We start from the raw sequence: 56,423 nt of genomic DNA on the forward strand, positions 1-56,423 counted from the left end.
TGGTGAACTGGCCGGGCGACAACGGCGTTCTTGCGCCGGGGGAGATCGCCACAGCGACCGCAACCTATGCGATCACCCAAGCTGATGTGGATGCCGGCTCAGTAGATAACACTGCTGTCGCCAACGGCACCTCGCCGACCGATGCTGCGGTGCCGAGCAACACGGCTCTCGAGTCGACGCCGACGGATGCTGCTGCCCCCGACATCCTCGTCACCAAGAGCGGTGCCCTCGCTCCCGGTGCGACCGGCTTCGAGGGTGACCTCGTGGAGTACGAGTTCTCGCTGACAAACAGCGGAAACCAGACCCTCACGGCGGTCTCGCTGGCGGACCCGCTGCCTAACATTTCGGCTCTGGACTACTCGTGGCCGACCGCGACGGCGGGAACACTCGCGCCGGGCGCTGTCGTCACCGCGACGGCAACGTACGAGCTGACTCAGGCTGATATTGACTCGGGCTCCGTGGCGAACGTGGTGACCGGTAGCGCGACACCGCCGTCTGGCGTCGCCTTCACCGAGGATGCGCCGGCCGCAGTAGCGATCGCGGCCAATGGCGAGCTTGACGCTAAGAAGTGGGGTGAATTGCGTGCTGGTGGAATCGGACAGGTCGGCGACTGGGTTGACTACCGTCTCGAAGCGATAAACATCGGCAACGTAACGCTCCACGATGGCGAACTGCGCGACCCTCTTCCGGGTCTTAGCGTTCCGACCATTACGTGGCCGAACCCGGCTCAGCCCGGTGTTATCTTGCCCGGTGAAAGCGTGATCGGTGAGGCTTCAGTTCAGCTCACGCAGGCTGACATCGACCGTGGTTACATCTCCAACATCGCGGATGTGGGAGCTACTGACCCGAACGACATCGATGTTCCGGCAACCACCAACGAGGTCATCATCACTACGGTTCAGCCGCAGCCGAGTATGACGGTTGTCAAGTCGGGCGAGATTGCTGTGACGGGCGAGAACGGCGTCGGCGACACCGTTGACTTCGAGTTCGAAGTTCGCAACACCGGTAATGTCACGATCGGTTCGATCGTGGTCACTGATCCGCTTCCCGGAATGACCACGCCCACCGTGCAGTGGCCGACCGCGGTAGAAACTCTTGCCCCGAACGCGACGGTGACCGCAACGGCCAGCTACGACATCCGTCAGTCGGATGTTGACCGCGGCTACGTCGAAAACACGGCGAGTGCTACGGCCGTTCCGGTGCGCGGCGACCCCATCGCTGCGGTATCGAACACGACCCAGGTGCCTACCGTGGCTCCGAGCGTGGTGGTTTCGGTGACCAACGTTGGTGCTTTAACCGATCCAGGCCCGGCTGAGGCTGGCGACACTGTCACGTGGAACTACAGCTTCACGAGCACGAGCAACGTGACGCTCTCGGGCGTTGAGCTGAGCGACTTTATTGGCTCGCTGCCCGCCGGCGATTACACTTGGCCCGGCGTCGTGGGCGTTCTCGCTCCCGGCGACACGGTCACGGCAGTTCGCGTGCAAACGCTGACTCAGGCCGATATCGACTCGGGTGCTGTGTCGAGCGTTGTCACCGGTGAGGGAACTCCTCCGGTGGGCGCTGCGGCAAGCGCCACTGCTCCGGCGACCGTCACTCTCGCGGCTGATGGCCTGCTGCAGGTGACGAAGTCGAGCGAGCTGGCTGTTGCGGGCGAGAATGGTCCTGGCGACACGATCGATTACACGATTGTGGTTAGCAACATCGGAAACGTCACGCTGCGCACGGTGACCATCACCGACAGCATCGACAACGTTTCGATCAACTCGATCGTCTGGCCCGCCAACAGCGGCGTGCTGGCTCCGGGTGAGTCGGCGACGGCGAGCGCCACGTACGTTCTCGAACAGGATGACGTTGACCGTGGCTACGTCGACAACACGGCATCCGTCCGTGGCGTCACGCCGGGCGGCGACCCTGTCACGGCGACCTCGAACGTTGACCGGGAACTGACTGCAGTTTCTGACCCCAGCATCACAGCCGAGAAGTCGGGCGTAATGACCTCGGGTTCGGGTGAAGTCGGTTCTGAAATCACGTACAGCTTCATCGTGAAGAACACCGGAAACGTGACCCTGCGCCTCGTAGGAGTTCTCGACCCACTGATCGATGTTGTTCCCTCCGACCTCACCTTCCCGTCGGCCACCGGTATTCTCGGCCCGAACGAGCAGGCTGTTGGCTCCGTCGTGTACACCGTCACGCAGGCAGATGTCGACAGCGGCACCGTAGAGAACACGGCGACCGCGATCGGCACCGCGCCTGATGGCAGCGAAGTTCAGGGCGTCTCGAACACGGTATTCAACCCGACCGAGGATGCTGAACCTTCCATCGTCACTTCCCACACCGCTGCTCTCGCTGCGGGAGCAACGGGTGTGCTCGGCGACGGCATGGACTACACATTCACCATCACGAATGACGGAAACGTCACGCTCGATGGCGTGACGCTCTCGAACACGATCCCGGGCCTCACCGGCTTCGTCTACACCTGGCCAGACCCGGCCGCTCCTGGCGTTCTCGCACCGGGCGAAAGTGTCACCGTCACGGCGACCCGTCTTGTTGATCAGGCGGATGTCGACGCTGGTGAAGTACGCAACGTCGCGACCGGCGAGGGCAACTCTCCTGCCGCAACCGCCGTTGATGCTGATTCTGCGGTGACTATCGTTCCGCTCATCGAGGCGCTGTCGAGCGTTGACATTGCCAAGGCTGGCGAACCGCGCGACACGGTGAACCCCGTCGTCGTTGGTTCGTGGATCGACTACACCTTCACCGTCGAGAACACGGGCGAAACCACACTGAGTGGTGTCACTGTTGCTGACCCGAAGGTCGGAACGACTGCGGTTGTGTACGGTGCTTGGCCCGCAGCAGACGGCGTATTGGCTCCGGGGGAGTCGGTTACGGCAACCGCGAGCTACCAGGTCACGCAGGCTGAGTTCGATGCCGGTTCGGCATCCAACACCGCCAACGTGACATCGACGAACCCGGCGGGCGACACCGTGATCGACACCTCCAACACTGTGGTGGTGCCGACCGCTGCTGGCGACCCCGACATCCAAATCACGAAGACTCAGGTGCTCGCCGCTGGCGCGACCGGCAACGCGGGAGACGTCGTGGAGTACAGCTTCGAGGTCACCAACACCGGTGATGTCACGCTGAACGGTGTCACGATCGCCGACGACCAGATCGATCTCAGCACGCTGACGATCACCTGGCCGGGTACTCCGGGCGTTCTCGCTCCGGGCCAGTCGGCCACGGCAACCGCAACGTACGTGCTCACTCAGGATGACGTGGACGCAGGCTCGATCAGCTCCGACGCCTCCACGGCGGGAACGCCGGTAGTGGGCGCAGTGGTGACGGATACGGCCACCGGCTCAACGCCGATTGTCGAAGACCCGTCGATGACCATCACGAAGACAAGCTCGTTCGCGACCTTCGCTCAACAGGGTGCAACCGTGAACTACGTCATCGAGGTCATCAACACGGGTAACGTCACGCTCACCGCAGTGGTGATCAGTGATCCCAAGCCGGGCGTCTCCGCGCTCACCTACAACTGGCCGGGTACTCCGGGCGAGTTGGCTCCGGGGGAGTCGGTTACTGCAACGGCAACCTATGTGATCACTCAGGATGACGTGGATGTCGAACAGACCACGAACGTGGCCACGGTCGACGCGAACGCGCCCTCGGGTGCCATCGCGCTGGAAGAAGCAACCGACGTTCTCGCGATCCCGAACGTGCCGAACATCGCACTGACGATTTCGGGTGTGCTCGGTGCGGGCCAGCAGGGCTACCCCGGCGATGTTGTGACGTTCACCTACGTGGCGACGAACACGGGAACGCTGCCGCTGACGAATGTCACGATCGCCGACCCGCGGTCGGGACTGTCAGCCATGCGCTATGGCACCTGGCCGGGAGCGATTGGTTCGCTCGCACCGGGCGAATCGATCACCGCAACGGCAACCTACGTCATCCGTGAAAGCGATGCCGGAACGACGCTGTACGAAACGGCAACGGTCACGAGCACCGAGATCAACTCGGGAGACCCCGTGGTCGCAACCGCACAGACAAGTTTGCAGCTACCTACCAAGGCACTCTCTTACACTGGGTCAGACCCCCGAGGAACCCTCGCAACCGGGTTGGGCACACTGCTCGCCGGCCTCGCTCTGATCCTGCTCGCCCGCAGAAGACAACGACAGGAAAATTCATGAAACTCCGCACACGACTGACCGCTACCGCTGTTCCTTTTGCGATTCTCGCGCTCACGCTGGCGGGATGCACCAACGGCACTGAGGAACAGCCTGACGCCACCGAAAGCTCGGCAGCGGCAGAGCAGACCCCCGGGGTAACTGACATCACGGATGCTCCTGGCACCGGCGAGAACCTTGAAGGTGCTCTTGCTGATTCCACCGTTGAACAGTGCGAGCGCGATGGCGACGACTGGGTCGTGAACGGGTCCGTGACGAACTCCACCGATGCCAGCGCCACGTACCGCATCTACGTCTCACTGCTCAACGGAGCCAACGACACCCGCGCTCTCACCCAGGTGGATGTCGAGGCAACCGAGCCCGGCGCGACCACCGACTGGGAGACTGTCATTCCTGTCGCCGAAGACGAGCTCACCTGCGTGCTGCGCGTCGAGCGCTACGAAGGCTAGTCGCGAACGGTCGCCCCGCACAGGGATGCCGTCACGAGGCGGTACTCAGGCTAGGCCGCTGACGACTATCGTGGAATGGTGACTGAACCGAACCCCAGCGTCGAGCTGTCGACCAACGGCGTGGGGCCCTGGCAGGGCGAATGGCCCACTGACGCCCACTACGATCCTGCGCTGCTCGAACGCGGGGATAGCCGCAACGTCATTGACCGGTATCGCTACTGGAACATGGAAGCGATCATTGCCGATCTCGACGTGACGCGTCATCCATTCCACGTTGCCATCGAGAACTGGCAGCACGACATGAACATCGGTTCCATCGTGCGCAGTGCCAACGCGTTCGGTGCCGACACTGTGCACATCATTGGGCGGCGGCGCTGGAACAAACGCGGCGCCATGGTCACTGACCGCTACCAGCACGTGCTGCATCATCCGGATGTCGCGGCCTTCGTCGAGTGGACTGAAGCCAACGACCTGCCGATCATCGCGATCGACAACGTGCCCGGCAGCGTCATCATCGAAACTTTTGACATCCCCAAGCGCTGCGTGCTGCTGTTCGGCCAAGAGGGCCCCGGGCTCTCTCCCGAAGCAATCGACGCTGCCACGGATGTCGTGGAGATCAGCCAGTTCGGTTCAACCCGATCCATCAATGCGTCAGCCGCGGCTGCCGTAGCGATGCATAACTGGATTACCCAGCACGTCAGCTTCACGAAGTAGGGAACTATGACACAGCCCGCGAAAGTCACCATTATTGGCGCCGGAATCGTAGGGCTGTCAACGGCCTGGTTCTTGCAGGAGCGTGGCGTGGAGGTCACCGTTCTCGACCGCACGGGCGTTGCCGCTGGTGCTTCGCTCGGTAACGCCGGCTGGGTTGCTCCCGCACTGACACTTCCGCTGCCGGAGCCCTCGATCTTCAAGGTCGGCATCAAAGCGGTTATCGACCCCACCTCGCCCGTGTACGTTCCGGTCGCCGCCAACTCGACGCTGCTGCGCTTCCTCGCTGGCTTTGCGCGTCACTCGACGCCCAAGATGTGGCGCCGCAACATGGTCACGTTCGCCGAGATCAACAAGTGGAGCCTCGAATCCTTCGACCGGATGGAAGACGGCGGAGTCTCTGCAGCCCTCAAGCACGCCGACCCCTTCCTTGCTGCTTTTACTAATGAATCCGACCGTCGGGTCATCACCCACGAATTCGATGAGGTTGCGGCCGGTGGCGGCAACGTGAGCTTTGAGAAGATCACCGGCGACGAGCTGCGCGAGTTCGAGCCGAGCGTCTCCAAGCTCGTGACTCATGGACTGCGCGTGGATGGCCAGCGCTTCATCAACCCTCCCTCGTTCATGGAGGTGCTCGCGGCATCAGTGCGCGCTCGCGGAGCCACGATCGTGGAAGGCGCGAAAGCGACCGGCATCCGCGACCTCGGTGCTGCCGGTGTCGCCGTTGATGTCGAAGGTCAGAACGCGGTGCTCAGCAACGAAGTCGTTATCGCTACCGGAACGTGGCTTGGCGACCTCGCCCGCCAATTCGGCGTGCGCCAAGTCGTGCAGTCGGGCCGCGGCTACAGCTTCAGCGTGAAGCCGCCCGTGATCCCCACGCACCCGATCTACCTGCCCGCCCAACGCGTTGCCTGCACACCCCTCGGGGATCGGCTGCGCGTGGGAGGCATGATGGAGTTCCGGTCAGTCGATGCGCCGGCCGATTCTCGCCGCATCCAAACCATCGTCAACGCGGCCAGCCCGATGTTCGACGGCGTCGACTGGGATGCCCGCGAAGAAGAGTGGGTCGGCTCGCGCCCTTGCACTCCCGACGGCCTACCGCTCGTCGGCGGCACGCGCTCGCCGCGCGTTCACGTCGCTGGCGGTCACGGCATGTGGGGCGTCACCCTCGGTCCCTTGACGGGGCGGATTCTCGCCGAGTCCATCACCGGTGGCGACAAGCACCCGCTGCTCACCGCCTTCGACCCGCTGCGCTAAGACATTTCGACGATGGATGAAGGAGGGGAGGCGCTCCGTGAGGGAGTTCGTGCCACCCCCAGTTCGCGCCTGAAACGCTGACGCATTATTGTTTTTCCGGCGCGCGGGATAGCGTCGCAGTGCGACCATAAATCGGAAGAGTGGTTGCTCGCAGTCTCTGGGGGGAGATTATGTCTGTGCTGCCCGGGAGCAAATCCCGAAAGACTTCAACGATCATCCGACTGGCGCTGGCCAGCGTGGCTCTGGTCGGTATTGGTGCTGCCGCCACGAGCGCCGCGTGGACTGCCCAGACGACCCTTTCTGCCAGCGCGAAAGCGGCATCCATCGAGCTCTACGGAGCCCTGGCGGTCAACGGCACCTGCCCGACCGCTCAAGGATCGCCCTACGTCGAAGCAGACACCAGCGCGGGTGCCGTTGCCATCACTCTCGCTTCGGGAGAGTTTTCTGCCCTCGTGCCTAATCAACAGCGCACAGTCGCTATCTGTGTGCGCAACGGTGGGGACCTGCCTCTCAACGTGTCGCTGAACCCCCTTGCCGTCAGCAGCAACAGCATCTTCGGTGGGTCTGCGCCGGCCACGATCGAGGTTCGCACGAGCGCCGCCGCATTCACCTCGACAGTTCTCGCTGCTAACGCGACCCTTCCGCTGAACGTTGTCGTCACGACGCCGACGAGCTGGCCCACTTCATATCAGGGCCTCTCCTCCGGCGCGGTCGAGCTTGTCTTCAGCGGCTCTACGGACGTGCCCTAGTGCGCGCGATGAAGGTAATCCGGGCTGTCGGTGATGCGCTGCTGTGGGTCATGGCCGTCATTGGCGCGCTCACCGGAGTGCTCTGGATTGCTCACGCGTTCGGCCTGATTCAGCCGCTCGTGGTGGTGTCGGAGTCGATGCAGCCGGCGATTCGAACCGGTGACCTGCTCGTCGCGTTCCCCGTTCCCGTCGAAGATCTTGCCGTGGGAGATATCGCTAGCCTGCCTTCCACGATCACTGGCAATCTCATCACGCACCGCATTATTGATGTCGCGACCGATGCTGACGCTGTGTACTTCGAAATGCAGGGTGACGACAATGATGCTCCGGATGCTGAAACCTACGAGTATGCGCTCGGTGACACTGCGCTGCATCCAGTGCTCACTATTCCCCGAGCAGGCTCCGTGCTGACTGCGCTTGGCTCGCCGATGATCGGCATCCCGCTCTTCGTCGCGATCGTTGCGTCGATTCTCTTGACGGTGCTCCCGTCGAACCCTCGCAAGCTCGACGAGAGCAGCGAAGCTGACGAGCAGTTGGCGCTCTCCGGCGCTGCCGCTGTGACGGAGGAATGAACAGGCTGATGAAACGCATTCTTGCGACAATCGTTGCGCTAGCAGCGACCGTGGCACTCTTTGCTGGCGCGACCACTGCCACGCCGAACACGACGGTGGCGGCCTGGACTGACCCCGCTGTGTTCGTCGCTGAAGCGTCGACCGGCACATGGGGCAGCTCCACCCCCACCCCGAGCTCTATCGTGATCGTTGCGGGAAACACCTCAACCTCGCTCGACTCGACCGCCTGGGATATCCCAGCCTCCGCGACAAGTTCCAGCTTCTGCGTCGACGTGACCGTGCGAGGAACGGATGCCACTCCGCGCGCGTGGGAACTGCATGCCGACATGACCTTGCCGCCGTTCAACGGCCGCACGGGATCCGGCGGAATCTACTCGCGGGGTTCGACGCAGGCGTCATTCTCGACCAGCTCTGCTAGTCCAACCACTCTTGTGATTACGGGTGCCGGCTCAGGCGGTTCGAACTGGAATGAGTCCTATAACAACCGACTCCTCACCGATACTCAGCAGCTGATCATCACGATCTGTGTGAGCAGTGTGCCCATTGCTGCTCCGGGTGCCAGCAGCTACTACTCGGTGACGCAGGCGCACGCTACCTGGACAGACACGCAGGCCTGTGTCGCCGTCACCGCTACGGGCAAGGTGACCGACCTGCAAGCCAACCCCTTCTACTTTGGGTGGGAGGCAACAGTGAACCTCGCCGCAGCGAAGAACCGCATCCTGAGTGCAGGCAAGACGGTGAACTACGTGGGTTGGTCGCCGTCACCCTCTTCTGGTTATCAATACACGACGGTGCCGACGACCTACTACCCACCCGCGGATTCCTACGCGATCACTTCCGGCCGCGCCACCGCCATCAAAGGCACCCAGTCGAGCACTATTACGGCGTGTGTATACGGCTACTAGTTGGTGCGCTGCGGAGACCTAGTCGCATTCGATTTCGGGCTCGGGCTCGGGCTTGGGTTGAGGCGAAGGTGCGGGCTGCGGCTCGGGTGCAGGGCGTGAGGGCTGTGAAGCCTCGCGCACGCGATCAACGAGTTCACGCCACGGGCCAACGAGCTGCTGCTCGGGGATGACCGCTTCGTGCGGTTCACAGTGAATTTCGTAGATGTAGCGGTCGGGCATCGTGTTTTCGACCGGATGCTCGTGCCACGGCAATTCTGCAATCAGCACGTACCACCGCTCGGGGTCGGGCTGCTCATCGACGACGACATCCCATTCGATGCGGCGACCGAGAAGCCCACCGCTGCGCCACACCTGTACCTTCACACGTGCATGCTATCCCGTCGCCGTGCGGGCGAACAGGGTGCAGGTGAACAGGGTGCAGGCGAACAGGGTGCAGGCGAACAGGGTACGACGAACAAGGTGCGAATCAACGCAGCGTCTGCGAGCGAGGTTCTAGGTCACGGCGTCACGCTTCGGCGGGAATCACTCCGACTAAGGCCCAGCCGGCTTCGACCGCGCGCTGTTCGTCCGAGCCGTCACCGAAGCGCGTGGCGGCAGCGGCGATGGTGGCGGCAGCGAATTCGGAGAACTCGCTGCGGGGTGTGAGCGAACCGTTGGTGAGGGTGTCGTACCAAATCTGCCCGGCGCGCTCCCACGCGAAGCCGCCAAGAGTGTCGGCGGTGCTCCAGAAGGCGCGGTTGGGGATTCCCGAGTTGAGGTGCACACCGCCGTTGTCGTCTCGCGTGACGATGAAGTCATCCCAATGGGCGGGTTGAGGGTCTTTGCCGAGCACATCGTCGTCGTAGGCGGTGCCGGGCGCTTTGAGAGACCGCAGAGCATTGCCCTCGACCTCATCGGTGAAGATGCCTTCGCCGACTAACCACGATGCTTCGGCCGAGGTCTGGCGCCAGGCGTGCTGCTCGACGAGTGCCCCAAACACGTCGGAGACGTGCTCGTTGAGGGCGCCGCTCTGGCCGCGGTAAACAAGGCCCGCGGTGAATTCGGTGACTCCGTGCGCAAGCTCGTGGCCGATGACGCTGAGGGAGCGAGTGAAGCCAGTGAAAATTTCACCGTCACCATCGCCGAAGACCATGCGGCTGCCATCCCAAAAGGCATTGTCGTAGAGCGAGCCGAAGTGCACGGTCGCTTCGAGCGGCGACGAACGATCGTCGATCGAGTCACGCTCAAACACTTCCCAGAACAACGCGAACGTGTAGCCGAGGCCGTCATAGGCCTCCGTCACCGAAGCGTCGTCTGTCTCGGGCTCTCCTTCTGAGCGCACGAGGATGCCGGGCAGAGTCTCCCCGGTCTGGGCATCCGAAATGGCGCGGCTCACAATGCCGCGCTCCGCTGGCTCGTCTGGGCGAAGTGACCGCGGCGGAAGTGTGTGTTCGTGGCGCCCATGATCGAGGTGGTCATGCCCGATGTCGATGAGGGATCGCTGCGCGGCATGGGCTGCTCGCTCAAAGCGGGGGTCGTCGAGCGTCGCGATTCGCGACAACAAAAACGGGGGAACGATCGCGCACAGGGCGCGGGGCGATTCGGCGGGGGAAACGTGTTGCAGTGGCATCCGGAACATGATTCATGCTGACACGAACCACTGACGCTGGCGACGATGGCTCACGATTCTCACGGAGTCCCCAGCAACGCCGCCACGCAAGAAATCGCTACGACAAGCAAAAGACTGCTCTCGGGTAGACTGAGGTGTAATCCCCCCACTTCTTCGAAGGGATCCACCATGCCAGCAATCGTCATTATCGGCGCCCAATGGGGCGACGAGGGCAAGGGTAAAGCAACCGACCTCCTCGGTAGCCGCATCGACTATGTCGTCAAATTCAACGGCGGCAACAACGCCGGACACACGGTCGTTATCGGCGACGAAAAGTACGCGCTCCACCTTCTGCCATCTGGCATCCTCACCGAAGGTGTCACCCCGATCATCTCCAACGGTGTCGTCATCGACCCCGAGGTGCTTTTCGAGGAGCTCGACGCTCTCATCGCCCGCGGAGTCGACGTCTCCAAGCTGCTGGTGAGTGCCAACGCGCACATCATCACTAACTACCACCGCACCCTCGACAAGGTGACGGAACGCTTCCTCGGCAAGCGCCAAATCGGCACGACCGGCCGCGGAATTGGTCCGGCGTATGCCGACAAGATCAACCGCGTCGGCATCCGAGTTCAAGACCTTTTTGACGAGAACATTCTTCGCCAAAAGGTTGAGGGCGCTCTCGACCAGAAGAACCACCTGCTCGTGAAGGTCTACAACCGTCGCGCGATCGAGGTTGAAGAGATCGTCACCGAGCTGCTCAGCTATGCCGACCGTCTGCGCCCCATGGTCGCCGACACCGGTCTGCTGCTGAACAAGGCACTCGACGATGGCGAGATTGTGCTCTTCGAGGGCGGCCAGGCCACGATGCTGGATGTTGACCACGGCACGTACCCGTTCGTCACGTCCTCCAACTCCACCTCGGGTGGCGCGGCTACCGGTTCGGGTGTTGCCCCCAACCGCCTCGAGCGCATCATCGGAATCGTCAAGGCCTACACAACTCGCGTTGGTGCCGGCCCGTTCCCGACCGAACTGCACGACGAGTCGGGCGAGTTCTTGCGCGCCAACGGTTTCGAGTTCGGAACCACCACCGGGCGCCCGCGTCGCTGTGGTTGGTACGACGCCCCCATCGCCCGCTACACAGCGCGCGTCAACGGCGTCACCGACTTCGTGCTCACCAAGCTCGACGTGCTCACCGGCCTCAAGACGATCCCCGTCTGTGTCGCGTATGACGTTGACGGTGTGCGCTTCGACGAGATGCCTGTCTCGCAGTCCGACTTCCACCACTCGGTGCCGATCTACGAAGAGTTCCCCGGCTGGGACGAAGACATCACCGGCGCGCGCACCTTCGAAGACCTGCCCAAGAACGCGCAAGACTACGTGCTCGCCATTGAAGCAATGAGCGGCGCCCGCATGTCAGCCATCGGCGTTGGCCCCGGCCGCGACGAAATCATCGTTCGTCACGACCTCGTCGACTAAGCACTTCTGCAGTTAGCTCGCAGCCAAGCGGCACGCACCGGAGAGATCCGGGGCGTGCCGCTTCTGCGTGGGCGGGCGGAGCGTATGACGTGCCGATGGGGAGCCAATCGGGGATTGCTGGACTGAACGGCCGTAATCGGTGGGTGAAGGTCCGAAATCCGCGGGTGCGATGTCTTTGCAAGGTGGGAAGATTTCTGAGTGACCGTAACGCGCCCGCAGCCCCGCATCCTTCAGGGAACCTTCGTCTCCGTTGAACCCCTGACCGAAGCGCACCTCGCTGACCTCTGGCATGCACTCGGTGTGCCCGCGGTCTTTGCCGGTGGCTACGGTGGCGGCCCTGCCGGGCTGCCCGCCGACGAAGCATCCTTCATCGAATGGATGCGCGCTGGCTACCTCGGTTACGCCGACCGGCTGCCGTTCGCCATCCGCCTGAGCTCTGGCCCCGACGCCGGGCGTCTTGTCGGCGTGAGCACCCTCGGTGACCTCGACGATAAGAATTCCAACGCTCACCTTGGCTGGACCGCCTACGCGCCGAGCGTGTGGGGCACTGCGGTGAACCCCGAAACGAAACTCCTGCTGCTCGGCTTCGCCTTCGACAGCGGCTACAACCGCGTGCGACTCCAAGCGGACTCAATCAACGAGCGATCCCGCGCCGCCATCCTCAAGCTCGGTGCCACCTTCGAGGGCATCCAGCGTCAACACCTGCTGCGGGCCGATGGCTCGTGGCGCGACACTGCCGTGTACTCCGTAATCGACACCGACTGGCCTCGCGTGAAGGCCGGGCTACTCGCGCGCCTCGAGCAGGAGCCGCGCGCGTGAGCGCCCCCGTTGCTTCCGCTGGCCGGGTCGAAAAGCATGACACGGCATCCCCGCTCGGAACCTGGTTGCGGTTCGCCGCAGCCGGACTGGTCTGGGGCTCCAGCTTTCTCTTCATGAAAGTGGCGCTGGATGGCGTGAGCTTTGGCCAGGTCGCCTGGAGCCGCGCGGTACTCGGCGCTCTCGCGCTCGTCGTCGTGTTTGCGGTCAGCCGCCGTAAGCTGCCGCGCAAGCTCATCGTCTGGGCGCACTTCACAGTGCTTGCATTCCTCTTCGCCGTGTTCCCGTACCTGCTCTTCGCGTGGGCTGAGCAGTATGTGAGCTCGGGGTTGGCCAGCATCTACAACGCGACAACGCCCATCATGACAGCGATCTTTGCGACCCTCGTGTTCCGGGTAGAGAAGCTCACGCGCTCGCAGATTGCGGGCGTGACTCTCGGCATCTTTGGGGTGCTCGCGATCATCGCGCCCTGGCAGGCCGGTGACATCAGCGGCAGCCTGCTGGGCCAGCTCGCGTGCCTCGGCGCAGCACTCTGCTACGGCGCCGCCATGAGCTACCAGCGCAAGTTCGTGGCGCCGTACAAGGTGCCCGGCGTCACCTCCGCGACCATGAATATCGGCATTGCCGCCGTCATCTACCTTCTGCTGACTCCGCTCGTCGCGACCGGCCCGGTGAACCTCACCCTCCCCGTGGTGGCCAGCCTCCTCGCGCTCGGGGTGCTCGGCACCGGCATGGCCTACGTCTGGAACTACCGGGTGCTCGCCGAATGGGGACCGACCCGCACCTCGACCGTCACCTACATCACGCCCGTGATCGGCGTCATCCTCGGCTTCGTCATCCTCAAAGAAACGATGTCGTGGCATGAGCCCGTCGGTGCCGTGATCGTGCTGGTTGGAGTGCTGTTGGCGCAGGGGCGGATCGCGCTGCCCGGGGCACGAGCTCGCGCGGTATAGAGCGCGGGGAAGGCGGGCGGCCGCGCATAAAGCTTTCCTATGAATCCGGTAGGCAAGGGCTGTTTCAGCGCGGTCTGGCAGTGGGGGTCTGGGAAACTTGAGCCGTGTCTTCCCCCTATCTCGTGCGCCGTATCGGCGTCGGTGCAGCAGCCCTCGGCGTTGTAGCGGCCATTACCGCGTTCGTCATCATGGCCTCCCCGGTAGCCGAAACAGCTTCGTCGGCCGCTGAGGATGTCGCTGCCGCCGTCGCAGAAACCCCCGAGGTTCACGCGGTCAGTGCCACTACCGGCACTCTCGTTGGTGGGGAATCGATCACCATCACGGGGGCAGCCCTCGACGATGTCACCGACGTTACCTTTGGCGGAGTCTCCGCCACCGACGTCGTCATTTCGGACAGCGGAACTCTCACCGCGACAGTGCCCTCGGCTGTCGACTTTCAGCCCACGACAGTCGCCATCGAAGTAGTAGCGGATACCGTGCCGGTTGCCGCTGCAGCCGCCCTCGACTACACCTACGAAGCATCCACCCCGGTCGACAACCAGATGCAGTACTTGATGGAGCACTGGGAAGACTACAACGTCGACGAATACGGCGACCTCAACTCGGTCGGTGGTGACTGCGCCAACTTCGCGAGCCAATCCTTGCTGATGCGCGGGTGGACCATGACCGCCGACTGGTTCAACTACGACGCCGCTGCCGACTGGAGCGGAGCCTGGGGTTATGTGCCCACCATGGAGAACTGGTTGATCTCCAACCCCGAGCTCGGGGCAACCCAGTTGAGCTTCGACGAGCGCGACCAAGTGAAGGTCGGAGATCTCGTTGTCTTCGACTGGAACGACAACGACTTCCTCGACCACATTCAGGTCGTCTCCTCAGTGGAGACCGTCGACGGCGAAATCGTCATCAAGATGGTCGGCCATAACCTCGACACCAACTACCGCGACCTCGATGAAACCATCACCGTCGATCACCCCGGCGCTATCGGACACTTCTGGAGCATCCCGTAACGAGCGGTGGTTTAGCGTTCCTGCTCGCTACCCGTTCAGGGCAGCGTCGACGATCGCTTTGGCTTCGGCCTGCACGAGCCGCAAGTGCTCGGCGCCCTTGAACGATTCGCCGTAGATCTTGTAGACGTCTTCGGTGCCGCTCGGGCGGGCGGCGAACCACGCAAACTCCGTGGTCACCTTCACGCCGCCAATCGCGGCGCCATTACCCGGAGCCTCCGAGAGCTTCGCCGTGATCGGGTCACCCGCGAGTTCGGTGGCCGTGATTGCAGCCCCACTCAACTTGCCCAGCTTGGCCTTCTGCTCTTTGGTAGCCACGGCATCCACACGTTCGTAGGCCGGGTCGCCAAATTCTTCGACCAGCTCGGCGTACAGAACGGATGGCGTCTTGCCGGTGACTGCCAGAATCTCGGCGGCCAACAGGGCGAGCAAGATCCCGTCTTTGTCGGTCGTCCAGACGGAGCCGTCTTTGCGCAGGAAGCTCGCGCCAGCGCTCTCCTCGCCACCGAACGCGACCGAGCCATCAACGAGTCCGGGAACAAACCACTTGAAGCCGACCGGCACCTCGATGAGGTCGCGGCCCATGGCGGCCGCAACCCGGTCGATCATGGAACTCGAGACGAGGGTCTTGCCGACTGCGGCATCCGGGTTCCAGCCCTCGCGGTGCGTGTAGAGATACTGAATCGCCACTGCCAAGTAGTGGTTGGGGTTCATGAGGCCGCCGTCGGGCGTCACGATGCCGTGGCGGTCGGCATCGGCGTCGTTGCCGGTGAGGATGTCGAACTCGTCACGGCGGGCGACGACCGAGGCCATGGCCGACTTCGATGACGGATCCATGCGAATCTTGCCGTCCCAGTCGAGCGTCATGAAGGCCCACGTGGGGTCGACGTCGGGATTCACGACCGTGAGGTTGAGGTCGTACTTTTCCGCGATGAGCTTCCAATAGTTGACGCTCGCACCACCCAGCGGATCAGCACCGATGCGGATGCCGGCCGTGCGGATCGCGTCGATGTCGATGATGTTCTCGAGGTCGTCAACGTAGCGCCCGCGGAAGTCGTAGCTGCCCGCCGTCGTGTTCTCAGCCCCGGCGTCGCCGACGTGCTTTACGGCCGTGTTGCCGTCGGCGATGATCGCATTCGCGCGGTCAGCAATCCAGCCGGTCGCATCGCTGTCGGCGGGGCCACCGTGCGGCGGGTTGTACTTGAAGCCGCCATCGCGGGGCGGGTTGTGGCTCGGGGTGATGATGATGCCGTCGGCCTCATCGCCGTTGTCGGCAGCGTTGTACGCAATGATTGCGTGGCTCAGCGCGGGCGTCGGGACGAAGTCATCGAACTCGTCTTTTAGCGCGAGTACGCCGTTGGCGGCAAGCACATCGAGCGCAGTGGTCTCGGCGGGCTGCGAGAGTGCGTGGGTGTCCCGCCCAATAAACAGCGGGCCCGTGATGCCCTGGCTGGCACGATATTCCACGATCGCCTGCGTGATGGCGGCGATGTGCACTTCGTTGAACGCGGTGTCGAGCGCGGAGCCACGATGGCCGCTCGTGCCGAATACGACGCGCTGCTCGGCGATCGAGACATCCGGAACCAGCGCGTAATACGCCGCCACCAACTCGGTCACATCAATGAGGTCGGATGCCTGGGCTGTCGTGCCTGCGCGATCGTTCATGCGATCTAGTCTCGCACCCCCGAGCGGGGGTCGGCGCGTCATCTGGCAAACACGCAGCATCCGTACGCTCTAAAGTCGTTGTATGGCAGCAGCAGATCAGGCCCACAACGACAACGTCGACCCCGAAGTGCGTGAGCAACTTTTGGGCGCTCGCCGCAGCATTGACAACATTGATGCGGCCCTCATCCATTTGCTGGCCGAGCGCTTCAAATATACGCAGCAGGTTGGTCGTCTCAAGGCCACCAAGGGCCTGCCCGCGTCTGACCCGAACCGCGAGCGCGACCAGATCGCACGCCTCAAGTCGCTCGCCGAAGAGTCACACCTCGACCCGGCGTTCGCCGAGAAGTGGTTCAACTTCGTCGTCGCCGAGGTCATTCACCACCACGAGCAGCTCGCATCGGGCAGCGAGCCCGACTCGAGCAAGTAGAGCGCCTGAGGCGGCGACCCTAGCTATTCGCTCAGGTTGTCGCTCAGCACATCAAGCACGAGCGCTCGCGTCTGATCGGCCGTCTCGCCCAGCTCTGAGGCGACAAGCCCGACGAGCGACTCCAGCAGAATCGTGTGCGACACCCGTGAGGTGTGCTCCAACTCATGACGGAACGAGCCCGTTGCCGGCGCAATCACGATCGCGTTGTCGGCGAGTTCCACGAGCGGCGACTGCGCAAACGACGTCACTGCAATCAGGTGTGCTCCCGAGGCGCGAACGGCGCGAGCGGAACGCAGCGTTGCCTCATTGGCGCCACTACCGCTGATAACCACACAGGCATCCTCGGTGGCAAGGCCGCGGGCAGCGATCTGCTGGCCAATGGCATCCGCCACATACTCCGACGGCCGACCGACCGCAGTCAGCCGCATGGCCAAGTCGCTGGCCTGGGCAGACGAGAGTCCATTGGCGATCACGAGCAGGCGTCGAGCGGTGGCGATGCGGGTGATCGCCGCATCGAGGCCGTCACTATCCAACGCGGCCGTGATGTGCGGCAGGGCGGCGGCGAGAGCATCCACTTCGGCTCGGATGCGGCCAAGCGCACCTTTCTCGTAGGTGACATCGCGGGCCTCGGTTTGGGCGAGCTCGCGCGTGAGGGCAACCCGCAACTGCGGGTACCCGCGGTAGCCGAGACGTTGGCAGGCACGGATCACGGTGGACCGAGCAACGCCGGCCCGGTCGGCGATCTCTTGAGCCGTGTTTTCGACCGCGGCTGCCGGATCATCGAGCAACAGTTGAATGAACTTGTCTTCACTCGGAACGAGCGCGTTACGCACCGTCGCGATGCGCGCGGTGGGCGATGCGTCAGAGTTTCCTGTCCAATTCATGCCAGGCGTGCTCCTTCGGTGATGCGGCGGCGGATGCGACCCGAAATGGCGTCGATGGTCATCGTGACGACCACGACAACAATCAACAGCATCCCGACAGTCGACCATTCTCGGTACTGAGTGTAGGAGGTAAGCATGTCACCGATGCCGCCGACACCAATCAAACCGAGCACGGCTGACGAGCGAACATTGATCTCGAAGCGGTAGAGCCAGAACGACATGAACTCGGGGCTGGCCGATGGCCACACTCCCCAGCGCACCACCTGTGCCCACGAACCACCCGCAGCGCGAGTTGATTCGATCGGGCCGCGGGGCACTCCTTCGATGGATTCGTAGCCCCACTTGCCGAGGGTGCCAATGCCATTGATGCCGAGGGCGATTGCCCCGGTGAGGGGAGTGAGCCCCGTGACCGAGAGGATCACAATCGCGATGATGATCTCGGGCACCGCACGAATGAGGGAGAACCCGATGCGCAGCACGGCGCGCACGGGCGCTGGCCCGAAGTCGCGGGCGGCCACAAAGCTCAGTGGGGTGGCGAGCAGGATGCCGATGACCGTACCGACCCAGGCCATCGCGACCGAACGCCACGTTTGAAAGAGCGCCTCGGGCAGCTTCGTCCAGTCGGGGCTGGCGAACATTAGCCACGTGTAGCGCGCGATCTCGGCAGGCAGGTCGAGCAGGCGATCCCATTGGATTTCGACCGACCAGAAGGCGGCAACCACAATTGCGGTCGTCACTAGCCAGAGTGCGTTGCGCAGGGTGCGGCGGGGCCGCGGGGGAGCAGCGAGGGTCATACGAGCCTCTTTCGAATCGATGACGACACCACGTCGATGACGACGACCACCACCAGGATTTCCAGAATGATGAGCGACAGTTGGTCGTAGCGGTAGAAGGTGCGCACGGCGTCAATCAGCAGGCCAAGACCGCCGGCGCCCACAAGGCCGAGAACCGTGGATGCTCGCACATTGAGTTCGAGCACATACAGGCTCTGATTGGCGAAGGCCGGCCACACATCGGGCAAGGCTGCGGCCCGGTTCACTTGCGCTCCCGTGCCTCCGGCGGCGCGCGCGGCTTCGAGCGGGCCAGCATCGTTGCTTTCGATTGCTTCAGACACCAGCTTGACGATGATGCCCACGTTGAAGAGCACGAGCGCGATGATGCCGGGCAGGGCGCCGACGCCGACCATCGCGACAAGAATTGCGGCATACAACAGTTCGGGCACAGCACGGATGACGTTCAAAATTGTGCGCACAATCCCGCGCAACACCGGGTGCGGGTTCGTGAGCCGCGCCGCCCACAGGCTCAGCGGGAGCGAGATCAAGGCGCCCACGGCGGTCGCGATCACCGCCATCTGCAGGGTTTCGAGCAGCGGCGCGAGCGTGCGTGGAAAGAACGACCAGTCAGGAACGAGCAACTGCGCGATCTTGCCTGCACCGTTCTGCCAATTGCGAGCAATCGCATCAAAGGAGAAGGCGACTCCCCACTGTGGACTGAAGGTGATAATCGTGATCACGAGCACGACAGCCACGGCAACCCAGGGCTTCCAGCGGCCCCGCGGGCGCGGCGGCACGGCCAACGCGGAAGACGTTGAGCCTGCGGCGGGAACGGATGCCGGGGCGGGACCGGGCGTCGGCGTTGCGGTCGTCATTCGCCCAGCACATCCTCCGGCGCGATGCTGCGCCCGTAGATGGCCTCAAAGTCGGCGTCGGTGGCGCTCGCCGCTGGGCCGTCGTAGACAACCTCGCCAGCACGGAGGCCGATCATCCGCGTCGTATAGGTGCGCGCGAGATCCATGAGGTGCACGTTCGTGATGACGGTGATGCCGAGGGTGCGGTTGATGCGCCGCAGGTCGTTCATCACAGCGTGGGCCGTTGGCGGGTCAAGGCTCGCGACAGGTTCATCGGCCAACATGAGGTGCGGTTGCTGGGTGAGGGCGCGCGCAATGGCAACCCGCTGCTGCTGACCGCCCGAGAGGCTGGATGCCCGATCCCAACACTTGCCCAGAATGCCGACGCTCTCGAGCGCTTCGAACGCGAGCTGCTTGTCGGAGGCGTGATGCAAGCCGAGCAGAGTGCGCCAGGTCGGAGTGTGAGCGAGCCGCCCGACAAGAACATTGTCGAGAACACTCGCGCGGCCGGCCAAATTGAAGCTCTGGAAGATCATGCCGATTCCGCCGCGCAGGGCGCGCAAGTCGCGACCACGAGTCGTCGCGAGGTCACGGTCGCCGACAGTGAGGTTGCCAGATGTGACAGGAACCAACCCGTTGATAGTGCGGATCAGGCTCGACTTGCCGGAACCCGACAGGCCAACGACAGAGACCATTTCGCCGGCGGCAATATCGAGGGAGACATTCTTGAGCGCGGTCACACCGTTGCCGTAGCGCACGGTGAGATCGCGCATGCTGATTGCCCACGACGCAGCGGCCGGAGTGGTGGCTCCGGCCGCTGCGCTGGGTGCGGGAATGCTCAATTACTGAAGACCAAGCTTCTCGGCGGCACGAGCCACAACATCGAGCGAGGCCGGGTCAGCCGGAGCAAGCTTGGTGATCGAGTAGATCGACTGCAGAACTTCGGAACCTTCTTCGGTGTTTGAGTAGTCCGCAAGCGCATCGGTGATCTTCTGCTGAAGCTCAGGGGAGAGGCTGCTCGTGAGAGCGACACCATCGTTGGGGATTTCTTCGCTCAGTGCGAAGACAACGACCTCTTGGCCGACATCCGGAACATCACTCGTGACGATGTCGCGGGCATCCCAGAAGCTGAAGCCCACTTCGGCGTCACCGTTGTAGACGGCGAGAACGCTCGCGTCGTTGGCGGTTACCGGCACCTGCTCGATGTCGGTGTCGGTGTTGATGCCGGCCTCTTGCAGAGCAAGAATGGGGTAGATGTAGCCAGCGGGCGAGCCGGGGCCGAGAAGCGCAACGGTTGTTCCCTTGTCGATCTTGGAGATGCTGTCGAGACCGGCAGGGCCCACGAGAGCGTCGGCGCCGTTGCAGAACAACTTGCCATCGCGCTCAACGGGCTCGTCGTCGCAGTACTTGTCTGGATTGTTCGTCATGAACTGAGCCGGGTAGCTGATGTTGCCGTTACGTTCGGTCTGCAGCACAACGCTCGCGCCGTACATGTCGTTCGCCTGCCAGAGCTGCAGCGACGGCAAGAAACCGATCTGCGCCTGATCGGCACCCATCGCTTCGACGGCGGCTTGGTAGTCCTTCGAGACAACACCGGTGACCTCCATGCCGAGGGCTTCGGTCAAGTAGTCGGTGAGGGGCTCGGCGGTGGTGACGAGTTCGCCCTGGTCTTGCGAGGGAACGAGAGCGAGCACGAGCGACGTCGGGTCGTTGGCTTCAGTGCCTTCGGCACTGTCGGCACTCGTGCTGCACGCGGACAGTGTGAGAGCAGTTGCGGTGAGAGCAACGCCGGCAACCAGTGCGCGAGATTTTTTGCTGAGGGTAATCACGGGTGTTTCCTTTCGAAGAGCTAGCTGAGAACTGCGGGTGGTGTGGTGGTGGTGGGTGGTGCGGCCTGCGGTTCACGGTGGGTTCCGTGAATCCAGGAGTTGAGGGCCTCGTACAGTTCGCCGAGGGTCGCAGCCGTGAAGTCGGCGTGCGGGTGAGGGGTGTCAGAGAGGAAGGCGGTGGTGGCTCCGCGGCGGTGGGCGGGCTCAAGGTCGTTGGCCCAGATGTCGCCGATGCTGAGAAGCGGGCCGGCGGGCATCCATTCGTCGAGAACTGCGTCGAGACCGGCGGGCTTTCCCACGTTCGTGTAGATGTGGTCGAAGTAGTCGGCGAGGCCGAGCGCGTCGAGCGTCTCAGCGATGCGGATGTCGGGGGCGTTCGTGGCGAGCACGATGGTGGCGTGCTCGCGAGCGGTGCGGAGAAACTCAGCGAGACCGGCGGGCGCGGTGACGGGCGCGGCGTCGGTGGCGAGCAGTTCGCGGCTCGCGAGGTAGGCCGCGTTGTGGGCGTCGGGGGCGACGGGCAGCGACTCTGAGGCGAGGCGAACGAGTTCGTAACCGTCGGATGCTTCGGCGAGCGGATGCCCGGGCTCGCGCAGAAGCGCGGTGCTGACGTCGCTGAGAAATTCCTCCGCCGCAGCGGGAGTGAGGCTCGAGGCGACGGCACGGGCGTACGCCATGATCGGGCCATCGCCGAGGGCGACGGTGCCATCGAAGTCGAAAACGATGGTGTGTGTGCGGGGGTGAGTGGCTGCGGTGGACATTGCGTCCAAGATATAAGACGCTCAGTGACGATTGGGCCATTTCAGGTGAACGGGAGGTAAATCATTCCCGGGACACGCCCCCGCGAGCCTACGATCAAGGAGTGGACGAACAGCATTTCACCCTCGCCGAACTCGATGCGAGCGCTCGCCGCATCGCCGCCGTGACCGGTGAGCGGGCGGTATCTCGAGCGCGCATTCACACGATCATTACCGGGGAACTACCGTGGCTTGCTGACCAGATCGGGGCCGACCGTGCCGAGGGGCGATTCGCCGAATGGGCGCTGTCGACGGCGATCGACGAAAACACCGGCGAGGCCGTCGTCTCCCGCGAACTGTTCGAGGTGCTGCACGACCTCGCCGGGCTTGAGGCACAGTGGCCGATCGGCAACGCCGGCCTGCTGCACTGCTACGGCTACCTGCTTTCGACGGCATCCACCCCGTATGGACTCAAGCGCGACCGCTGGGTCACGAGCGAGTTGGCCACCGCGTTCGGTCTCGCCCCCGACGCATTCACTCCGTGGACGGGCAGCGAATCGTTGCTGAGCCGGGTCGCGCACGTGATTGTTCCCACGCTCACTAACCCGCCCGCCGACGCGCTTGCCGTGCATACCGCGATCACCGAACCGGATGCCGCAGGCGTCTCCCACGCGACGCGAACGGTGGTCGTGCAGCGGCACGGTGTCGCAGCTCTGGCCTATGGATTCGTGGTGCAGCACGCGGGGGTTCGCGTGCTTCGGCCTGTGACGGTGTTCCCGGTTTCGGCGTCCTCCGACTGGCTCGCGGAGCTCGCCGCCGACGTCTCGCGGTTGCGCTTCAACGCTGTGGGGGCGGGCTAGCGCGCGGCAAGCAGCAGACAGTGAGCAGTGAGCAGTGAGCAGTGAGCAGCCAGCAGCAGGCTAGACCGCGCGGATGCCGTGCTGATCGAGCACGTCGAGGAACGTGGTCGGTTCTGGCCGCACCCGGTGGTTGTCGGTGTGTTCAGCCCACAGCACTGTTCCGGTGGCGTCGGTGATGATGACGGTCGGTACGACGGTGTCGCCATTGGCCGGGGCTCCTGCGCTGAACATGACGGGTGTTCCGCCGGACTGCACGATGTCGAGCACGGCGGCGGCCGAGGCATCCGCATCGATGTAATAGGTGACCGGGATGTCGAAGCGTTCGGAAAGCTCGACGGTGTCTTCGGGCTTTTGAGGGCTGATGATCGCGACAGCGACTCCGCGGCGGTCGAGCTCGCGGTACTGGTCGGCGATCTGGGCGACCTGGGCCATGCAGAATGGGCACCAGTTGCCGCGAATGAACATGATCACGTGTGGTTGTTGGGTGAGCACGCTGCTGTCGACGACAGTGCCATCCACGGTGGTGAGCGGGAACGACGGCAGCGGTTGCCCGACCGTGACGGGGCCTGCGGAGGTGTGCTGCACCGAGTACCAGTAGTTGTAGCCGAGAATCACGGCAAGCCCGAGAACGGCCACGAGTACGGCGAGCGGCCCGGCGAGGATGGCGGCAAAGATCGCCACGCCGGAGACAGCAAGCTGAACCCACGGATGCCGGCGCTGCACCACGACGACGCGCGTCATCAACAGTGCCAAATAGAGCGCGTACGCAACCCACGGCAGGGCGGCGGCGAGCCACCACGGTTGTGCCTCCGTGATGGCGCGCAGGATGACGAGCGTGATCACCACGAGGGCGAGCGCGGCGGTGACTTCTCCGTAAACCCTCTTGATGGTCTGCACGTTACGCGCCGAAGGCCTCCGCGAGCGTTCCGCGGTGTGCCGTGAGCAGTTCTTCGAGGGTCAGGGTGAACTGGTCCTGAATTTCGAGGGCGGGGGAGGCGGCATCCGTGACTCCGATGCGCACGGCAGGGTAGCCGCGGCCTTCGCAGAGTCCGCGGAATTTCACGTCGTCTTCGCGCGGGATCGAGACAACCATGCGGCCGGTTGATTCGCTGAAGAGGGCGGTGGCGGCATCGATGTCGTCACGCTCGAGCAGTTCGCCCAACCAGACGCGAGCGCCAACGCCGAAGCGCATGACGGATTCGGCGAGAGTTTGAGCGAGTCCGCCGTCGGCGAGGTCGTGGGCGCTGGCGATGATGTTTTGCTCGTTGCCGGCCTTGATGAGATCGGCGAGGCGACGCTCGGCAGCGAGGTCAACCTTCGGCGGCAGACCACCGAGGTGATCGTGGATGGTGCCGGCCCAGGCCGAACCGTCAAGCTCAAGCGCGGTGGTGCCGAGCAGGTAGATGTTGTTGCCTTCGTCTTGCCAGCCGCTCGGGATGCGCTCAGCAACGTCACGGATCAGGCCGAGCACTGCGACCACGGGGGTCGGATGGATGGGCACATCGCCGGTCTGGTTGTAGAACGAAACGTTTCCGCCGGTGACAGGAATTTCCATCTCGAGGCAACCGTCGGCGAGACCTTCAACGGCGCGGCTGAACTGCCACATCACTTCGGGGTTCTCGGGGCTACCAAAGTTGAGGCAGTCACTGACGGCGACAGGGTTGGCGCCGGTGGCGGCAACGTTGCGGAAGGCTTCAGCGAGAGCGATCTGGGCTCCGGCGTAGGGGTCGAGCTGGCAGAAGCGGCCATTGGCGTCGGTCGCGACAGAGAAGCCGAGGCCGCTCTCTTCGTCGATGCGCACCATGCCGGCGTCATCCGGGAAGCTCAAGGCGGTGTTGCCGAGCACGTAGCGGTCGTACTGGTCGGTGATCCAGCTCTTGTCGGCCAGGTTGGGGCTCGCGAGCAGCTGCAGCATTTGGTCGCGCAGCTCGATGCCGTCCTTGGGGCGGGCGAGGCCGGAGGCGCTGTCGGCCTGAAGCTTGTCGATCCACTTCGGGTAGGTGACGGGGCGGTCGTAGACGGGGCCATCGATGGCGACGGTACGGGGCTCGACGTTCACGATTTCTTCGTCGTGCCAGTTGATGATGAGGCGACCGGTGTCGGTGACTTCACCGAGCACGCTGGTTTCGACATCCCACTTCTCAACAACCTTGAGGAAGCCTTCGAGCTTCTCAGGCTTCACGATGGCCATCATGCGTTCTTGGCTCTCGGACATCAGAATTTCTTCTGCCGTGAGGGTGGGGTCGCGCAGCAGAACCTTTTCGAGTTCGATGAACATGCCACCGTCACCGTTCGAGGCGAGCTCGCTTGTTGCGCAGCTGATGCCAGCGGCGCCGAGGTCTTGGATACCCTCAACGAGGTCACCCTGGAAGAGTTCGAGGCAGCACTCGATGAGTACCTTTTCGGCGAAGGGGTCGCCGACCTGAACGGCGGGGCGCTTGGTCGGGCCGCCTTCTGAGAAGGAATCCGAAGCGAGGATGGATGCTCCGCCGATGCCATCGCCACCGGTGCGGGCACCAAACAGCACAACCTTGTTGCCCACGCCGCGAGCGTTAGCGAGGTGCAGGTCTTCGTGGCGCAGCACTCCAACGGCGAGTGCGTTGACGAGCGGGTTGGCCTGGTAGACGGAGTCGAAGTAAGTTTCGCCGCCGATGTTGGGCAAGCCGAGGCAGTTGCCGTAGAAGCTGATGCCCGAAACGACACCCTTGGCGACGCGAGCGGTGTCTGGATTGTCGATGGCGCCGAAGCGGAGCGCATCCATGACGGCAACGGGACGGGCACCCATGGAGATGATGTCGCGCACGATTCCGCCAACACCTGTTGCTGCACCCTGGAAGGGTTCGATGTAGCTGGGGTGGTTGTGGCTTTCGATCTTGAAGGTCACAGCCCAACCTTCGCCGACGTCGATGACGCCAGCGTTTTCGCCCATGCCGACCATGAGGTTCTTGGTCATGTTCTCGCTGACCTTCTTGCCAAACTGGCGAAGGTAGTTCTTCGAGGACTTGTAGGAGCAGTGCTCGCTCCACATCACGGAGTACATGGCAAGCTCACCGCTGGTGGGGCGGCGGCCCAGAATTTCGCGAATCTTCGCGTACTCGTCTGATTTGAGGCCGAGGGCGCCGTAGGGCTGCTCTTTCTCGGGCGTAGCCATCGCGTTCGATACCGTGTCGGCAACATGCTGGCGGGAATTGGTTGAGACGTCAGTCACGAGGGGCTTCTCCCAGAAGATTATGGATGCCGGGGTGCTCACGCCGGCTGGTTCCAGTCTACCTAGGTGCGCGAAGGTGTCGCGCTTGCTCGACTGGGTCAGGAGATGGGGGTTGCGGTGCCTGTTACGGTGACGCCACCGGTGGGCGGCACGTCGACCATGAGCAGGCTGGGGCGGCCAACATGGCGCCCTTGGTGCACCCCGAACCGGGCGGGAGGCTCGATCGCCCCCAACGCTCGAAGGTATGCGCCGAGCGACGCGGCCGCTGACCCCGTGGCGGGGTCTTCGGTGATGTCGCCCACCGGGAAAAGGTTGCGCGCTTCCACCCGCAGGGTTGACGACTCATCGGAGTGCTGGCGGCAAACCACGGTGACCGTTCCCGCCCATCCGCGCTCGTCCATCAGAGCACGGATGCTGGCCGGGTCGAAGCTAAAGGCATCAAAGACTTCTTGGGAGCGGATCGTGACAATGGGATGCCAGTTGCCGGCAAAGGCCTCCCCCAGAGGCCAGTGGTCATCGAGGTCGGAACGCTGGAGTCCCAAGAGCGAGAGCAGAGTGTCGGCAACCACGGGGTCGAGTTCACGAACGTGAGGTTCAACGCTCGTGAACGAGGCTGTCACCGAAGCGCTAGCCGCGCCTCCTGCTGGAGTGATGGCCGCATCCGAATCCGCATCCGATCGCGCTGTGTGAACGATGACGAGCCCAACCGGAGTCTCGAATGTGAAGGAACCGGTTCCCCGGCGCTCTGCCAGAGCAACAGCTGTCGCAACGGTCGCGTGGCCGCAAAATGGCACCTCGGCCACGGGAGAGAAGTAGCGCACTCGAACGGTTCTGTCGGTGTCGCTGCCGGGCTCGATGAGGAACGCTGTCTCGGCGTACCCGACATCCGCAGCGATTCGCTGCATCGCAGCGTCGCTGAGAGCGGAGGCATCGAGGACGACGCCGGCAGGGTTTCCCCCTCCGGGCTCAGAGGCGAAGGCCGCCAGACGAAGCACGTTTGTCGCTGGGGCCGAGTCATAATCATGGTCTGATGGTTGCCGTGGTGACACGAAACCACCCTGCCACAGTTGGGGCGGAGTTGGGATGAACTCGGGCACGAGTTCGTGGGGAAGGAGACCACCTCACCGCCGCCTGCTTCGGCGATCCCAGCGTCGCCGTCGAAGGCGAGCGAGGGATGAGCGTTGCTCTCTGAGGTGCCCCTTAGTCGTGAGAAAAGTGTCGGGGGTGGCGAGTAGCCTGAGCGCATGCTCACAACGCCATCAGAATGAAGCCCGCAACGACGCTCAGAAGGCCAATTCCGGTGAGTATCGAGCCGATGACGATGGCGGCGTTCGTGCGGCGGGGCCGTGCGAGACTCCACCGAGAGGGATGGCACTGGTCGTAGTGGAGCGTGACTGGGGCGCCGACATCCATGTTCGGAACCTCGGATGGCTCGTGAAGGACGGAGTACTGCCTGCCATCACCATCGGACCAGCGAAAGCCCTGAAAGCCTCCGGCTTCGAATACTTCGGCAGTGGTCGCGATCCACTTGCATGCCCGCAGAGCGAGAATCCAGCCGAAAAGGAGTAGCGGGATGCCGGGAACGAGGCCGACCCAGGACATCGTTTCGAGCACCGCTCCTAGAGCGCCCTCAGGTCCGGTCATCCTGCAATATTATCTGCCGCACAGCTCGGGGATCGCGGGCTGCAAAGAGGGGATTTCTCCGGCCTGTTCCCGCCGAACCTGCGCTCACTTCACTACCTGTGAGCGCTGATTAGGGCAGGGGTTTGAGCATCGCGAAGTTCGTCAGCTCAACGCCGCGCTTCACTGGATGCTGTTCAGCAGTGACGACGAATCCGAAACGTTCGAAGAACGGTCTGGCGGTGATGCTCACGTCGGCGGTCAGCACGCGTGCTCCCGAATCGGAAGCCACGGCTTCCGCGTGAGCGAGGAGCCGCCGCGCAACCCCACGTCGCAGAAATCGCGGCGCGACAAACATCATGTCGATGTACCCGGTGGCGCTCACATCGGAGAACCCTGCGACCTCTTCATCGATGGTCGCGACAAAACTGTTTCGCGCCGCCATCGCGCGGCCCCAAGAGTGCAGGTCCCGCGCATCGATATCCGCCCAGGCTTCCGTCTGCTCGACGGTGTAGTCAGCGGATGCCGTTTGGGTCACCGCGGCGATGAAGACGGCCAGCGTGCTGGCGGCATCCAGCTCGGTATAGGGGCGCACCTCAATCGAAGCGTGCTCACGATTCGCGGATGCAGTCACGCGACTAGCATCTCACTCGGGCTCGTGTGCGTCGGTGCCCCCTTCGGCCACACCCGACCCCAGTGGATCATTCCCCACGGCGGCATGATCACGCTCGACGCGACAACCCAGTCGGTCGCGGCCGACTACAGCTGACCGCCTCGTCCTAATGCGGTTCAGCACATGCGAGTATGAGTTACGTGACGGTTGTGGAGGTGGATGGCGTTATCGCCGCAGTGTCGGAGAAGCTGGGTCGCGCGATCACGCTCGTTCGACCGCTGGCTGGCGGCCAGCACGCGACGACGCTTGTGGTCGCGGACTCGACCGCCGAGTATGTCGTCAGAGTGTTCCCGACACTGGACGATGCGGTCGTGCACGAGCCACCAATCCTCGACCGAGTCGCTGCTCTGGGGGAGCGTGTGCCGCGGCTCGTCGCTACCGGTCAGTTCGGCGAATCCCCGTTCATCGTCACGTCGGTGGTCCCCGGCGGCCCGCCCTCACCCGACGTGCCACTGCGCAGGGTCGCAGAGCAGATGGCGGCGGTATTGGCCCAGATCCACGAACTCGACAGTGTCGGCCTCCGAACCCTGTCGTGGGAAACCCCGAAGGGTGTCAGCGCGATAGAGACTCGTGGGCGCGGGGCGTGGCAGCAACTTGATCGGGCTGACCGCGTTCTCACTCACTACGATTTTTGGTGCGGAAATGCCCTGTGGGAGGGTGACGTGCTCACCGGTGTCGTCGATTGGTCGGGCGCTCGCAGCGCTCCACGCGGCTTGGATGTGTCATGGTGCCGCCTCGACCTCGTGCTCCTCGGATCCATCGATGCGGCAGATCATTTTCTCGCGGAATACGAGCGCGAATCGGGGCACTCCCTTCCCGACATCCAGGCATGGGATCTGGTGGCTGCCGCCCGGTCGGCCTCGCGCGTTGAAACCTGGGCCCCCAACTATCTCGGTGTCGGATACAGCGACCTCACTGAGAGCGCCCTCCGCGCGCGGATGGATGATTGGACTGCACGCCTCTGCGTCAGCTGATGCCAGTTAGTCGATCCCTTAGCGCCGCGGTTCGCTGATCTCATCCCCAGCGATCAGGCGGCTGAGATTCCATTCCAGGCCGTCGAGGAGACCGGGCGAAATGCCGGCGGGTGGCCGAGTGCTGTTGAGCGCTGAGCTGAATGCCGCGAAGGTCTCTGTGACCGTTTTTTCGATTGATCTCGGCGTCATGACTCCCCAACCTGTGGCTTCATTGATGAGCCGTTCGGCACTGATGCGGCGGTGGTCGAATTGCCCATCGATCGCTAAGGCCATGGTCCAGTCGATACGGCCTGCCTGGTAGAGGTTGGGCACCGCGTCGTAGAGCTGGGTGAGGGTATCTTCGCCGGGGAGGTGAAGGATTCCGGTGTTCTTTGCGTGGCCATCGTTGTCGCCAACGAGCACCCGGTAAGTGAGCTGGCGCAACCACTCCGAGAGCGGGTTTTCTCCATTTAAGCTAGCCGCAGCTTCAGCGATCCTCGCTGCGCTGGGGCGTTGCGGGTTCGCGGGCCAGTTCTTGTCTTGAAACTTTGAGCTCGCGTTTATCCAGTCGAGGCCGAGGGCCTGCGCGCAGTCTTCTTGGTGAACGAGCCTGACAGTTTCGCCGTGGACGGCGCGGTCAAAGCGTTCGATCGCCAGATAGGAGGTGCGGCCGACGGTGTGGAGTTCGCTTTCGAAATGGGAGAGCCCCATGGCGCGGGTGAGCTGGTGGCTGAAGTATTCGTCCGCGATCAGATGAGGGCGCGATGACACTTGGGGCTTGATGATGTGGGTGGAGTGGGCACTGCCGTGCGGCTGCCGCCAGCCGGCTCCGAAGTTCGCCAACAGAAGTTTGGGCTGAAAGCCCGGGATCATCGAGCGGCTGTCATCTCGCTGCCCAAGGTCGTGATCCTCAACTGCCCTCTTCAGCATCCGGTTCAGTTCAGCGTCGCTCAGCGGTTCATAGGATGCCGAGCTCGCGGGATTGTCTCCGACCGGGAGAAAGGTCAGGGCGCCGGCGAGCGATCCACCGAATTCGCGAAGGATGCCGAAAAGATCGTTCGGTTGTATCCCGCGCTCCGAAGCCATCGCTTCGCGCTGGTTGCCCTCGGGCCCGTAACCTCCAAGGAACCGTGACACCAGGTTCACGTCGGTTCGAGCGCCGGGGACGGTGGTGAAGCTTTCGGTTAAGCGCACTGCACCGGGCTGATAGTCCGCAGCCCATGTGAGTCGGACTTGCTCGGCAGAACCCCGTGCGGCCCGAGTTAGCGTTCCGATGCGCTGTTCATGAAGAAATACTGCGAGTTCACTCGCCATCGCGTGCTCCGGCCTCGCTCTGGGCCTCGTCGGCTTCGGAGCTCTGACGCGTCAGTTCGTACGTGACGGTGACGCGGATGCCGAGCTTATTGAGGGTGCGGAACAGCCTCGACGCGAAGAGGTTCGGTTTGCCGGATTCGATTTCGCGCAGGTAGTTGCGCGAGAATCCCAGCGTTTCTGCGACGTCCTCTTGGCGGATGCCCTGTGCTTGCCGTGCAACCTTCACGACGGCGCCGAGGTCCTTGAAGTTGGTGATCCCAATGGTGGGCATCGGATGCTCCTTCCCTTTGTCCCTGCCAGACCCGAAACTACGATGCACGGATAACAGTGCATTGTGCGATGCACGTTTATCCTAGCATTATCAGATGCATCAATAAACGTGCATTGCGTGTGCTCTACCCTTCGCGGCGGGTTGACCCGCGGCTACGATGCGACGCTGATAACCAGTACATCGGATGCGGTAGACAAAACGAGAATGTAACCTCGCGTGTACGTACCCAAGGTGGTACATTCAACGTATGGACACGATGCTGCAGGCAATCTCAGACGAAAGCCGACGCACTCTACTCGCCCGACTTCGATTGGGTCCGACGAATGTCACCGAACTCGCAGCGCTTCTTCCGATCGCGCGCCCCGGTGTTTCTCGCCATCTCAGGGTCTTGCGTGAAGTTGGGTTAGTGGATGTTCACAGCGAGGCGCAGCATCGCATCTACTCGCTGCGCCCCGAGCCGCTCCAAGAGCTTGACGAGTGGCTGGAGGAATATCGCGCGCTGTGGGAACACCGCCTCGACGCGCTCCACACTGAGGTCGCACGCGGCAAAAAAGCGAAGTCGCACGCGGTAAACGAGAGAAAAGGGAATAGCGATGCCTGAAGGATCCGGAGTTACCAAAATTCTGGGCAGTGTGCGGGAGGAGAACGGCGCAGGCGTCGTTCTCGTTGAGGACGTCTATGCGACGAACATCGACGACCTGTGGTCCGCGATTACGGTGCCGAGCCGACTCGCGCGTTGGATCGTGACCGTGGATGGCGATCTCACCATTGGTGGAGAGTTCAGCGCCACGTTTACCAGTGGCTGGGAAGGATCCGGCCGCGTTGACATTTGCGAGTCACCCAGACACTTGCGAATAACGACCTGGTCGGATGACGACGCACCCGGCGTGATTGACGTCACGTTGGTTGAGGAACCGGCCGGCACGAGGCTAATCGTCGAGGAGTCTGGCCTGCCGCTCGATGTTTATCATCACCACGGTGCAGGCTGGCAAATCCACATCGAGGATCTCGCCGCCTATCTTGAAGGTCGCGAAACATTGGACTGGGGCGCTCGCGCGACAGAGCTCTCCACTGTCTATCGGGAAATGGCGGCTGGCCTTCACTAACCAAAAACCATCGACCAGGTCTCCTGCCGAGAGCGCCCGTGGCAGACTGTGCGGCATGAATCTAGACGATGAGCTTGACCGGATCTTCGCCGCCAGGGACCGGGAAAACATGCAGCCAACAATAGATTCGCTGCTTCCCCTCTACGCTTCGCATTCCCAGAACGCTCGAGTGCTCTATGAGCTGGGAGGGGCGTATGACACGGCTGACCAGGAAGAAACAGCCCGGGGTTTTTACGAGCGCGCTCTCGCCGCCGGGCTGGAGGGCGATCTGCTCCGCCGTTGCTACGTTCAGTACGGCTCAACGCTCAGAAACTTAGGCGAATACGACAAATCTCGGGAGGTGTTTGCGACAGCACGCAGCGCATTCCCGGAGTCCCCTGCGCTGGGTGCTTTTGAGGCGATTACGTTGCACGCCGCCGGGCGGCATGATGCGGCCGTCGCAGCGCTCCTCGATCTAGTGGTAGAGTTCGTTCCTTCTCCCGACATAGATAGGTACAGGGCGGCGATCAGCGGGAATGCGGCGTACATCCGTTCCTTGGAAAAGAAGCGGCCGGAGCTTTCGGCTTAGCCGCCCCACTCGATCTCCCTGCGGGCGTATCCCAGTGGCCCACAGTGTTCGGCAACTTCTGAGCGCAGAATCGAATTGAGCGCGAGGTCGATACCGTCGTGGTCGAACTCTCCGTCACACAGATAAGCCCGGGCCGATTTCTTCGCACGGAGAACGATCTCTGCGTACTGTTCGCTAAAAGTAGATTCCATAGAGTGCTCCGATCGAAATGGCATCCGCGACCAAACGAATTGCAATTAGCGCTAGAACTTAACCGCTTATTGGGCTGCACACGCATTTCATGACAACAGCGGCGCCAACCCCTGCGCGGCTTCCCTGAGGGAGTCGACGATCTTGGCAGGGTTCTCGACCCGCACTCCGGGCATCGAGACGGCGAGGCCAGCCACGAGCACATCGTGATCGTCGCGGATGGCTACGGCGATGCATCCGTGCCCTGGTTGCAGTTCCCCGTTTTGCATCGCGTAGCCGCTGCGGGTGACGTGTTCAGTAATGGCGTGGATGCTTGACGCGGGGCGCACGACAGCCCACGAGGGGTGGCCGTCGTGGCCGAGTTCGGTGAGCAAGAGGCGGCCCATTGCTGAGCAGTCGAGCTCTCTGCTGATGCGTTCGGGGTGGCTGAGTGGAAAGTCTGGATCGATGTCGCTGAGCACAATGTGCGTGGCGTCGTAGCGCACAAGATGAACACCGGCACGGATGCTGCCGCGAAGCTCGGTGATGATCTCGCGGGCGGCGCGCGGGGGAGCTGCGGGCTTCACTGCGCGGCCAAACTGTTCCAGTTTGCTGCCGAGCGCGAAGCCACGGAGGTCGGGGGTGCGCACCAAGTATTCGTCTTGCACGAGAAGGTTGAGCAGGCGGTAGGTGGTGGCGCGGGGCAGATCGAGGGCTTCGGAGATTTCGCGAGCGCTGACTCCAGCGCCGTGTCGGGCTACCGCCTCAAGAACCCCCAGCGCGCTGTGCACCGCAGCGGGCTGGCGTGCGCGCAGACCATCGACGGCTCCACGCTTGCGCGTCGCCTCGGGCACTGCGGGCGGGGTCGATTCAGTCACTCGCCTGCTTCGCCTGTGTGGTGCCGCCGAGTACATCGATCACGGTGGGTTCGTCGTAGTTGCCGATCGTGAGGGCGAGGCGTGGATTCTTGCGAACTCTCAGCAGCAGAACGGCAGTGCCCAGGCTCATGACTGCCACATAGAGTGCGACGGCGAGTGCACGTTCTCCGGCTACTTCAACGGCGAGGTAGGTGACGAAAGCGATGGTCAGCGAGAGGCCGGCAACTAGTGCGGTGAGCAGCGGTCGGATGCTGAGCTCGCCGATGCGGTTCAAGAACGCGGGGGCGGCGAAACACACCATGATGTAGGCCGTAATGTAGCCCGCCGCAGCGACGACCAGCAGCAGTTGCATGGTGTTCCAGATGCCAGCACCAGCGAGCACGAACGCCAGCGGCACGACGGTCACGGCGAGCAACGAAACTCCGATTGCAAAGAGCGGTGTGTGGAGTTTCGGATGAGTGGAGCCGAGCCGGCGCGGCAAAATTCCGTCGCGGCTCAACGAGAAGAGCACTCGAGCGAGCGCGGTGGTTGACGCGATAGTGCAGGCGAGAAACGATGCCGCGATTCCGATATCGAGAACAAGGGCAAAGGAGCCAAGCCCGAATCCTTCTGCTAATTCGTTGACCGGCGACGTACTCTGGCTGAAGTCGGCTCCGAGCACCTCGAAGCCCATCACTTGAGCGGTCGCGGCGAGTACGTAAAAGAGGAGAGAGCCCAGCACGGTCCAGACCAGCGCGCGCGGGATGTTTCTAAACGGGCGTCGCACCTCGACGCCCAGAGCGGCTGAACTTTCGAAACCAACATAGGCGGTGAGCGCTAACACCGCGCCGACTGCGATTCCAGAAAATGACCCAGTCGAACCTGCGAAGGACTGACGAGTGACCGCTGACCAGTCCGTGTGAGGCCCAATCTGAATCAAGAGCGCAACGATAAGGATGAGCAGCACCGCGACCGAGAGCGTCTCCACCATGAGCGTCACTCTCGAGGAGAGCCGGATGCCGCGGGCGAGAACCAGCAGCACAATGCTGGCCAGCGCCACCATGATCCCGCCCGTCGCGAGTGGTGAGCCGATGAGGTCCGGAATGACTCTCGCGAGAACGATCGACACGTAGTAGGTGCCTCCGGCCAGAGCGAACATTGCGATGAAGCTGTAGCCAATGAGCATGCCAACACTTGTTGCCAGAGTCGCGGTTGTGCCCGCGCGGTCAGTGCCGAAGCCTTTGGCCACAAAGGTGTAGAGCGATCCAGTGGCGGCCATGCGGCGCGTGAATTGGTTGACGGTGAAGGCGATAAGGAGAGCGAGAAGACCGGCGGTAGCGATCGAGAAGACGGTGGCTGATCCCGCGATGCTCGCGACCAGCAGCGGCATAGTGGTGGCGGCTGCCGCCGGGGCAATGGCCGATACCGATTGAGCAAGCACCTCGACGAAACCGATGCTGCGGCGATCGAGGCCGTGAAGCGGTGACTCGCGGCTAAAGCCATGAACCGGGTGGCGCTGCGCGATCGCGCGTTCAAGTGCTGACATCGCGTGCTCCTAGAGTGCCGAGATTCGACGACTCTAGCGGTGGTCGATTACAGCGGCGAGACCGAAATGTTTCCGGCAGGTAAGCCCAAATGAGACAGCACCAGAAACTCGTCTCATTCAGGCGACGGATGTTTTTACCGCGCGGTGACAGCGGCGCAATCCGGCCTCGGCAGAGTGTCCTTACGACCATTCCCCTCTCCCGTTTGATTGGACGACAGCAATGACCGCCACTGGAACACCTCCAACAGCTACAGACACCTTGGCTAAGCCAAAACTCTCCGGAAAGCTCGGCGTCGCCGCGATTGTCTTCATGGTTGTTGCCGCTGCATCACCGCTCACTGTGGTCGGAGGGGCGGTGCCGCTGGGCATCCTCATCGGCAACGGTGTCGGCTTTCCGAGCATGTATGTCATCTCTGGCGTCGTATTGCTGCTCTTCGCTGTCGGCCTCTCTGCCATGGCCCGTCACGTTCCGAAGCCGGGGGCATTCTTCACGTATGTCGGCTACGGCCTTGGCCGCCCGGCTGGGCTGGCGAGTGCGTGGCTTGCGATGCTCACGTACACCGCCATTCAGGTGTCGGTGCACGGCTATGTCGGTTACATCCTCAGCGTGACGGCGATGTCATTGGGCGGCCCGGAGATTCCGTGGTGGGTTTTCTCGCTCCTCGTCGTTGCCGTTGTCGGTGTGCTCGGCTATCGCCACATCGATCTCTCGTCCAAGGTGCTTGCGGTCTTCCTCGTTTCTGAGGTCGGCATCGTCATCGCGCTCGTGATTGCGGTCGTCGCTTCGGGCGGTGCGGAGGGGCTCACTCTCGAGCCCTTCTACCCGACCAACATCGTCAGCGGTTCGCCGGGCGTCGGCCTCATGTTCGCCATTGCCGCCTTCATCGGCTTCGAAGCGACCGCGGTGTTCCGTGACGAAGCAAAAGACCCTGACCGCACCATCCCCATCGCCACGTACAGTGCCGTCATCGGCGTTGGTGTGTTTTACACGGTCGCCAGCTGGGCGATCGTGATGGCGTGGGGCCCAGAAAATGTGGTGGATGTCGCGGCCCAAGATCCTGGCGCCATGATTCTGGTCACCGTGGCGCAGTACCTCGGTGTCGCGGGCGAGATCATCGTCAACATCCTGCTGATCACGGCAATGTTCGCGTGTGTGCTCTCGTTCCATAACGTCATCACGCGTTACCAGCACTCGATGTCGAACACGGGTGTGCTTCCGGAACGTCTCGCCTCAGTGCACTCCAAGCACCTGTCGCCGCACCTCTCTTCTCTCGTGCAGACCGTAACAGCAGGCACCCTGATCACTCTTTTTGCGGTGCTTGGGCTCGACCCCGTGGTCCAGGTATTCACGTGGTTCGCTGGTGTCGCAACGCTAGCCATCGCGATTCTGATGGCTCTCACGAGTGTCGCGGTCATTGTGTACTTCGCCAGCACGAAGAGCGACACACGAGTGTGGAACACCAAGCTGGCACCGGTGCTGGGCCTGGTAGGTCTCATCGCCAGCGCCGCGATCATCATCGCGTACTTCCCGGTCATGGTCGGAGACGTCAATGCCGAGGGAGCCCCCGTCTTCGGCGTAATGAGTGTGCTGCTCCTGTTGCTGATCGTGATCGCTCCCGCTGTCGGTCTGGTTCAGGCAGTCATCCTCAAGCGCACCAAGCCCGCAACCTACGAATCGATTATCGACTCAATCGACGCCTGATCCGTTCGGGCTGGAGCGCCGCACTGGACAACCCTGTGCACCGGCCCGGCGCTCCAGCCCGGCACGCACACATCATCCCCATCCCCCGCAAGTGAAGGAAATCGAATGACGATCACGAACGACAAATCAGTCTTAGCCCACCACAATTCGACTGCGCCGCAGCATCCGCTCAGCAGCCTGAGCGCCGACGAGATCACCGCGATTCGCGACATCGCCTCGACGGTGGATTTCTTCACCACGACCACTCGTTTCGTTTATGTCGGCCTCGAGGAGCCCGCCAAGAACGAAGTGAAAGCGTGGGAGGCAGAGGGCGGGGACATGCCCGACCGCCAAGCACGCGTCATGCTGCTTGATCTCGCAACCGGCCACTCCAGCGACAACATCATCTCGTTGGGGCTCGGAGCCGTCATCTCAACGTCGGTGCTCGACGGATCAGCGGGACAATTGCCTATCCTCGACACAGAATTCGAGCTCGTCGGCGAGATCGTCGCCCAAGACGAAGGCTGGATCGCGGCTCTTGCGAAGCGCGGCGTCACCGTAAACGACGTCGAAGTTGTGCCGCTCTCCTCCGGCTACTACGACTTTCCCGAAGAGGAGGGTCGCCGCATTCTGCGTATCTTCGCGTTCCGCTCTGACTACGTGGGCGACCACGTGTGGGCGCACCCGATTGACGGTCTCGCCGCCTACGTCGACATTGCCGCGATGAAAGTGACGCGCATTGTCGACAACGAGGTTTATCCGATCCCCGCCGAGGGCGGCAACTACGACGACCCGGCAGTGCAGGGACCACCGCTCGATGCGCTCAAGCCGATTGTCATCACTCAGCCGGAAGGCCCCAGCTATCTCGTCGACGGTGAACAGGTCGAGTGGGGCAACTGGAAATTCCAGATCGGGTTCGACATGCGCGAGGGTCTCATCATGCGCAACCTCAGCTTTGCCGACCAGGGTGTCGACCGCCCAATCATGTATCGCGGGTCGATTAGCGAAATGGTGGTTCCCTACGCCGACCCGCAGCCCAACCGTTTCTGGCAGAACTACTTCGACACCGGCGAGTACCTGTTCGGTCGTTACACGAACTCGCTCGCCCTCGGCTGCGACTGTGTTGGCGAGATCAAGTACTTTGACGCGGTCTTCGCCGACGAGCTGGGTTCCCCCAAGGTCGTACAGAACGGCATCTGCATGCACGAGGAAGACTTCGGCACACTGTGGAAGCACACCGATCTCTTCACTGGCGCCTCGGAAGTTCGGCGCTCTCGTCGACTCGTCATCTCCTTCTTCACCACAGTCGGAAACTACGACTACGGCTTCTACTGGTACCTGTACCTCGACGGCACCATCGAATGTGAGTCGAAGCTCACGGGCATCCTCTTCACGTCGGCGTATCCCGGACTGCAAGCGGATGGCTCGGACTACCCCTACGCCTCGGAAGTTGCCCCTGGCCTCGGTGGCCCCAATCACCAGCACCTCTTTTCGGCACGACTCGACATGACCGTCGACGGTGTAGCCAACAGTGTGGATGAGATTGACGCCGTGCGCGTGCTGATGGGGCCGGGCAATGAATACGGCAACGCCTTCACGAAGCAGGTCACGCGCATCCGCTCGGAAGGCGAGTCAGGCCGAGTTGCTAACGGTGCGGCATCCCGTGTGTGGCAGATCTCAAGCGCAGACAAGACCAACCGCACTGGACGCCCCACGTCGTACGTTCTCTACCCCCAGGAGAGCCCGACCTTGATGGCAGACGAGTCGTCATCGATTGCGAAGCGAGCTCTATTCACGACCAAGCATCTCTACGTGACGAAGTACGACCCAAGCGAACGGTATGCGGCCGGCGACTTCGTGCACCAGAACCCGGGTGGCGACGGCATTGCCAAATACATTGCGGATGACGCCTCGGTTGAAGCCGAAGATGTTGTCGTGTGGCACACCTTCGGTCTCACCCACTTCCCCCGCATGGAAGACTGGCCCGTCATGCCCATGGACTACGCCAAGTTCACCCTCAAGCCCAACGGCTTCTTCGGCATGAACCCGGCACTCAACATCCCCGCCCCGGCCCAAGAAAACGGTGACCACTGCGCCCACCACGATAGTGAGCACGGCCACTAGGGAGCGGCGAGGAGAACGAGAGCGGAAGCGGAAAACAGTGGAAACCTTGCACGTGGCGGCCTTGCTGCCGGCGGCGCTCGGCACGTGTTGCACCGTAAGTGCGCGGCGTACTGGAATGCAGCTGCAGTCTTTTGCGGCGATTGTGATGCTCGCGGCGATGCTGGATGTGTCGCTCTCGTGGGGGCTGCTTCATCCGCTGGTCTGGGTGATGGCGCTTCTCGTCTCGGGGGTGCTCGTAGGGTTCGGCGCGCGACCCAACTCCCGTTCGGCTCGCTCGGCGGGAACGGCCGCAGGGGCAGATGCGGCGCATCCTTCCGGGCTAATGGCGCTGCACTCGGCCCTCGGTCTCGTCTTGATGGCGGGAATGATCATGGCGATGAGTTCGGGCGGCGTCGATGCCAGCGAAAGCCACCATCACGGGGTGGCGTTCCTGCCGCCACTGTTGGGCGGCATGGCCGGGTACGTCATTTTCACCGTGTGGTTCGAGCGGTCGCTGCGGCTAACGCAGCGATCGCCCGGGCTGCTCGCGCGCGTCGAAGTGCTGAGCATGGGCGGCGCCGCGGGGCTCATGGCGTTGGCGCTGCTGGCGTAGAGGGCTGTTGTCGGGACTCTCTAGCGAGCGCGCCTAGCCGAAATCGTCATTGATGCCTGAGCAAGCCTAGATCCGTGACCCTCGATTTAGTGTGACGGCGAACTGGTGACCCTCGACGAGCAAGACCGCAGCGCATGGGATCGCACCCTGATCATTGAGGGACACGCCCTTGTTCGCGAATGCCTCGTTGCGGTCGCCGCTGGTGGAGGGCGGCCCGGGCGATTTCAACTCTTGGCAGCGATCAACTCGTGAGCTGATCGTTGGTCGGCCCGCCGCGCCAGGTCCGGTCGGCCATCAGCCCGCACCACCGGCCGTCGTGTTGCTTGACGTGGATCGGATGCTGGAAGGCGGCGGCGGAGCCTCTTCTTAGAAAACGGGTCCGGTCTTGTCGATATGGTATTTCGCCATGTCTCCACCAAGGAATTCGATATCTAGCTGCGGGGAGTTTGCGATCTTCCTCCACGCAGCTAACGCCTCCTCGTTCTCCCACCGCTCAAATGTATTGACCCGGGCGTCGTTGACGGGGTCTGAACTGATGGCGAGGTCTAGGCACCCCGGCGCTAGGCGTGCCCGAGCCACGAGGTCGAGGTGTTGAGCGACAAATCTGTCGCGTTCAGTGGGGGCGAGAAGGAGGTATCCGGCGATGACGAGCATATGAGCGTTCCCTTCATGGCGATGGGTGTGTGGTTGTAGAACGTGACGATGTCGGTGGCGAGAACGTGCAGTCGTCCCACCCGCTGGCAACGTTGCAACCATCGCAATTCCTTATCGGTGATAAGTGTTGGTGCAACTATGGCTTATCGTCGATAAGGTGTCAAGATGGCTTCAACAAAACGACCGACACTCACCCGGAAGTCGATCACTGCGACAGCGCTCGCCCTTGCCGACACGGTTGGTTTGAACGAACTCACCACGCGGCGGCTGGCGGTCGAGCTCGGGGTCAAATCGCCCGCGTTGTATTGGCATTTTGCCAACAAGCAAGCCCTTCTTGACGGGATGGGTGACGCCATAATCCTCAGCGCCGGCATGGGCGCTCCTCTGCCCGATGAGGGTTGGCAGAAATGGGTAGAGCGACGCGCCCGCGCGTATCGCACGGAAATGCTGAGCCATCGGGATGGGGCTCGCATTGTTGCGTCCGTTCGCACAGCAAGCCCTGAAACCGTTCGGCTCTTCGGTGACGAAATCGCCGCGCTGGCAGCCCTCGGGTTTGATCCGGCGCTAGCTGTACGCACCATCGCCGTCGTCTCGCATTACGTGACCGGGTTCGTCTTAAAGGAGCAGGCCGCGGCCGAGGCGCAACGCATGGGAGTAGGCGGCGCTGTGAATCCGATGGAGATACTCGACGGGCCTGCACTCGACACATTCGTGGTTGCCATGCGTACTGGAGGGGATCCCCTGGGCGAGGATGTTTTCGAGCACGGATTGCGCATGATCATTTTAGGAACCGAACGCGAGTTGGCCGCTGTCAGCAGCGACTGATCACGCTGGCAACGGGGCCCGACACAACTTCTGTTTACGAACAATCACCTCTACGTCACAGCGTACGGCCCGAGCGCACGCTTGCGACCGGGCAGCGCGAACCAGCGCCCGTCGTGCTGGCCGACGCGAATCGGATGCGCGAAGGCGGTCGTGACGTTTTCGGTGGTCAGCACGTGTTCGGCTGGCCCCGCCTGAGAGATCCGACCATCCGCAATTAGCGCGGCATGGGATGTCGTGGAGGGCAGTTCTTCGAGGTGGTGCGTCACGAGAATTGAGGCCAGTCGCGGAAAGCTGTGGGTGAGCGCGTCGACCGTTTCGAGGAGTTGCTCGCGTGCCGCGACATCCAGCCCGGTGCTGGGTTCGTCGAGAAGGAGTAGGTCTGGTTCGGCGATCAGTGCGCGGGCGATGAGTGCTCTGCCGCGTTCTCCTTGCGACAGCGTCGGCCAGCGGTGGGCATCCTTGCCTGCCAGCCCCATCTGTTCGATGAGTTCTGACGCGCGTTGGGTCTGCTGCGCGCTGGGGTCCCATCGTGGGGGAGTCTCGAGGGATCCGGTGAGGCCGGTGAGTACGACATCCCGAATCGTGAGGGGTGCGTGAAGCGGATGACGCGGGTTGACGTGCCCGATCGAGCGACGCAGTGCCTGCAGTTCGACCCGGCCGAGGCGTTGCCCCAGGATGTCCACTGTTCCGGAGGTCGGGTGCGCTGAGGCGCCAACGAAACCGAGGATGGTGCTCTTGCCGGCGCCGTTGGGCCCGAGGAGCGCCCAGTGTTCGCCCGCGCGCACGGTGAGGTCGACCTCGTTCAGGATGGTGCGCTCGCCGCGGCGAAAGGTGACGCCGCGCAGCTCGACGACGGTGGGGTTGCTGTTCATGGAGGTGCTTTCGTTCATGAAGGTGCTGTCGTTCGTGGTGGTGCCGTCGCTCACGAGAGGGCTCGGTGCACGCCGGTGAGGTGCGCCCGGCTGCACTCTGCAGCGGCGGCTGGGTTTCGTTCGGCGATCGCTTCGACGAGAGCGGCGTGGGCGGCTTGGTCTGCCTCGTAGTCGTGGATCGGGCGCAGCTTCAGCATTTCGATCATCGCTACCCGCACTCGCGGCACGAACCCGTTGAACAGTTCGAGCAGCACTTCATTGTGGGATGCCGCGACGACTTCCTGATGAAGCGCCATGTCGACGTCAGCGAACTCTTCGGCAGAGTGGTGCGAGCCCGAGCGGCGGGCGAGTGCTCGACGCATCGCCCGCAGGTCTGATGGGGTGCGCCGATGCGCTGCGAGTGCGGCAGCTTCGGCCTCGATTGCGACCCGAGCCTCGATGACGGATGCGACGGAGACTCGGCGCAGCACGACATCCCAGTCCTCGGCGATGTTGGTCGAGATCACGAAGACGCCCGAGCCTTGACGGCTTTCGAGCACGCCTTGACCGGCGAGTTCACGGATGGCCTCCCGCAGTGTAGAGCGCCCGACCCCGATCTCGGCGGCCAGTGTCGTCTCGCCCGGCAGCTTGTGCCCCAGGGGCCACTCGCCGGCACGGATGCGCTCAAGCAGGACTTCGGCCGCTTGCGCTGCGAGCCGACCTTGTTGCACTGCTGGCGTCATGCAGGTGCTCCGATCACTGTGTTTGTCTGCCTCGCAACTCTACACCTCAGACAAGTTGCACGAGCGTACTCGGTGGCGTGATGGGGTAGCGGCACAAAACAGGTTGGGAGGATTCGCTCCTCACTCGGTCGCTCGGGGAGGCATAGCTGAGAAGCCCGGAGCTATTGCCGATATGGGTGGGTCGGGCTAGCATTGTTGGTGCCTCCCGTTACGACGGGTAAGGAAGAAGACCTTAGAACCCCAGCCGGACGACTGGATCTAGGGTCTTTCGTTTTTGTCGGTCGAGGGTTCATCGGGAACGGGGGATTCTGAGGTGTACCGGTGAACTACGAAAGTCTGCGACAGGGCCTCAAGGTGACTCTTCTCGCCTAGATAATCGGAGTTGATCGCGCCGAGTACAGCGTCAGCGATCCACAACAGCGGCTCGTCGCCGCCACGAAGATGAGTGATGCGTACGCCCTTGGATTGGCCAGAATTCTGCACACCAACAATGTGGGCGCGATCTAGCTTGTCCTGCTTGGGGCTGCGGCTTTCCAGCGTGACGTCCTGGACATTCATCGCGGTCATCTCCGAATAGAAATCACCAAGGCACTTTCGGCGGAAGCGTTCAGTTTTCGTTTGCCGTGTGGAACGATGCGCAATCACTACGTTCATGGTCCCCAGCCCACTAAGCAACGTGATGATCCGACGTCGTCTGGACTCGCTTTCATCGGTCCAGTGGAGTTTTATCTGACCGGGCAACAGCAGGGGACGAAGCTTCGCTCGCACGTCTTCGCACTCGTCGGCTGGCACGAGAGCCGCGCCGATCAGGTACTCCTGCTGGCGCTCTCCGCGGTTTGCGGACGACTCGTCGGCGAAGGCGCGAAACTGAATCGGGGATGGCACCCCTGCTACGGTACAGCGCTTGATCTCGCCCGACGCAGAGGCGTCAAGAACTGTGGAGTCGGGATCACGAGAGGACAAAATTCACCACAAGTTGTCTTGAGTTACTCAAAACAACTGATACGGTCGTAGCCATGGAAACAGTGACGGATGCGGCGCTCGCCGACACTCTGCGAGAGGCCGGTCTGAAAGTGACCGAGCCCCGCGTCGCTGTGCTCAGCGCCCTCACTGACATCCCGCACTCGGATGCCGACACAGTGTTCGGGGCTGTGCTGCCGAGTTTGCCCGGCACCTCCCTCCAAGCCGTGTACGGAGTGCTGGCGGCGCTGACGACGGCGGGCTTGCTGCGCAAGATCGAACCGGCAGGGTCATCCGCTCTCTATGAACGCCGCATTGGCGACAACCACCACCACATCGTGTGCACCGAATGCAGCGCCGTGCGCGACGTCGACTGTGTTGTTGGCCACGCGCCGTGCCTCACGCCATCCGAAGCCGGCGGCTTCACCGTGCACACCGCCGAAGTGAACTTTTGGGGAGTATGCCCCGATTGCCAGAGCGCTCTCAACCAAAAGAGCGCAGACTAAAGAACACAGACAGAGCTGTCTACGCTGTCGACCGACTTTCCATTTCGCCCCTAACAATCCCCACACAAAGGAGACATCGTGACAGAACCCACGAGAACCCAGGCCGGCGCACCAATTGGGAGCGACGAACATTCGCTCACGACAGGTCCTGATGGCGTAATCGCGCTGCACGATCGTTTTCTGGTCGAGAAGCTTGCCGCGTTCAACCGCGAGCGGGTGCCGGAGCGCAACCCCCACGCCAAGGGTGCTGGAGCATTTGGTGAGTTCGTCGTCACAGAAGACGTCTCTCGTTTCACCAAGGCTGCCGTCTTCCAGAAGGGTGCAACGAGCGAAACCATTCTGCGTTTCTCGTCCGTAGCCGGAGAACAAGGTTCGCCCGATACTTGGCGCGACGTGCGCGGCTTCGCACTGCGTTTCTACACCACCGAGGGAAACCTCGACATCGTCGGAAATAACACTCCCGTCTTCTTCATTCGTGACGGCATGAAGTTCCCCGACTTCATTCACTCGCAGAAGCGCCTCGGTGACTCCGGTCTTCGCGACGGCGACATGCAGTGGGACTTCTGGACCCTCTCGCCCGAAAGCGCCCACCAGGTCACGTACCTCATGGGCGACCGCGGCCTCTCCAAGTCATGGCGCCACCTCAACGGCTACAGCTCGCACACCTACCAGTGGATCAACGCCGAAGGCGAACGCTTCTGGGTGCAGTACCACTTCAAGTCCCGCCAGGGTGTTGAACTGATGGAAGCTGCCGAAGCCGAGCGCATCGCCGGAGAAGACGCTGACTACTACCGTCGCGACCTCTTCAACGCCATCGCCGACGGCGACTACCCCACCTGGGATGTCTCCGTTCAGGTCATGCCGTACGAAGAAGCCAAAACCTACCGTTTCAACCCCTTCGACCTCACCAAGACGTGGTCGCACAAGGACTACCCGCTGATTCCGGTTGGCCACTTCACGCTCAACCGCAACCCGGAGAACTTCTTCGCGCAGATCGAGCAGTCAGCGTTCTCGCCGTCGAACATGGTTCCCGGCACCGACATCAGCCCCGACAAGATGCTGATGGCCCGTGTGTTCTCCTACCCGGATGCCCAGCGCAACCGCATTGGAACCAACTACAACCAGCTCCCCGTCAACCAGCCGCACGCTTCCGAAGCGCGCAATTACCAGCACGAAGGTTCCATGAACTATAAGATCGGTGACGCGGCAGCACGCACGTACACACCGAACTCGTATGGCGGACCCGCAGCTCAGCCCGAGCTTGCTGGCGAAGGCGGCTGGGCAACCGACGGCGAACTCCTGCGCGCCGCAGCAACCCTGCACTCCGAAGACGACGACTTCGGTCAGGCCGGAACGCTCTACCGCGACGTCTTCTCCGCAGAGTCGAAGGCACGCTTCATCGAAACCCTCACCGGACAGGGCCGCGGCATCACCGTTCCCGAGATCCTCGAGCGTTTCTACTGGTACTGGACAAGTGTGGATGCCGGCCTCGGCGCTACCCTGCGCCAGACCGTCCCCGGCAACGGCGACACCCCCAACGAGGAAGCTGACCCCGTAGGAGTCGGCCCCGCCGAATAACACTGAGTCGAAACGGCAGCGCTAACGCGAAGTCGAACACCGGATGCCCGGTCCCCGAGAATGGGGGCCGGGCATCCGTTGGTTAAGGCTGCAGGTGTCGCCTGTGCTGGAGGTGTCGCAGGTGCCGCGCAACAGAGCGAGCGCCGCCGAGAGCGAGTCCGGTGCTGGCTAGGCCGCGAGCCCCAGGCCCCCATCGATGACAGCGACCGTGCCGCCGACGTACGCGATAATGATGACCGCGATCCGCGCAGCGCGGTGGCTAACGTGCCGATTGAGCACCTCGCCAAATACGAGCCCGACCAGTAGTGAGCTGATGATGATGACCCAGCTGAGAGCATCCAACTCAGGAAGCATGCCGCCAGAAAAGAGAGCCTTCGTAACGAGTGAAGTGACGCCGACAATCACAAAGTAGGGCTGAAGTGTGGCCGCAAAGTTCACTTGTGGCCAGCGCATGATCACCGCATAAATACTGATCGCCGGACCGCCGACGCCCGCCGCTGTATTCATAAAACCGGATGCCGCCCCGGCAAGGATCGCGGCCGGTCGCGCCGGCACCACGCGCTCCGAGCGCCTAATGAGCAGCGTCGCGGTGAGGGCAACGAGCACAAGGATGCCAATGCTGAGCTGAGTGATCGGACCAGGTAGTCGTGTCACAAGAAATGAGGCGGGCACGATCGTGACAACGGCCGGAATCGCCAACCATGCGAGCGTGCGCCACTCGATGTGTCGCCACACCCGCGGGATGATGAGCGCTGCCGATATGACACCGCAGAGGTTCACCACAAGCACCCCGTCGAAGGGGCCGAGCAAGATCACGATCAGTGGCGATGCCACGAGTGCGAAGCCCATCCCGGTGATCCGTTGCGAGAGTGCTCCGATGAGAACGGAGAGCGCGACGAGAGCAAGCACTGACCAAGACTAGAGCGCTGCCGTGCCCATGCTTGCCATCAGGCGAGAAACCCGTGCCGAGCTGGGGTTCTGCGTTAGAGCGTTTTGGAGTAACAGACGCTCAGAGGCTCGCCCACGTAGGCGCCGAAGTTCTCGATGCGCGTGTAGCCCTCGCGCTCGTAGAAACGCATCGCGTCAGGCTGGGCTGTTCCCGTTTCGAGAACGAGTTCGGTGGCCGACTGAGCGCGAGCCCACTCTTCGAGGCCCTTGAGCACCGCGATGGCGATGCCGGTGCCGCGCTGAGCGGGCGTGACGTACATGCGCTTCACTTCGAAGTTGCCATTGTCGAGCTCGCGGAGCCCACCACAACCGGCAGGAACGCCATCGACATAGGCGATCAAGAAGACGACAACCGAGTCAGCATTGGGCTTAACGCCGGGTTCGCTGTCTTCGGTTCCGTACCGCGCAGTGAGCTCGGCGCGCTGCGCTGAGCGCAGCATTACCGAGTCGGCGTGCTCAAAGGGAACGCTACGGAGTTCGAGTTCGTAAGTGTCTTCCACGTCAGAATCCTAGTCTGCGTGTTGCCGAGAACCTGCCGAGAGCGTTCCAGAACGCTAGAGCGGGCTGGGGAAGATGCCCTGATGGCAGATCATCCAGGTCATGTCGTTGGGCGTGATATCGCTCATGTCGGGGAGCCCAAAAGTCTCGTAACCATCGCCGCCGTAGGTGGTGCCGATGAGTGAGAAGAGCGCTGGGTTGGAGGAAGTATTGAGAAGGCGGCCATCTGCGACCAGACCATTGCCGGCGTATGCCGATGCCGTCAGGGACAGAGTGCCGAGAGTGCACGAATTACCGGGACTGTCTCGTGCTGCGCCCGTACGGGTGCCAAACTCTGCGGCAAGGAGCGAGTTGCCGGCGGGTCCGGTTGCTCCCGTTGCGCCGGTAAGGCCCTGGACGCCTTGTGCTCCGACTGCGCCGGTATCGCCCACCGGACCTCGCAGTCCCATGGGGCCGACTGCACCATCTGCACCATCAGCGCCCGGTGCGCCTAGGGGGCCGGTGTCGCCCCGGTCGCCGGCGTCGCCCTTAGGGCCCTGCGCTCCGTTGGCTCCGGTGAGGCCCGCAGCGCCGTCCGCGCCGGTCGCCCCGGCGGCACCGTCAAGTCCGTCGGCACCGTTAAGTCCATTAGTGCCGTCGGCACCGTTGAGCCCGTTGGCACCAGCCGCGCCGTCACTTCCGTCGGTGCCGTTCGTACCATCGACGCCATCGGCGCCGGCGATCCCGGTTGACGCAGCCTCTGTCATGAACACTGCCTCAACGAATCCGGCACCGCACGAGTCGGCGGCATCAATGAGCTTGATTGCCGAGGCGGTCGTGTCGACGCAGGCCTTCTGCAGCGCATCCGCCGAACTGGCTTGGGTGGTGCAGCCGGCGAGCATCACGGCGGCAATGGCTGCGCCGGCAAACAATCGAAGCGAACGTGACGGTGTGCGGGGTGCTAAAGACAAAGAGGGGATCCAGACGTGGAAGAGGTGCAACGATCAGCCAAGGGTTGATACAAACATAACGAAGTTCTCTCAGTTAACTCAAGTGGTCTCGGCCCCCAGTGTGGGGGTGCGACGGACGGTCTACCTGCCTGCCGTTGCGGGCGGGCACAGCTACAGGGTGCAGAATTCGAATCATGGAGAATGCGACCGGCGACCTGCAGAGCGTGGGCAGAGTGCCGATGAGGGATGCAGCCGTGCCAGTGGCAATGGCAGCCTCGGTTCACGCCTTCGATGACGCGGTTCACGCTGTTCGCGCCGGCACAGTCAATGCCGACACAGCCTCCGCTCAGCTCGTCAGCCTGCTGACAGAGAAGGAACTACTCGGCCTGCTCGACGGTGACTCTCCGCGACGTCTCTTGCCCTTCATCCCTGCCCTTCTCGGGCGGCGACCATTTGTGGCCGGAGCAGTAGCGCGGCTCGGCATCCCCGGCATCCGGTTCAGTGACGGTGCTCGCGGTGTCGTTATTGGTGCCGCTACAGCGTTCCCCGTGACGATGGCGCGGGCAGCAAGCTGGGATCCGGAGCTTGAGCAACGCGTCGGGGTGGCAATCGGCGCCGAGACGCGCGCGCGGGGTGCCAACTACTCTGCCTCGGTGTGTGTGAATCTGCTGCGGCATCCCGCCTGGGGGCGTGCGCAGGAATGCTACGGCGAAGACCCGGTTCTCGTCGGTCAGATGGGGGCAGCCCTTACCCGCGGTGTTCGGGTGCACACGATGGCGTGCGTGAAGCATTTCGCGCTCAACTCGATGGAGAACGAACGCTTCGAGGTCGACGTCTCTGTCGACGACCATGCGCTGCATGAGGTGTATTTGCCCCACTTCAAAGCGGTGGTGGATGCCGGAGCCGACTCAGTCATGAGCGCCTATAACCGGGTGCGCGGCGAGTACATGGATGTCAATCGCGCCCTTCTTACCGATGTGCTGCGAGACGAGTGGGGCTTCACCGGTTTCGTCACGAGCGACTGGGTGTTCGGCACTCACGATGCTGTCGTCAGCTTGCAAGCGGGAATGGATGTCGAGATGCCCCTGCGGATGCTGCGGGCGCGCGCTCTGCCTGCCGCCCTGCGCAGCGGGGAGCTTGACCGCGCGACCGTGCTCGAGTCTGCTCACCGCATTCTGCGCACCAGCATTCTGCATGCGGCAACGCGCGAGCAGCCGGAGCCGAATGTGAGCGTCATCGCCTCTGCCGCGCACCGGGCCCTTGCCCTCCAAGCCGCCGCCGAGTCGATAGTGCTGCTCAAAAACGACGCTGTTGATGAGGCGCCGCTGCTACCACTGGCTCCCGATACGCGTCGACTCGCGGTTATCGGGCGACTCGCTGACGAGGCGAACCTGGGCGATCATGGCTCCTCGCGCGTTCGGCCACCATCCACCGTCTCTGCGCTGCAAGGATTGCGCGAAGCGTTCCCGGAGGCGCAGATCACGACCGCCACAGGCAAAGACGAAAACGCTGCCGCGGCGCTCGCAGCACAGGCAGAGATTGCCGTCGTCGTTGTCGGGCTCGACCAACACGACGAGGGCGAGTCGGTGGTCACCGGGGGAGTCGATGTGGGAATCCTCGGTCGCGCTTTCAACTCTGGTCTGTCTCGCCGTATCTTCATCGGGCTTGCGCACCTCGCAGCACGCTTCGTGCGCGGCGGCGACCGGAGCTCGCTCGAGCTTCGGCCCGCCGATGTGAGTCTCATCCGTGCCGTTACCGCAGCCAATCCGCGCACCGTTGTGGTGCTGATCGGCGGTAGCGCGATCCTGACCGACGAGTGGCGGGATCGCGTTCCTGCACTTGTCCTCGCCTGGTACGGCGGCATGGAAGGTGGGCATGCCCTCGCGAGTGTGCTCACGGGAGAAGCCGAACCCGGAGGTCGGTTGCCGTTTGTCATACCGAGCGACGCGGCGCAGCTGCCCCCGTTTGATAGCGCAGCAAAGGCGGTCGTCTATGACGACAAGTGGGGTCAGCGTCACCTTGATGGTCAGGGCATTGCTCCCGCATTCCCGTTCGGATTCGGCCTGGGCTACACGACGATGACCCACGAACTGCTCGACCACACCTTCGCCGACACCGGCGGCAGCGCTCGCGTGCTCGTGACCAATACAGGCGACCGTGACGGATCCACCGTCGTTCAGGTGTACGCCGCTGATCTGGCGGCCGAGCATCCGATCGCTCAACTTCTCGGATTTCAGAAGGTCACCCTGGCGAGCGGCGCAGAGACAACCGTGCAGGTTGCGCTGGATGCGGGGCCGACGTTGCAGCGTGATCCGAGTACCCGGCAGTGGCACCCACGAGCGGGCGACTGGGCGCTGATCGCCGCTCACCACAGCCCCTCACACTGGGCTGGAGCAGTGCCGTTGCGGCCCACCGCGAACTAGCGGCCTACCGACTGCGACTGCGACTGCGACTGCGACTACTGCCGCGACTACGCCTGCGACCGCGACTGCGCGTGCGGAAGTGCGTCGATGCGAACACGCAGCGCCTCGTCGTTGCGAAGCACTGCCCGAATCAGTCGGCGGCCCTCCCAGCGCACCGAGGCGAGCCTCTGGTCGGGCCTCAGCACGAGCTCTCCCTCGCCCGACGCGTACCGCTTCTGCAGGTCTTCCAGCTCATCTGCTTTCAGAAGCGCCACCGTGCTGTTGTCTGTGGGGTCAGTCAATCGAACGAGGGCGGAGTCTCCTCTGAGATCGCTCGCCACCATTTGTCGTTCGCTGGCGGCAAGAATAGCTTTTTGAGCAGCGCGAGTCACGACGATCGGCCGGGCCGGGCCATCAAGCAGGCCAGTGAGAACGTCTGCCGCGGCATCCGGTCGGCCAGTGCTCTTCGCTGCCGCTTGCATCCGTTCGAGGCGACCAGGTTCGCGCACGATCTGGTCGATCTTCCAGCCGAGGGTGGTGACGTCGTTGCAGCGAACAGCGGCACCCTGTTCCATCAGGTAGTCACCGTTGCGAACCTCTTGCCCCGGGATGGGGTTCACCAGCACCATGGGCAACCCTGCCGCCATGCATTCGGAGGCCGATAACCCACCCGGTTTGCCCACGAACAGGTCGGCGCTTCTGAGCAATGCGGGCATCTCTGTCGTAAACCCCAGCACGTTAAAACGATCGTCAGCCCCGACGAGTTTCTCAATGCCCGTGCGAGTCTCCTCATTGTGCCCGCACACGACGGTCGCTCTAAAATCCGAGCGCATATGCAGTGTCTGCCGCACCACCGCGATGGCGTAGTCCCCGCCCGCTGCACCAGCAGAAATCAAGATATGGGGGATGTCGTGGGCGACGCGGTCGGGTTCGGCATCCGAATACGAACTGATCGGGATGCCGGTTGCGGCCACACGGTCGGCCGGTAGGCCGAGCGCCATCAGCTCGATCTTGCCTTCCTCGCGCGCCACATTAAACGAGTGGAACGCGCTGGTCAGCCAGAGGCCTTGAGGGTCGTAGTCGGTCGTGACCACCGCTGTTTTGGCATCAATGACTCCGCGCATGAGGAGCGTGGCCATGAGCTGGGCAGGAAGAAAGTGTGTACTGACGATGGCGGTCGGCTGAAAGCGTTTGATCGCCCGAATTACGGGAAGAGAGTTGGCCTGTGTCCAGGGGTCGATCGGTCCGCGGCGCCAAAACGGGGCGTCGCTGACGTCGTAGGCCCACTCGAGCAGCCACGGCAAACCCTTGGCGAGCACGAAGTAGCCCTTGCCCAACACATCGCGGTAGAGGGCACTGCTGACCTGCAAGACGTCGAGCACCTGCACTTCAGCGACATCGGTGCGCGCATCGCAGGCTTGGCGCACTGCTGCTGCGGCACTGTTGTGGCCCGATCCGACGCCGGCAGAGAGAATCAGTACCCGTTCCCCGGAGTCAGCGTCGGGGCGGGCAGTCGGGGTGCGGGGCATGGAGAAATGATAGTCGAGCAGGGGGTGGCTCAGCAGGCTGTGTCTCAGCCGGCTCCGTGCGACTCAGAGCCAGCGGTGATCGACGGTCGCAGCACGCGCCGCCTCAGCAAAGCGGGCGAACCGTTCGCGCTCCACAGCGTCATACGTTTCGGCGGCAACGGATGCTTCGAGCCGGTCAATTTGCACAGCCACCGCCGCGGACTGCTCGGTGCGTTGCGCGCGGTAGCCAACCTCCTGCAGCAGTTGGAACAAACGCTCAACCACCCCGGGGTCGCTCGCGCCATAGCGTCGCGGCTGGGTCATCGCGATATCGAGCAGGCTCACGAAGTCGTGGGGTTTGATGATGACGCGCACGATGTTGTCATCGTCGGTGAGCCCGCGAGACTGAATCTCAAGGTCGGCAATCGAGCAGAGCGTCGCCGAAATGTGCCCCAGCGTGTGCACGGCCGTCGTGGGGTCGTTGACTCCGGGGGAGAGTGCGCGGGCGGTGATGTCGACGAGTTGCCGGATGCCAAAACCAATATCTTGGCTGGCCGTGCGCTCGTAGGCGAGGCTGACGGCGCCGACCAACGCACTGTTGATGGTGGCGCGTTCTTCGTCATCCATGTGGCGCATGGGGTCACGCGGCCACCAGCGCAGCACCGGGGTGCCGCTGACCACGTGATGACCGACGGTGTGTTCTTCGCGTGCCACGATGTCGTTCTTGATCGCGATCGTGAGCAGCCGGGAACGGTCACTGGAACGAATAAAACCGGAGCGCTTCGCGAGACTCAACTCGATGCGCTCGGCGGGCGGCCACTCGGGCAGTTCCGTTTCGCCGGTCGCCATTGTGGATGCCACGAGCTCAATAGTCTTGCTGGTTTCGAGGTAAACCTGCCGCATCGTCGTCTCAATGCGCAGCTGCCGCGCGAGGTGCGCCAAGAACAGCGTGAGCATGACAACACTCGCCAAGGTCAGGAGCGACGCCAACGTCACCGCAAGGCGCGGCACGATCGGGTCGATGGTGTCATCGCCATCCTGAACCGTGCGCAACACCGTGAGGGCATAGGCGAAGGTTCCGACGAACACCGAGAGCGTCCAGTGCACGGTCTGGTCTTTGAGGAAGGTGCGCAGCACGCGCGGGGATGCCTGGCTGCTCGCCAGCTGCAGGGCAACGACAGTGAGGGAGAAGGTGAGGGAGGTCGCCGTGATCAGCGAACCCGAGATGGCGGAGAGCACGGCACGTGCACTTTCGGGGCCGCCGGCAAACAGGAATCGCTCAACGCCGACCGGCAACGATGAGTCGACGGCGCGGTCGATGAGGGGGAGCACGATGCCCAAGATCACGGCAATGATGATCGACATAGTAGGCAACGGCCACAGCTCAGCGGCGATGCCTTCGCGCACGGTGGCGATCCACCGGCGCAGGGAATTGCGGCGTGCACTCTGTGTTGCTAGCTCGCTCATGACTTCCCTCTCGAATCGCCCTAGTTAATCACGTCAGCCTTTGTTGTGGTGCCTGCCCCTAGGCTGGAGCAACGCCAATGAAAGGAAATCACTCGATTGTTTGAATGGGTATCGTGGCTGGGTCTTGCCGTTGCTGTCGTGATTGCGCTTGTCGCCGTCGTCATTGCCGTCGGGGTGATCTCTCTCATTGTGCGCGGCATCGCGCGGCTTCGGCCGGGGGTTTACGCAACCTTGGCTCCGACTCGCCGCCGCCTTCGCGTGCTCATGGCCTTGCTTGCCGTGTGGGCTGCGATCTCGATCACTCTTCCGGTGGAGAGCATGCGCGACGTTATCGATGGTGTTCTGCTCGTGCTGGTGATTGCCACCAGCGGGTGGGTGCTGATCGCCGTCATCAACCTTTTGCTCAATCGCACCCTCACTCGATACCCCACTGACGTTCCCGACAACCGGGCCGCTCGCCGCATCCGCACCCAGATTCAACTGATTCGCCGCATCCTCGGAGCGGTCATCATCATCGTCACGATCGGCGCCATCCTGTTGACGCTCCCCGGTGCCGAAGCCCTCGGCGCCAGTGTGCTCGCCTCTGCTGGTCTCGTCAGCGTTGTGGCCGGTATCGCCGCGCAGTCCGCTCTCGCCAACGTCTTTGCCGGAATGCAGCTCGCCTTCAGCGACGCCATCCGAGTGGATGACGTTGTTATTGCCGACGGCGAATGGGGTCGCATCGAAGAGATCACCCTCACCTACATCGTCGTGAGCATCTGGGATCAGCGCCGCCTCGTGCTGCCCTCTACGTACTTCACGACAACGCCATTCCAGAACTGGACGCGTAACGCCACCGAACTTCTCGGCGAGATCAACTTCGATCTCGACTGGCGCGTCAACATCGACCAGATGCGCGTGCACCTCAAGAAGATCGTCGCCGAATCCGACCTGTGGGACGGCCGCACCGCTAACATCCAAGTCGTGGATGCCACGGGTGGCTTCGTGCGCGTTCGTGTGCTGATTAGCGCCGCAGATTCCGGCGCGCAATGGGACCTCCGCACCCACGTGCGCGAAGAGATGGTCGGATGGCTGCAGCAGAAAGACTCCGCCGCCTTGCCGCGCACTCGTGTGCTCATGGTCGACAACGAAGCCCGCGGTCGCACCAAGGGCTCGGTTGAACCCCAAGAGCGCGGCCTCTTCAGCGGTAGTGCTGAGGCCGACGCTCGTCGTCAAGAGTTCACGGGAGCGATTCCGGTTCAAGACAACGTGCCCGAGAACCTGGTTGGCCCAGAAGAGACCGATGCCGATGAGGCTCAGACTTCCACCGCCAAGCGCGTCATCAACGACTAGGAGTCATTCAGGATGCCCGGCCTCGACAATGCTGTCAGTTCCCCGCCACTCAGTTCACGCAGCTGGGGGTTGGTGCCGGCAGCGCTGCTGAGCGGATCGGCGGTGCTGATGTTCTCGCTTCGGCTTCCGCTGCTGGGCTATGTCGTGGTGGCATTGGCGCTCGCCGCCGCGTGGTTCACCGACAGCCGCAAGCTCACTGAGGGGCTCGCGAAAGACCTGCTGCTGATCGCGGTCGGTATGATCATCGTCTCCACGGTGTCGGTCGAAGCCGACATCAGCTGGGGCAACTTCTTTCTGCTGGGGTTCGTGCTGGCTGCGGCCGTTGCCGTGCCCTACGCACTGTCACGGTTTGTGTTCAAAGACCGCCTCATCCGCTTTCCGTGGCGGGGCGGATGGCCGTGGAACCGCGTTCAGTGGGGCTACCTGTTTCTCGTGCTCTTTCTCGGCTGGCTCATTCTGCCGTTCTACTTCATCACGAGTGGCGTGTACCTCAACTGGCCCATCGTGACGACGCCCGACGAGATCGGTCGACTGTTCGTTGGCGTGAACGCGGTCGGCACGTGGGACGAGCTGTTCTTCATCCTCACCGTCTTCGTGCTCTTCCGTCGGCACTTCCCGGTGTGGCAGGCCAACCTGCTGCAGATGGTGATCTTCGTGGCGTTCCTGTGGGAACTCGGCTACCAGTCGTGGGGCCCGTTGCTGACGATCCCGTTCGCGCTATTGCAGGGCTGGATCTACTCGACCACCAAGTCGCTCGTGTACGTGCTGAGCGTGCACCTACTGTTTGACGCGGTCGTGTTCCTCGTCATCGTGCACGCCAGAAACCCGGGAGTCATCCCGTTCTTCCTGCTGTAGCGCGAAGCTACTCTTTGCCGCCGGGAGGGCCTGCGATGAGCAGAACGACGTAGAGCAGAATGACGGCGCCCGCGATGAGGGCCACCAAGATGTACGGGTGGTTCAAGAACCACCGCATCGTGCGGTCGATCCAGCCAGCATCACGCGGATGATCGGATGCTTCCTTGCGCCAGTCGCCCTTCAAGCGACCCGTGCGTGCAAGCCACAGCTCCACCGGAATGGTCGCGTAAGGAATGACGGCGCTACCGATGGTGAGAACGGCGGTGCCGACGCTCCAACGCTGGTTCACCGTCAACAACACGGCCGTGGCACCGTAGGCGAGGAAGACGAAACCGTGGATGGCCCCACCGATCGACACCGCGACATCCAGCCCCGCCGTAGCGCGCAGGATGAGGCCGGTGATGAGCAGAGTCCAGGTGACCGCCTCAGCGAACGCAAGGACGCGGAACAGTGACTTGGGGGTCGCAAACATGGAGCCGAGCTTTCAGTATTAGGCGTTGGCCATCAACGAGCTGATCGCGCTCGTGAAGAACGTGAGGCCGTCGGTGCCCGAACGCATCGCCGCGCGAGTGTCTGGGCCAAAGCCAGGCTCGGTCGCGTGCTCGGGATGAGGCATCAGGCCAACAACGTTGCCACGGGCATTCGAGATGCCAGCAATGTCATTCGCCGACCCGTTGGGGTTGACCTCAAGGTAGCGGAACACAACCTGGCCTTCACCCTCAAGGCGGTCAAGAGTGTTCTGGTCGGCAATGTAGCCGCCCTCACCGTTCTTGAGCGGGATGATGATCTCTTCGTCTTCTTTGAAGCCGTTGCTCCAGGCAGTGTCGATGTTCTCGACGCGCAGCTTCTGGTCGCGGCAGACAAAGTCACCGTGGTCGTTGCGCACAAGACCACCGGGCAGAAGGTGCGATTCCACCAAAATCTGGAAACCGTTGCAGATGCCCAGTACAGGCATTCCGGCGTTAGCGGCCGTGATGACTTCGC

57 protein-coding genes (2 of these 57 running past the window's edge) are annotated in these 56,423 nt (G+C 62.9%); 27 read left to right on the forward strand and 30 right to left on the reverse strand.

Translation table 11 applies throughout. The annotated features are described in order from the left end of the window. From I6E51_RS02175 to I6E51_RS02205, 7 genes are all read left to right on the forward strand, one after another. Positions 1–4,196, forward strand: the 3' portion of a protein-coding gene (locus tag I6E51_RS02175; RefSeq protein ID WP_197109294.1) for a DUF11 domain-containing protein. 14,032 nt of this gene lie to the left of the window's left edge; only the last 4,196 of its 18,228 coding nucleotides appear in the window; its start codon lies beyond the left edge, outside the window; the stop codon is at positions 4,194–4,196. Beyond that, positions 4,193–4,642: a hypothetical protein gene (locus I6E51_RS02180; protein WP_197109295.1), complete on the forward strand. Its 450-nt coding sequence runs from the start codon at positions 4,193–4,195 to the stop codon at positions 4,640–4,642. The genes I6E51_RS02175 and I6E51_RS02180 overlap by 4 nt, the downstream gene beginning before the upstream one ends. 75 nt (positions 4,643–4,717) lie before the next feature. After that, entirely contained in the window at positions 4,718–5,356 is a 639-nt protein-coding gene (locus tag I6E51_RS02185) for a TrmH family RNA methyltransferase (protein ID WP_197109296.1), read from the forward strand. A 6-nt stretch (positions 5,357–5,362) separates the two neighbouring features. Further along, positions 5,363–6,610, forward strand: a complete 1,248-nt coding sequence (locus I6E51_RS02190; protein ID WP_197109297.1) for an FAD-binding oxidoreductase — start codon at positions 5,363–5,365, stop codon at positions 6,608–6,610. A 170-nt stretch (positions 6,611–6,780) separates the two neighbouring features. Then, entirely contained in the window at positions 6,781–7,359 is a 579-nt protein-coding gene (locus I6E51_RS02195; protein ID WP_197109298.1) for a hypothetical protein, read from the forward strand. Between the two features lie 8 nt (positions 7,360–7,367). Continuing rightward, positions 7,368–7,931, forward strand: coding sequence for a signal peptidase I (locus tag I6E51_RS02200; protein ID WP_197109299.1), 564 nt, complete (start codon positions 7,368–7,370; stop codon positions 7,929–7,931). Positions 7,932–7,939: 8 nt separating this feature from the next. Further along, positions 7,940–8,836 (forward strand): hypothetical protein, encoded by an 897-nt coding sequence (locus I6E51_RS02205; protein WP_197109300.1) that lies wholly within the window; start codon positions 7,940–7,942, stop codon positions 8,834–8,836. Positions 8,837–8,854: 18 nt separating this feature from the next. Here the strand turns inward: I6E51_RS02205 and I6E51_RS02210 are convergent, their stop codons facing one another. Together I6E51_RS02210 and I6E51_RS02215 are read right to left on the reverse strand one after the other, a co-directional pair. Further along, positions 8,855–9,199, reverse strand: a complete 345-nt coding sequence (locus I6E51_RS02210) for a protealysin inhibitor emfourin (RefSeq protein WP_231599623.1) — start codon at positions 9,197–9,199, stop codon at positions 8,855–8,857. 142 nt (positions 9,200–9,341) lie between these two features. After that, positions 9,342–10,445 carry a M4 family metallopeptidase gene (locus tag I6E51_RS02215; protein WP_197109301.1) on the reverse strand — a complete coding sequence of 368 codons (1,104 nt, stop codon included), beginning with the start codon at positions 10,443–10,445 and terminating at the stop codon, positions 9,342–9,344. Positions 10,446–10,613: 168 nt separating this feature from the next. On the opposite strand from I6E51_RS02215, the gene I6E51_RS02220 reads away from it, so the two are divergent. From I6E51_RS02220 to I6E51_RS02235, 4 genes are all read left to right on the forward strand, one after another. Continuing rightward, complete coding sequence (locus I6E51_RS02220; protein WP_197106697.1) at positions 10,614–11,900, forward strand: adenylosuccinate synthase; 1,287 nt, start codon at positions 10,614–10,616, stop codon at positions 11,898–11,900. A 198-nt stretch (positions 11,901–12,098) separates the two neighbouring features. Further along, entirely contained in the window at positions 12,099–12,719 is a 621-nt protein-coding gene (locus I6E51_RS02225) for a GNAT family N-acetyltransferase (RefSeq protein ID WP_197109302.1), read from the forward strand. Then, positions 12,716–13,669 (forward strand): DMT family transporter, encoded by a 954-nt coding sequence (locus I6E51_RS02230; protein ID WP_197109303.1) that lies wholly within the window; start codon positions 12,716–12,718, stop codon positions 13,667–13,669. Before I6E51_RS02225 ends, I6E51_RS02230 begins: the two co-directional genes overlap by 4 nt. A gap of 104 nt (positions 13,670–13,773) precedes the next feature. Then, the gene (locus tag I6E51_RS02235; protein ID WP_197109304.1) at positions 13,774–14,676 is read left to right on the forward strand and encodes an amidase domain-containing protein; all 903 of its coding nucleotides are present in this window, start codon (positions 13,774–13,776) and stop codon (positions 14,674–14,676) included. 27 nt (positions 14,677–14,703) lie between these two features. Here the strand turns inward: I6E51_RS02235 and pgm are convergent, their stop codons facing one another. Continuing rightward, positions 14,704–16,338 (reverse strand): phosphoglucomutase (alpha-D-glucose-1,6-bisphosphate-dependent), encoded by a 1,635-nt coding sequence (pgm, locus tag I6E51_RS02240; RefSeq protein WP_197109305.1) that lies wholly within the window; start codon positions 16,336–16,338, stop codon positions 14,704–14,706. 82 nt (positions 16,339–16,420) lie between these two features. On the opposite strand from pgm, the gene I6E51_RS02245 reads away from it, so the two are divergent. Beyond that, positions 16,421–16,765, forward strand: a complete 345-nt coding sequence (locus I6E51_RS02245; RefSeq protein ID WP_197106692.1) for a chorismate mutase — start codon at positions 16,421–16,423, stop codon at positions 16,763–16,765. Positions 16,766–16,788: 23 nt separating this feature from the next. Here I6E51_RS02245 and I6E51_RS02250 read toward each other — a convergent pair whose 3' ends face one another. Genes I6E51_RS02250 through I6E51_RS02275 form a run of 6 tightly spaced genes read right to left on the reverse strand, consistent with a single transcriptional unit; the run spans position 16,789 to position 21,866 of the window. Further along, positions 16,789–17,649 (reverse strand): MurR/RpiR family transcriptional regulator, encoded by an 861-nt coding sequence (locus I6E51_RS02250; protein ID WP_197109306.1) that lies wholly within the window; start codon positions 17,647–17,649, stop codon positions 16,789–16,791. After that, positions 17,646–18,443, reverse strand: a complete 798-nt coding sequence (gene phnE, locus I6E51_RS02255) for a phosphonate ABC transporter, permease protein PhnE (RefSeq protein WP_197109307.1) — start codon at positions 18,441–18,443, stop codon at positions 17,646–17,648. Before phnE (I6E51_RS02255) ends, I6E51_RS02250 begins: the two co-directional genes overlap by 4 nt. Next, entirely contained in the window at positions 18,440–19,297 is an 858-nt protein-coding gene (phnE, locus tag I6E51_RS02260; protein ID WP_231599624.1) for a phosphonate ABC transporter, permease protein PhnE, read from the reverse strand. The genes phnE (I6E51_RS02255) and phnE (I6E51_RS02260) overlap by 4 nt, the downstream gene beginning before the upstream one ends. After that, positions 19,294–20,118 (reverse strand): phosphonate ABC transporter ATP-binding protein, encoded by an 825-nt coding sequence (gene phnC, locus I6E51_RS02265; RefSeq protein ID WP_197109308.1) that lies wholly within the window; start codon positions 20,116–20,118, stop codon positions 19,294–19,296. The genes phnE (I6E51_RS02260) and phnC overlap by 4 nt, the downstream gene beginning before the upstream one ends. Continuing rightward, positions 20,119–21,102, reverse strand: coding sequence for a phosphate/phosphite/phosphonate ABC transporter substrate-binding protein (gene phnD / locus I6E51_RS02270; protein WP_197110115.1), 984 nt, complete (start codon positions 21,100–21,102; stop codon positions 20,119–20,121). It abuts the gene before it with no gap. Positions 21,103–21,125: 23 nt separating this feature from the next. Beyond that, positions 21,126–21,866: an HAD family hydrolase gene (locus I6E51_RS02275; RefSeq protein WP_197109309.1), complete on the reverse strand. Its 741-nt coding sequence runs from the start codon at positions 21,864–21,866 to the stop codon at positions 21,126–21,128. Positions 21,867–21,967: 101 nt separating this feature from the next. Here I6E51_RS02275 and I6E51_RS02280 point away from each other — a divergent pair, with 101 nt between their 5' ends. Next, the gene (locus I6E51_RS02280) at positions 21,968–22,702 is read left to right on the forward strand and encodes an amino acid deaminase (protein WP_197109310.1); all 735 of its coding nucleotides are present in this window, start codon (positions 21,968–21,970) and stop codon (positions 22,700–22,702) included. A gap of 60 nt (positions 22,703–22,762) precedes the next feature. Here the strand turns inward: I6E51_RS02280 and I6E51_RS02285 are convergent, their stop codons facing one another. From I6E51_RS02285 to I6E51_RS02305, 5 genes are all read right to left on the reverse strand, one after another. Next, entirely contained in the window at positions 22,763–23,599 is an 837-nt protein-coding gene (locus I6E51_RS02285) for a peroxiredoxin (protein ID WP_197109311.1), read from the reverse strand. A 1-nt stretch (position 23,600) separates the two neighbouring features. Continuing rightward, complete coding sequence (gene purL, locus I6E51_RS02290) at positions 23,601–25,853, reverse strand: phosphoribosylformylglycinamidine synthase subunit PurL (RefSeq protein ID WP_197110116.1); 2,253 nt, start codon at positions 25,851–25,853, stop codon at positions 23,601–23,603. Between the two features lie 155 nt (positions 25,854–26,008). After that, positions 26,009–26,959 carry a PhzF family phenazine biosynthesis protein gene (locus tag I6E51_RS02295; protein ID WP_307783767.1) on the reverse strand — a complete coding sequence of 317 codons (951 nt, stop codon included), beginning with the start codon at positions 26,957–26,959 and terminating at the stop codon, positions 26,009–26,011. A gap of 199 nt (positions 26,960–27,158) precedes the next feature. Further along, positions 27,159–27,554, reverse strand: a complete 396-nt coding sequence (locus I6E51_RS02300) for a hypothetical protein (RefSeq protein WP_231599625.1) — start codon at positions 27,552–27,554, stop codon at positions 27,159–27,161. A gap of 109 nt (positions 27,555–27,663) precedes the next feature. Next, positions 27,664–28,164 carry a GNAT family N-acetyltransferase gene (locus I6E51_RS02305; RefSeq protein ID WP_197109312.1) on the reverse strand — a complete coding sequence of 167 codons (501 nt, stop codon included), beginning with the start codon at positions 28,162–28,164 and terminating at the stop codon, positions 27,664–27,666. A gap of 170 nt (positions 28,165–28,334) precedes the next feature. On the opposite strand from I6E51_RS02305, the gene I6E51_RS02310 reads away from it, so the two are divergent. After that, positions 28,335–29,177: a phosphotransferase family protein gene (locus tag I6E51_RS02310; protein ID WP_231599626.1), complete on the forward strand. Its 843-nt coding sequence runs from the start codon at positions 28,335–28,337 to the stop codon at positions 29,175–29,177. Between the two features lie 18 nt (positions 29,178–29,195). On the opposite strand, the gene I6E51_RS02315 is transcribed toward I6E51_RS02310, so the two are convergent. Further along, positions 29,196–30,470, reverse strand: a complete 1,275-nt coding sequence (locus I6E51_RS02315) for a type II toxin-antitoxin system HipA family toxin (RefSeq protein WP_197109313.1) — start codon at positions 30,468–30,470, stop codon at positions 29,196–29,198. Then, a complete protein-coding gene (locus tag I6E51_RS02320) occupies positions 30,460–30,741 on the reverse strand; it encodes a helix-turn-helix domain-containing protein (RefSeq protein ID WP_197109314.1) in 282 nt (93 codons plus the stop codon). Before I6E51_RS02320 ends, I6E51_RS02315 begins: the two co-directional genes overlap by 11 nt. A gap of 247 nt (positions 30,742–30,988) precedes the next feature. On the opposite strand from I6E51_RS02320, the gene I6E51_RS02325 reads away from it, so the two are divergent. From I6E51_RS02325 to I6E51_RS02335, 3 genes are read left to right on the forward strand one after another with little or no spacing between them, the layout of a single operon-like run. Beyond that, positions 30,989–31,342, forward strand: coding sequence for a helix-turn-helix transcriptional regulator (locus tag I6E51_RS02325; RefSeq protein ID WP_197109315.1), 354 nt, complete (start codon positions 30,989–30,991; stop codon positions 31,340–31,342). After that, positions 31,335–31,847, forward strand: a complete 513-nt coding sequence (locus I6E51_RS02330; RefSeq protein WP_197109316.1) for an SRPBCC family protein — start codon at positions 31,335–31,337, stop codon at positions 31,845–31,847. The genes I6E51_RS02325 and I6E51_RS02330 overlap by 8 nt, the downstream gene beginning before the upstream one ends. Before the next feature lie 55 nt (positions 31,848–31,902). Continuing rightward, on the forward strand, positions 31,903–32,415 hold the full coding sequence (locus I6E51_RS02335) for a tetratricopeptide repeat protein (protein ID WP_197109317.1): 513 nt from the start codon (positions 31,903–31,905) through the stop codon (positions 32,413–32,415). Here the strand turns inward: I6E51_RS02335 and I6E51_RS02340 are convergent. The 3 genes from I6E51_RS02340 to I6E51_RS02350 all read right to left on the reverse strand — a co-directional run bounded on the left by I6E51_RS02340 (position 32,412) and on the right by I6E51_RS02350 (position 34,986). Then, positions 32,412–32,606, reverse strand: a complete 195-nt coding sequence (locus I6E51_RS02340; RefSeq protein ID WP_197109318.1) for a hypothetical protein — start codon at positions 32,604–32,606, stop codon at positions 32,412–32,414. The two genes, I6E51_RS02335 and I6E51_RS02340, sit on opposite strands and share 4 nt — an antisense overlap. Before the next feature lie 87 nt (positions 32,607–32,693). Further along, complete coding sequence (locus tag I6E51_RS02345) at positions 32,694–33,461, reverse strand: helix-turn-helix domain-containing protein (protein ID WP_307783768.1); 768 nt, start codon at positions 33,459–33,461, stop codon at positions 32,694–32,696. After that, a complete protein-coding gene (locus I6E51_RS02350) occupies positions 33,454–34,986 on the reverse strand; it encodes an APC family permease (RefSeq protein WP_197109320.1) in 1,533 nt (510 codons plus the stop codon). Before I6E51_RS02350 ends, I6E51_RS02345 begins: the two co-directional genes overlap by 8 nt. Positions 34,987–35,245: 259 nt before the next feature. Here I6E51_RS02350 and I6E51_RS02355 point away from each other — a divergent pair, with 259 nt between their 5' ends. The 4 genes from I6E51_RS02355 (at position 35,246) to I6E51_RS14135 (ending at position 39,635) form a co-directional block, all read left to right on the forward strand. Then, complete coding sequence (locus I6E51_RS02355) at positions 35,246–36,688, forward strand: APC family permease (protein WP_231599627.1); 1,443 nt, start codon at positions 35,246–35,248, stop codon at positions 36,686–36,688. Positions 36,689–36,793: 105 nt separating this feature from the next. Beyond that, on the forward strand, positions 36,794–38,791 hold the full coding sequence (locus I6E51_RS02360; protein WP_197109322.1) for a primary-amine oxidase: 1,998 nt from the start codon (positions 36,794–36,796) through the stop codon (positions 38,789–38,791). Between the two features lie 115 nt (positions 38,792–38,906). Beyond that, positions 38,907–39,383 (forward strand): hypothetical protein, encoded by a 477-nt coding sequence (locus I6E51_RS02365; RefSeq protein WP_197109323.1) that lies wholly within the window; start codon positions 38,907–38,909, stop codon positions 39,381–39,383. 105 nt (positions 39,384–39,488) lie between these two features. Next, positions 39,489–39,635: a hypothetical protein gene (locus I6E51_RS14135; protein WP_197137132.1), complete on the forward strand. Its 147-nt coding sequence runs from the start codon at positions 39,489–39,491 to the stop codon at positions 39,633–39,635. A gap of 114 nt (positions 39,636–39,749) precedes the next feature. Here I6E51_RS14135 and I6E51_RS14620 read toward each other — a convergent pair whose 3' ends face one another. Then, the gene (locus tag I6E51_RS14620; RefSeq protein ID WP_368855204.1) at positions 39,750–40,139 is read right to left on the reverse strand and encodes a putative quinol monooxygenase; all 390 of its coding nucleotides are present in this window, start codon (positions 40,137–40,139) and stop codon (positions 39,750–39,752) included. Positions 40,140–40,202: 63 nt separating this feature from the next. Here I6E51_RS14620 and I6E51_RS02375 point away from each other — a divergent pair, with 63 nt between their 5' ends. Beyond that, positions 40,203–40,862 (forward strand): TetR/AcrR family transcriptional regulator C-terminal domain-containing protein, encoded by a 660-nt coding sequence (locus tag I6E51_RS02375; protein WP_197109325.1) that lies wholly within the window; start codon positions 40,203–40,205, stop codon positions 40,860–40,862. 50 nt (positions 40,863–40,912) lie between these two features. Here I6E51_RS02375 and I6E51_RS02380 read toward each other — a convergent pair whose 3' ends face one another. From I6E51_RS02380 to I6E51_RS02390, 3 genes are all read right to left on the reverse strand, one after another. Beyond that, positions 40,913–41,752 carry an ABC transporter ATP-binding protein gene (locus I6E51_RS02380; protein WP_197110120.1) on the reverse strand — a complete coding sequence of 280 codons (840 nt, stop codon included), beginning with the start codon at positions 41,750–41,752 and terminating at the stop codon, positions 40,913–40,915. 32 nt (positions 41,753–41,784) lie between these two features. Continuing rightward, on the reverse strand, positions 41,785–42,456 hold the full coding sequence (locus I6E51_RS02385) for a FadR/GntR family transcriptional regulator (RefSeq protein WP_197106675.1): 672 nt from the start codon (positions 42,454–42,456) through the stop codon (positions 41,785–41,787). 258 nt (positions 42,457–42,714) lie between these two features. Next, positions 42,715–43,341: a hypothetical protein gene (locus I6E51_RS02390; RefSeq protein WP_197109326.1), complete on the reverse strand. Its 627-nt coding sequence runs from the start codon at positions 43,339–43,341 to the stop codon at positions 42,715–42,717. Between the two features lie 131 nt (positions 43,342–43,472). Here I6E51_RS02390 and I6E51_RS02395 point away from each other — a divergent pair, with 131 nt between their 5' ends. Together I6E51_RS02395 and I6E51_RS02400 are read left to right on the forward strand one after the other, a co-directional pair. Beyond that, a complete protein-coding gene (locus I6E51_RS02395; RefSeq protein WP_197109327.1) occupies positions 43,473–43,922 on the forward strand; it encodes a Fur family transcriptional regulator in 450 nt (149 codons plus the stop codon). Between the two features lie 78 nt (positions 43,923–44,000). Further along, entirely contained in the window at positions 44,001–45,500 is a 1,500-nt protein-coding gene (locus I6E51_RS02400; protein WP_197109328.1) for a catalase, read from the forward strand. Between the two features lie 168 nt (positions 45,501–45,668). On the opposite strand, the gene I6E51_RS02405 is transcribed toward I6E51_RS02400, so the two are convergent. The 3 genes from I6E51_RS02405 to I6E51_RS14355 all read right to left on the reverse strand — a co-directional run bounded on the left by I6E51_RS02405 (position 45,669) and on the right by I6E51_RS14355 (position 47,896). Continuing rightward, positions 45,669–46,409 carry a sulfite exporter TauE/SafE family protein gene (locus tag I6E51_RS02405; protein ID WP_197106671.1) on the reverse strand — a complete coding sequence of 247 codons (741 nt, stop codon included), beginning with the start codon at positions 46,407–46,409 and terminating at the stop codon, positions 45,669–45,671. A gap of 74 nt (positions 46,410–46,483) precedes the next feature. Next, positions 46,484–46,948 carry a GNAT family N-acetyltransferase gene (locus tag I6E51_RS02410; protein ID WP_197109329.1) on the reverse strand — a complete coding sequence of 155 codons (465 nt, stop codon included), beginning with the start codon at positions 46,946–46,948 and terminating at the stop codon, positions 46,484–46,486. A gap of 54 nt (positions 46,949–47,002) precedes the next feature. Beyond that, on the reverse strand, positions 47,003–47,896 hold the full coding sequence (locus tag I6E51_RS14355) for a tail fiber protein (protein WP_255528577.1): 894 nt from the start codon (positions 47,894–47,896) through the stop codon (positions 47,003–47,005). A gap of 173 nt (positions 47,897–48,069) precedes the next feature. On the opposite strand from I6E51_RS14355, the gene I6E51_RS02420 reads away from it, so the two are divergent. Continuing rightward, positions 48,070–50,298, forward strand: coding sequence for a beta-glucosidase (locus I6E51_RS02420; RefSeq protein ID WP_231599629.1), 2,229 nt, complete (start codon positions 48,070–48,072; stop codon positions 50,296–50,298). A 47-nt stretch (positions 50,299–50,345) separates the two neighbouring features. Here the strand turns inward: I6E51_RS02420 and I6E51_RS02425 are convergent, their stop codons facing one another. After that, on the reverse strand, positions 50,346–51,806 hold the full coding sequence (locus tag I6E51_RS02425) for a glycosyltransferase (RefSeq protein WP_197109330.1): 1,461 nt from the start codon (positions 51,804–51,806) through the stop codon (positions 50,346–50,348). A gap of 63 nt (positions 51,807–51,869) precedes the next feature. After that, positions 51,870–53,252, reverse strand: a complete 1,383-nt coding sequence (locus I6E51_RS02430; protein WP_197109331.1) for a DUF2254 domain-containing protein — start codon at positions 53,250–53,252, stop codon at positions 51,870–51,872. A gap of 96 nt (positions 53,253–53,348) precedes the next feature. On the opposite strand from I6E51_RS02430, the gene I6E51_RS02435 reads away from it, so the two are divergent. After that, positions 53,349–54,584 (forward strand): mechanosensitive ion channel family protein, encoded by a 1,236-nt coding sequence (locus tag I6E51_RS02435; RefSeq protein ID WP_197109332.1) that lies wholly within the window; start codon positions 53,349–53,351, stop codon positions 54,582–54,584. Between the two features lie 12 nt (positions 54,585–54,596). Beyond that, positions 54,597–55,439 carry a CPBP family glutamic-type intramembrane protease gene (locus I6E51_RS02440; RefSeq protein ID WP_197109333.1) on the forward strand — a complete coding sequence of 281 codons (843 nt, stop codon included), beginning with the start codon at positions 54,597–54,599 and terminating at the stop codon, positions 55,437–55,439. 7 nt (positions 55,440–55,446) lie between these two features. On the opposite strand, the gene I6E51_RS02445 is transcribed toward I6E51_RS02440, so the two are convergent. Together I6E51_RS02445 and purQ are read right to left on the reverse strand one after the other, a co-directional pair. After that, complete coding sequence (locus tag I6E51_RS02445; RefSeq protein WP_197106664.1) at positions 55,447–55,911, reverse strand: DUF3817 domain-containing protein; 465 nt, start codon at positions 55,909–55,911, stop codon at positions 55,447–55,449. Between the two features lie 18 nt (positions 55,912–55,929). After that, on the reverse strand, positions 55,930–56,423 hold the 3' portion of the coding sequence (gene purQ, locus I6E51_RS02450) for a phosphoribosylformylglycinamidine synthase subunit PurQ (RefSeq protein WP_197106663.1). 205 nt of this gene lie beyond the right edge of the window; 494 of the gene's 699 nt are visible here — the last part of the coding sequence; its start codon lies beyond the right edge, outside the window; it ends in the stop codon at positions 55,930–55,932.

Source organism: Salinibacterium sp. NSLL17 (assembly GCF_015864935.1).
GTDB lineage: Bacteria > Actinomycetota > Actinomycetes > Actinomycetales > Microbacteriaceae > Rhodoglobus.

Excerpts from the sequence above, each read along its gene's own strand:
- I6E51_RS02180 (WP_197109295.1), top strand. The coding sequence starts at position 4,193 with ATGAAACTCCGCACACGACTGACCGCTACCGCTGTTCCTTTTGCGATT.
- I6E51_RS02185 (WP_197109296.1), top strand. The coding sequence starts at position 4,718 with ATGGTGACTGAACCGAACCCCAGCGTCGAGCTGTCGACCAACGGCGTG.
- I6E51_RS02190 (WP_197109297.1), top strand. The coding sequence starts at position 5,363 with ATGACACAGCCCGCGAAAGTCACCATTATTGGCGCCGGAATCGTAGGG.
- I6E51_RS02195 (WP_197109298.1), top strand. The coding sequence starts at position 6,781 with ATGTCTGTGCTGCCCGGGAGCAAATCCCGAAAGACTTCAACGATCATC.
- I6E51_RS02200 (WP_197109299.1), top strand. The coding sequence starts at position 7,368 with ATGAAGGTAATCCGGGCTGTCGGTGATGCGCTGCTGTGGGTCATGGCC.
- I6E51_RS02205 (WP_197109300.1), top strand. The coding sequence starts at position 7,940 with ATGAAACGCATTCTTGCGACAATCGTTGCGCTAGCAGCGACCGTGGCA.
- I6E51_RS02215 (WP_197109301.1), bottom strand. The coding sequence starts at position 10,445 with ATGCCACTGCAACACGTTTCCCCCGCCGAATCGCCCCGCGCCCTGTGC.
- I6E51_RS02220 (WP_197106697.1), top strand. The coding sequence starts at position 10,614 with ATGCCAGCAATCGTCATTATCGGCGCCCAATGGGGCGACGAGGGCAAG.
- pgm (WP_197109305.1), bottom strand. The coding sequence starts at position 16,338 with ATGAACGATCGCGCAGGCACGACAGCCCAGGCATCCGACCTCATTGAT.
- I6E51_RS02245 (WP_197106692.1), top strand. The coding sequence starts at position 16,421 with ATGGCAGCAGCAGATCAGGCCCACAACGACAACGTCGACCCCGAAGTG.
- I6E51_RS02250 (WP_197109306.1), bottom strand. The coding sequence starts at position 17,649 with ATGAATTGGACAGGAAACTCTGACGCATCGCCCACCGCGCGCATCGCG.
- phnE (WP_197109307.1), bottom strand. The coding sequence starts at position 18,443 with ATGACCCTCGCTGCTCCCCCGCGGCCCCGCCGCACCCTGCGCAACGCA.
- phnE (WP_231599624.1), bottom strand. The coding sequence starts at position 19,297 with ATGACGACCGCAACGCCGACGCCCGGTCCCGCCCCGGCATCCGTTCCC.
- I6E51_RS02275 (WP_197109309.1), bottom strand. The coding sequence starts at position 21,866 with ATGTCCACCGCAGCCACTCACCCCCGCACACACACCATCGTTTTCGAC.
- purL (WP_197110116.1), bottom strand. The coding sequence starts at position 25,853 with ATGGCTACGCCCGAGAAAGAGCAGCCCTACGGCGCCCTCGGCCTCAAA.
- I6E51_RS02300 (WP_231599625.1), bottom strand. The coding sequence starts at position 27,554 with ATGACCGGACCTGAGGGCGCTCTAGGAGCGGTGCTCGAAACGATGTCC.
- I6E51_RS02310 (WP_231599626.1), top strand. The coding sequence starts at position 28,335 with ATGAGTTACGTGACGGTTGTGGAGGTGGATGGCGTTATCGCCGCAGTG.
- I6E51_RS02315 (WP_197109313.1), bottom strand. The coding sequence starts at position 30,470 with ATGGCGAGTGAACTCGCAGTATTTCTTCATGAACAGCGCATCGGAACG.
- I6E51_RS02320 (WP_197109314.1), bottom strand. The coding sequence starts at position 30,741 with ATGCCCACCATTGGGATCACCAACTTCAAGGACCTCGGCGCCGTCGTG.
- I6E51_RS02325 (WP_197109315.1), top strand. The coding sequence starts at position 30,989 with ATGGACACGATGCTGCAGGCAATCTCAGACGAAAGCCGACGCACTCTA.
- I6E51_RS02330 (WP_197109316.1), top strand. The coding sequence starts at position 31,335 with ATGCCTGAAGGATCCGGAGTTACCAAAATTCTGGGCAGTGTGCGGGAG.
- I6E51_RS02335 (WP_197109317.1), top strand. The coding sequence starts at position 31,903 with ATGAATCTAGACGATGAGCTTGACCGGATCTTCGCCGCCAGGGACCGG.
- I6E51_RS02340 (WP_197109318.1), bottom strand. The coding sequence starts at position 32,606 with ATGGAATCTACTTTTAGCGAACAGTACGCAGAGATCGTTCTCCGTGCG.
- I6E51_RS02350 (WP_197109320.1), bottom strand. The coding sequence starts at position 34,986 with ATGTCAGCACTTGAACGCGCGATCGCGCAGCGCCACCCGGTTCATGGC.
- I6E51_RS02360 (WP_197109322.1), top strand. The coding sequence starts at position 36,794 with ATGACGATCACGAACGACAAATCAGTCTTAGCCCACCACAATTCGACT.
- I6E51_RS02365 (WP_197109323.1), top strand. The coding sequence starts at position 38,907 with ATGCAGCTGCAGTCTTTTGCGGCGATTGTGATGCTCGCGGCGATGCTG.
- I6E51_RS14620 (WP_368855204.1), bottom strand. The coding sequence starts at position 40,139 with ATGGTTGCAACGTTGCCAGCGGGTGGGACGACTGCACGTTCTCGCCAC.
- I6E51_RS02375 (WP_197109325.1), top strand. The coding sequence starts at position 40,203 with ATGGCTTCAACAAAACGACCGACACTCACCCGGAAGTCGATCACTGCG.
- I6E51_RS02380 (WP_197110120.1), bottom strand. The coding sequence starts at position 41,752 with ATGAACGAAAGCACCTCCATGAACAGCAACCCCACCGTCGTCGAGCTG.
- I6E51_RS02385 (WP_197106675.1), bottom strand. The coding sequence starts at position 42,456 with ATGACGCCAGCAGTGCAACAAGGTCGGCTCGCAGCGCAAGCGGCCGAA.
- I6E51_RS02395 (WP_197109327.1), top strand. The coding sequence starts at position 43,473 with ATGGAAACAGTGACGGATGCGGCGCTCGCCGACACTCTGCGAGAGGCC.
- I6E51_RS02420 (WP_231599629.1), top strand. The coding sequence starts at position 48,070 with ATGGAGAATGCGACCGGCGACCTGCAGAGCGTGGGCAGAGTGCCGATG.
- I6E51_RS02425 (WP_197109330.1), bottom strand. The coding sequence starts at position 51,806 with ATGCCCCGCACCCCGACTGCCCGCCCCGACGCTGACTCCGGGGAACGG.
- I6E51_RS02430 (WP_197109331.1), bottom strand. The coding sequence starts at position 53,252 with ATGAGCGAGCTAGCAACACAGAGTGCACGCCGCAATTCCCTGCGCCGG.
- I6E51_RS02440 (WP_197109333.1), top strand. The coding sequence starts at position 54,597 with ATGCCCGGCCTCGACAATGCTGTCAGTTCCCCGCCACTCAGTTCACGC.
- I6E51_RS02445 (WP_197106664.1), bottom strand. The coding sequence starts at position 55,911 with ATGTTTGCGACCCCCAAGTCACTGTTCCGCGTCCTTGCGTTCGCTGAG.